The sequence below is a fragment of the Rugamonas brunnea genome, assembly GCF_014042345.1.
Taxonomy (GTDB): Bacteria; Pseudomonadota; Gammaproteobacteria; order Burkholderiales; family Burkholderiaceae_D; genus Rugamonas; species Rugamonas brunnea.
In genome coordinates this window covers 57,672-114,484 of the sequence record NZ_JACEZT010000006.1, presented here as the reverse complement: position 1 = coordinate 114,484, position 56,813 = coordinate 57,672, and the positions used below count along the sequence as shown (strand labels likewise).

Below are 56,813 nucleotides of genomic sequence, written 5' to 3'. Positions count from 1 at the left end.
AAGGCGGGCTCAGACGCATTGAGACGGAGTCAGACGCGCTCAAACAGGCATACGGGCCGGCAGCGGTATCCATTCCGTCTCGCCGGGCACGGGATCGAAGCGGCGCGCGGTCCAATCCTCGGCAGCCTGCTGGATGCGCTCCTTGCGCGAGGAGACGAAGTTCCACGACATGAAGCGCCGTCCTTCCAGCGGTTCGCCGCCGATCACCACGAAGCGCGCATCCGAGCCGGCCAGCACGCGCTGGGCGGCGGCCGTGTCGAGCAAGGCCATGGTGTGCAGCGCCAGCGGCACGCCATCCACTTCCAGCGCGCCGCTGATCGGATAGATGGCCGCTTCAGCCGGCAAGCCGGTCAGGCCCAGTTGCTGGCCCGCCTGCAGCGTCACGTCCAGGTACAAGGTCTGGCTGTAGGTGCGCACAGGCGAGGTTTTGCCGAACGCGCTGCCGATCAGCACCCGCACGCGCGCGCCCTGCACTTCCAGTTCGGGGATCTCGTCGGCGGCCGTGTGGCAGAAACTGGGCTCGTCCTCCTCGTGCGCCAGCGGCAGCGCCGCCCACAGTTGCAGGCCGTGCGTGCGGTGCGGCCGGTCCACCAGGTCCTTGGGGGTGCGTTCGGAGTGGACGATGCCGCGCCCGGCCGTCATCCAGTTGATGGCGCCCGGTTCGATGCGCTGCACGGAACCGATGCTGTCGCGGTGGTCCATCGCCCCTTCGAACAGATAGGTCACCGTAGCCAGGCCGATGTGGGGATGGGGACGCACATCGTGGTTGGCGCCGGGCGCCACATCCATCGGGCCGAAGTGGTCGAAGAAGATGAACGGGCCGACGGCCTGCTTGACGGCGGCCGGCAGGTAGCGCCGCACGATCAGGCCGCCGCCCAGGTCCTTCTCGTGGCCTTTTAATAAAGTGGCGATCGTCATGCGCTTACCCCAGCACCGTCGTCACTTCCGTCGTCACGGCCGTCATCAGCTTGTGGACCGGGCATTTCTGGGCCACGGCCAGCAGGTCGGCGCGCTGTTCGTCGGTCAGGTCGCCCGTCAGGTGCAGCGTGGTGGCCAGCCGGTAGGTCCCTTTGCGCTCCTCGCTCGCATCGCGCTCGCAGCTCACTTCCACCTGCTCCACCGGGATGCCCTTGCGCTTGGCGTACCACACCACGGTCAGCGCCTTGCAGGAACTGATGGCGGCGTCGTACAGGTCGTGCGGCGAAGGGCCCGCGTCGTTACCGCCTTCCTCCAGCGTGCCATCGGTGGAGATCAGGTGGTTGCGCACGTGGACGATGTGGCGCATGGGCAGGGACTGGTCGCGAATTACGGTGATGGTCATGGCGTTCCTTGTTGGGCAATGATTCAGAACCAACAATTTACACCGTTTGCGCGATTCGCGCCCGTCCCGGCGGCGGAATGGCGGCAACCGGTGCCGCCCTGCGCCGAATTACAACCCGTCGACCAGCATCATGTCCATGTGCGAGCCGCCCTGGCGCAGCTTGCGCAGCGGCAGATGCTCGGGGTCGGCGTGCCAGGCTTGCGCCTGCGCTTGGGTGGGGAATTCGATCATCACGGTCAGGCCATGCAGCAGCGCCTCGCCTTCAAGCTGGCCGGCCGGCGCGCGCGCCAGCAGCTTGCCGCCGTGCTTCTGGATCAGGGCCGGCATCTTCGCGCCATACTCCTGCTGCCAGTCGGTGTGATGTACAGTCAAAGCGCCAATCACGTATGCAGCCATGGGATTCTCCTTGTTTGGGTTGATAGGACGAGGCCATTATCAATCCGAACCAAAACTGTTGAAATAACCATACAATTACGAGAATCGAAACTTATTCTTCCGACTGTGACCAGCCTATGAGCGACAAACTGCGCAGCATGCAAGTGTTCGTCGTGGCCGCGACGGCCCACAGCCTGGCCGAGGCGGGCCGGCAGCTGGACATGTCGGCCGTCATGGTGGGCAAGCACGTGAGCGCGCTGGAACAGCAACTGGGCGCCAGCCTGCTGGAACGCACCACGCGCAAGCTGACCCTGACCGAGATCGGCGCCAGCTACCTGGAGCGCTGCCGCGACGTGCTGGCCAGCGTGGAGGCGGCCGACCAGGTGGCCGAAACCCTGCGCGCCGTGCCGCAAGGGAGCTTGCGCGTGACGGCGCCGGTGGCGTATGGCGCGCAGCGGCTGGTGCCCGTGATCCACGCCTACACCACCGTCTATCCGCTGGTGCACGTCGACCTGGTCCTGAATGACCGCGTGGTGAACCTGGCCGAGGAAGGCATCGACGTCGCGATCCGCTCCGGCAAACTGGCCGACACCGGCCTGATCGCACGCCCTCTGGCGCGCAGCCGCATGCTGGCCGCCGCCAGCCCGGACTACCTGCGCCGCCACGGCGTGCCGCGCCATCCGCTGGATCTGGAACAGCACAACTGCCTGTGGTTCGACACCTGGGGCGTGGACCACCGCTGGCGTTTCAGCCAGGGCGAGACCATGGTGGCCGTGCGCGCGCGGGGCAATTTCATCAGCAACCACGGCCACGCCTCTGGCGGCCGGGCTGGCGGGGATGGGCGTGGTGATGCAGAACGATGCGCTGCTGACCGGGCATCTGCTATCGGGGGCGCTGGTGCACCTGCTGCCGGAGTGGGAACTGCCCTCGCGCGCCGTCCACATCGTGCGCCGGCCGGAGCCGCGCCCCAGCGCCAAAGTGCGCAGTTTCGTCGATTTCGCCCTGGAGCGATTGGGCTGAAACAAATAAAAACGGCGGCCCTCAAGGCCGCCGTTCGTGTGCGTGTGCGTACGCGGCACCAGGCCGCGCTAAGCTCACACCACTTTCTTGACGAACTCCGACTTCAGGCTCATGGCGCCGAAACCGTCGATCTTGCAGTCGATGTCATGGTCGCTGTCCACCAGGCGGATGTTCTTGACCTTGGTGCCGACCTTCACGGTGCCGCCGCCGCCCTTCAGTTTCAGGTCCTTGATAACGGTCACGGTGTCGCCATCCTGCAGGATGTTGCCGACGGCGTCGCGGTACACCTTGGCGCCTTCTTCAGCCGCTTCGGCCGCTTGCGCGCTCCACTCGTGCGCGCATTCCGGGCACACGTACTGGCCGCCGTCCTCGTAGGTGTATTCGGAATGGCATTTGGGGCATGGAGGTAAGGCGCTCATCGTATTTTCCTGAAGTGTTGAGGCAATTGCGTCGGCAACTGCCGGCAAAAATCAGCATTATACTGCTTCATCACCCAAATTCCCAGCCAACAGCCGTCATCTACGTCAATTTGCGCGCAACGCGGAAACCCACGATGTCGTTCGCCAGCACCGCCGAATAGCCGTTGCGCACGGCCGCACGCAGGTAGCGCGGGTTGTACAGCCACGAGCCGCCGCGCAGCACGCGCCGCACCTGGTCGCCGCCCTGCTCCCACGCCGAGCCGTCGGCCGGCGCGCCCTGGTAGTTATCGTGCACCACGTCCTGCACCCATTCCCACACGTTGCCGTGCATGTCGAACAAGCCCCAGGGATTGGGCGCGAAGCTGCCGCACTTGGTCGTCCCCTGTCGGAATTCGCCGCGCGGACTGCCGTTGTAGGTGTAATTGCCATCGTAGTTGGCTTGCTCGGTGCTGATCTCGTCACCGAACGAAAACGCCGTCTTGGTGCCGGCGCGGCACGCGTACTCCCATTCCGACTCGCTTGGCAGGCGGTACACCTGCCCCGTGCGTTCGGACAGCCACTGCACGTAGCGCTGCGCATCGTTCCAGCTTACGCCCACCACGGGATGGTCATCCGTCTGGGCGAAACCGGGCTGGCGCCAGTCCGTGTCGGACAGCGATTCCCAGCCCGTGGCGCGCACGAACTGCTTCCACTGGCCGACCGTGACCGGATAGCGGCCCAGCGCGAGCGAATGCTCGATGCCGACCCAGTGCTGCGGCTGTTCGCGCTCCAGCCATGCCTGCTGGGCGCCGGCCTTGACGGCGGCGGCGCGCTCGTGCTCGGGAGAGCCCATCTGGAAGCGGCCGGTCGGAATCAGCACCAGCTCCGGGCCGACGCCGGTGCCGTCGAGGAAGCGGTCGCGCAGCACGCCGCTGGCATCGGCCACCGGACTGCCCGCCGTGGGCAGCAGGGCCGCCAGTTCGGCCGCGTTGCGTTCGGCCTGCTGCTTGCGATGCCGTTCCTGCTCGGCGCGGTAAGCCGCTTCCGCCTTCAACTGCATGGCCTTGCGCTGCTGTTCCTCGCGCGCCGCGCGGGCGGCGGCGGCATCGGCCTCGCGCCGGGCCTGCAACTGCTCGCGCAACTGCTGCTTGCGGATCTTGGCGGCCGCTTCCGCCTCGGCGCGCTGGCGCGCCTCCTGCTCGCGGCGCAGCTTGTCGAGCCGGACCTTCTCCAGCGCGGCGGCGTGGGCCGCCGCCTGGGCCGCCGCCTGCACCTCGGCCTGACGCTTAGCGGCCAGTTCCGCCTGGCGCTGCTGTTCGGCCAGGCGCGCCTGTTCAGCCTGGGCCGCCAGCTCCTTCTGGCGCAGCGCTTCGCGCGCGCGCGCCTGCTCGGCGGCGGCGGCCTGCGCCGCCAGCTCCTCCTCGCTGGGACCGGCCGCGCGCCGTAACGCGTCCAGCAGTTCGGTCACGCTGGCCGGACGGCGCTCCTGCGCGAATGCGAAGCCGGCCTGCAGCACCTGCCACTGCCGCAAATTGAGCGCGGCCGGTGCCGACGGATGAAAGTCGGCGCTGCGCACGTCCTCGAACGGCATGCGCCCTTCCAGCAACTGGTAGATCATCACGGCCACGGCATACACGTCCAGCCGGGGGCTGGGCTGGCGCTGATGGGTGCCCGCTTCGGGCGCGCGGTAGCCGGCCGTGCCGGCGTTGGGCGCCTGCAGCCCCAGGCTGCTGCCGGCGCTGCGCGCGCGCGAGGCGATGCCGAAGTCCAGCAGCTTGATTTCGCCGCGCTGGGTCAGGAACACGTTGCCGGGTTTGATGTCGCGGTGGACCAGCTTGTGCTTGTCCCACGCATAGTGCAGCGCCTCGCCCACCGGCTGCAGCAACTGGCACACGCGTTCCAGCGCCATCGGGCCTTCGTGCGCGAGGATGGCGTCCAGGTCCTGCCCCTCCAGGTATTCCATGATGATGAAATAGCTGGACGTGGCCGGGTCCTGCGCCCATTCATACACGCGCACGATGTTTTCATGTGCCAGCTTGCGCGCTTGCGTCGCCTCCTCGATCAGCAGCTTGGCGTGGGTGGCGCTCTGGGTCAGCTGCGGTGGCAGGATCTTGAGCGCCACCTGGTCGCTATGTCCCAGTTCGGCGTGCGTGGCCAGGTCGGTGGCCAGCCAGACCTGGCCCATGCCGCCCATGCCGATCAGCCGTTCCAGCCGGTAGCGGCGGTTCTGCGGGCCGATTTCCTGGCCGCTCATCAGCCCCAGTTCCGTGCCCTGGCGCGCCAGTACGGGCGCGCCTGTGCCGCCGGGCGGCGCATACTCGGCGTCCAGGATGGCGTTCTTGCGGCGGTCGAACTCCTGCAGGCTGAGCAGGCCATCCTCGTGCAGCGCACGCAGCTCGCGGATCTTTTCTCTTGCGGTTTGCATCATTGTAGGTGGCGATTTTGCTCCATCTTCTGCTCCATCTTCTGCTCCATCATCTGCTCCATCACGGTGTCAGCGGCACGCCGCATTCGGCGCAGAATTTGTCGTGCGGCGAATCGGGCCGCACCGGGTGGCCATTGCGGCAGCAGCGCACGGGTGCCGCTGCCGTTGTCACCACAGTAGCCGACGCGGTGGCCCCGGCGGCCGGCGCACCGGCGCGCGCCACGCCCACGCCAAGCTGGCTCTGGGTCGTCAACGCGACGGCGCTGGCCGCGTTCTGCAAATTGAGCAGGTCGAGCTGGTGGCGACGGTCCTTGTCCATGTCGGTGTCGCGGTGGGCGCGTTCCTCCAGCACCTGTTCGCGCGCCAGCCGCATGGCTTCGGCCGGGGTGACGCTGTGTTCAGCCCCCACCACGGCGGCCAGCGACTGGATCTGCTCGGGCGTCATGCCGCCCTGGATCTGCAACTGCATGATGCGCGCAACGGCTTCCGCATTGGGCGCGGCGGCCGTGGCCACCATGCCGATATCGCTCAATTTGCCGATCGCCTCCACGTGCGCGATCTCGTGCGCCTGGCGCGCCAGCAGCATGTCGTACTCGCCCTTCCAGCGCGCGAACTTCTCGTCGCGCTCATGGGCCATGGCCTTCAACTCGCGCTGCCACTGGGCTTCGCGCTCGCGTTCCTGCAGCACCTGGCGTTGCTCGTCCACGGCCAGTTGGTCCAGCATGGCCTGGCGCGCGTTGGACTGGTTGTTGCGGGCGTGGAGGCTGTCCGCCTCGATCGTGCGCAACAGCTTCTCGTGCTGGGCGATGGCGTCGGCCTGCGCACCGGCGCGCCGCAAGTCCTCGATCTTCTGGCTGATCTCGGCCACCTGCACGGCGTTCGACGCATCCTTGACCGCGTCCCCGCGCAGCAGTTCGCGCTGGCGCGCCAGTTGCATCTGGTCTTCCCACTCCTGGATACGCTCGGCCTCGCGGCGGCGCGCCAGGTTGGCCAGCGCCAGCCCCTGGTGGCGGGCCAGGTGGTGTTCCGCTTCCAACTGCGCCTCGCGCTGTTTGTCCTCCGCCTCCCGCTGGCGCAAGCGGGCCAGCTCGGCGCGGCGGCGTGACTCGTCCTCGATCGCCTGCGCCTGCGCGATCTGGTTCTCGATGGCCTGCCGGTGCAGCGTGTGCGAGAAGCGCTGCTGCGCCAGCTGCCGCTGTTCGGCCGCTTCCTGCTGGGCGATCTCCAGCTCGGTGCGCATCTTGATCTGGGCCAGTTCGCGCACGTGCTCCCACTCGGCCACGTCGCCCGCGCGCGCGGTGCGGTTCCTGGCCAGCTCGTGTTCCAGTTCCGCCAGCGTGGTGCCGGCGCCCTTTTCCAGCGCCACCTTGCGTATCTTGGACTCCATGATGCGGCCATACAGGTCCACCTCGCGTGCCCGGATGGCCTGCACCCGCTCCGCTTCCTGCAAGGTCAGCTCGGCCTTTTCCACGCTGGCGTCCTGCCGCAGTTCGGCGCGCCGGTACTGGGTGCGCATCTTCTGCTCTTCGCGCCAGATCGCCTGCCACTCCTCGTCGTCGTAGATCTGGTCGAGCTGCTTGACGTGTTCCAGTTGCACATGGCGCTCATCAGCCACCAGCCACAGGGTGCCGATGCGCTCGCGGTTGTGATTGAACTTGTCGTGCCGCAGGGCCGCCGTTTCCACCTGCGCCACGGCCAGGCCGAATTCGGCCAGGCGCAGCTTGAGCGCCGCCTGCAACCGTTCGTCGAGCTGCGCGCGCAGGTCGGGATTGTGGGCCATGTCGCGCATCGAACGCCCGCCCACGAATTCGACGGCCAGCTGGCGCACCGATGGCGCCAGCAAGTCGTGCAGATGGCGCGTGGTGACGGTGCCCGGCGTGGTCATGAAATGCTGCGCGAAGGCCGGCACGTTCTCAATACGGATGCCAACCGTGAAGCGGGCCGCAATCTTCAGGTGTTCAGCCGTGTGCAGGTCGTCGAACGCGAATTCGACCGGCAGCGGCGTGCTGCGCGTGATGAGGATTTCCGCGTGCTGGTTACGCAGCAGGTGGTTCAGGCGCGTGAAGAAACCTTCGATCTCGTACTCACCCTGCGGCACTTCCGTCGCCTTGTCGGCCTGCAGGATGTAGGCGCGGGCGGTGGCGGGCACGCGCAGCGTCTTGGTGAAGATGCCGGACAGGGCGCGCACGCCGAAATAGACGGCCAGTTCGTCATCGCCCGGTATCCAGCGGTTGTCGCGCAGCACAGGCTCGTTGCGCGGGGCGCCCAGCGTCAGGCCGCAATCGGCGCAATAGCCCGACTGCTCGTCATTCTTGTACCCACAGCGCGGGCACTTGACGCCGCCAAAACCAAACATTTGGAACATGCCAGACTCCTTCTTGGGTTCATCCACCGGAACCACCCCAGCCCGCCAACGATTTTAGCAGGGGCCCGCCGGTACTCCTTTTGCGCACGATTCAGATCATGCCAATTCGTTCAATGCAAGCATGGCTGGCGCCGCGCGCCCGCAGCGCCGCGCCGAATCCATCCGGCAATTGCCCATGCCAGGCAGCGGGCAACAACACCCGGTCCCCGGCCTCGGCTTGTTTCAATATCAACGCCAGCTTGGGTGCGCAACCGTCCACCGTCTCCACCTGTCCCGCGTGCCAGGCACTGGAACATCCGGTGGCGATGATGCGTCCGCGCGGCACGCACTCGCGTCCGCGCGCGAGGCGATCGGCCATCACCAGCGCCAGTTCGTAGGACGCGCCCTGGAAGCGGGGCTGGCCAAAGCGCACCACGGTGCGCCAGCGTCCCAGCCCCCGGCCATCGAAATGGCGGGCGCCGGCCAGCGCGCGGCGTACGGCCAGTTGCGCGCTCAGGTCCAGGCCCGGCACGGCGATCGTGTCTTCCTCGTCCTCCACATCCACCCTATGCTGTCCGCTTGCGTCGTCGCGTTGCCCGACAGCATCCTGCCCGACGACGCCTTCCAGGATTGGATAGACGCTCACTTCCACCCAGCCCAGGCAGTCGTTGACACCGCCGCTATGCAAAGGGAACCACGCGGTGGCGCTGGCCACGGCAGCGGCGGGATCGGGATGGCCATGCAGGCCGCCCAAATGGGAAATGAACAGGCTGTCAACGTTGGGCACGACCTGGGTGCCAGTGCTGGTACCGGTGCCGGTGCCGGCGCCTAGCACCAGCGCCAGTCCGGGCACGGGCGCTGGCGCGGACGCCCGCGCATCGGCCAGATGGTGGCGAACTTGCTCGATTGCAAGCGGCACGCCCGCTTGCACCCGGCCCAGGTGCCAGGCATCCGAGCGGCCGTGCGCCAGTACAGCACCGCCGCTGTGCCGGTACAGTCCGCGCACCATGCGATCGGCCAGCACGGCGGCCAATTCCCAATCCCGTTCGTCCGGTTCCGGTACGGTGTCCATGCTGAGTACCACCTGGTCGCGGCTGTCGATGCGCGGCTCCGTGTGACGGGCCAGCCGCACCACCTCCTGCATCCGCTCGCAGATGGCGGGGGCGCCGGCGACGACGCATTTGACGTCGGCGCGGTTGGCGCGCGGGCGACGGCTGGCCGTGATGGTCAGCAAACGGCCATCGGCCAGCATGGCCAGGCATTGCGCAGCGACAGGCAAGGTCATAGCGATGGCTCCCGGCGGTTGGACGCTGCCGGCCCCACCACCGTTTCATCGGTGTGTGTATCGGCCAGTTCGTCTTCGTGTATCGGCTCGTAGGGGGCGCGGCGCAGGGCCAGGTCATGTTCGAGATTGGCACAGATGCGGTCCGCGTCATCGAACAATTCACCCCACTGTACCGGTACGGCCAGTTGCAGCCTTGCCAACAGTGCCCATGCCTCATCCAGTGCGGCGACAGCGGCTGTACTGTTCCGGCTGCGCCGCGCTTGCTGGTCCACTGCCAGCGGCTGATCCGGTGCGGTCCATGCCAGTGACGGCATAGTGTCCACACTGAGTTTCAGCAGGTTGAGGCGCTGTAGCAGCGCTTGCTGCGCCTGGAACGGTGCCGGCCCCGCTGGCAAGTCCACCAAACGGAACGCCGACATCAAGGCGGGCAACTCCAGGAACAGACGACGCAGCGATCTGGCGTCGCACTGAGCCGGCGGCAGGCCGGCTGACGGGCCCGCCTTGCGGTTGGCCTGGGCTGCTGCAACGCTCCCGCCCGCGCGCCCATTCGCGCTCCCGTCCGTGCGCCTGTCATTGTTCCCATCCGCACTCCCCTCTGCGCCAACATCCGCGTTGGCAGGAGCTGACTGGACCAGCGCGGCCATGGCTGCCGCCTGCAAGGCGCGTTCCGTAAGCATATCGGCGTAATCAACCTGATCGCCCAGATCGACCGGCACGCAATCGTCCACGGTGACGCCGAAGCGCGTGTACAGCAACTGGTTCAAGCCGGCGCGGAAGGCATGCCATTCGTCCAACGTGGTGCATGGCGGCAGCGCCAGCGCTCCTTGTGCCAGTTCCGTTTGCAGCGCTGCCTCGAACTGGACGCGCAAAACGGCCAGCGCCAGCCCTGCTTCGGCCTCGCTGTACAGGAACAGGTCGAAACGCTGCTGGCTCACACGCGGGTCGGCCGCGTCGATCACGAACCGCAGCCGCAAGCCCAGCTCCGGGGCGGCGGCGAACGGCGTCAGGTCCACACTGTACGGGCCGGGGTGGAAGCAAAACACGGTCTCGCCTTGCTCGCAGTTGACCTTGCCGGCCGACACCCGCCGCGCATGGCCACCCGCATTGAAGATGACGACCGGGCACATGGCCGGCGCGACATCGCCATCGTCCAGGCGCTGCGCGACCACATCCCGGCCCAGCGCGCTGGTGTCGGCTGGTTGGCGGCGGCGTCTGAACAATGCCATGATTCAGGGCGCTACCGGTTCGACGGCGAAACGGGCGCCGTACAGGTGGAAGTGCGGCGCCGGCGCGGTGGCGAACGGCCAGGGCTTCTCGCATTCGCCATCCGCGTCCAGCCGGCCCTGCAGGACGATGGCGCCGCCGCCGTCCACCACGCGCAGCATGGTCTGCTCGCGCAGCAGCCGCGCCGCGAACGGCGCTTCAGCGGACACCTTGAGCACCACTTGCCAGCCATCGCCGCCTGATTGGCCGGGCAGGAAATGCAGGGTCCAGAAATTGTCGTCGGTGCTCAATGTCTCCAGCGCGACGTCCGTGGCGGCGGCGCGCAGCATGCCGGTGCTGCCATGCCAACTGGCGTCGTTGGCGGCGCTGCCCGGCTGGCCGTGACGCTGCACCGTGGTCGCCCCGGCTTCATCATGCACCTGCGGACGCCGCTCCAACGCCAATTGACGGAAGCGGCGCAAGGTCAGCGGCGATTGCTGCAAGGCCGCGCGCTCGTTGGGCGTGAGCGCCCGGCTGCCATCGAGCGCGGCGCGCAAGGTGGCGTCGGCCAGCATCAGCCGGTCGCCGGGCACGGCCCGCGACAGCAGCAGGCGCTCGCGCAGCCGCTTATCCAGGGGTGCCAGTGGTGTTGAATGCATATCATGCTCCTTCATTGCGCGGCTCCCGTGCTGGCCGCGTACAACCGGGCGATGGCTTCATCACGACGCTTGCGCAAGGTGGGCATGGAGATGCCATCCAGTCCCGCCAGTTGCTGCAAAGTGGGCAAAGCGCCCGTCGCCACGTCCCGCCAGTCGTCGGGATAACTGTCGTCGTCCGGTCCCAGCAGCTTGTGATACACGGCCAGCCGGATCGGCAAGCTCACCTCACGCAACACGCGCGCGGCCCAACCGGACGATTCCTGCGCCGCCCGCGCCATTTCCAGATAGCGGGGGGGCAGGGAAAGCGCGCTGGCGGTGGACTGCTCGGCGGCCAGTTGCGCCGCGTCGTACACCACGTCGGACACGGGCTCGTCACCGGCCGGCCCGGCCTGTTCCGCCAGTTCCGCCGGTTCCTGTTCATCCGCTGACCAGGCATCCTCTGTTTCCGGCGCGGGCAGAATCTGGTCGGCCACGGCGCACGCCCCGCCGGCCGCCTCCTGCGCTTCCGATGCGGCGATCACGCGCCAGTAATCTTCCAGCCATAGCGCGGCTTCGCCAGCGTCGTCCTGCCACGGGTCGGCCCTGTCCTGGTTGGACGACAATTGCTCATAGTCGCCGATCTCGGTCAGCATGGCCGCGATCCGGGCGGGATTGTTCCTGAGGCTGGAAAAGCGCTTGGAGCGCGTGTGCAGCGGGCCGGGCGAGCCGGTGTAACGTTCCTGCGTTTCGCTCCAGCGGATGATCCATTCCGCCTTGCAGTCGGCGATGCTCCTGGCCTGACGGATTTCCGGCTCCAGGGTCCCGGGCGCGCGATCCAGGATCACGGCCAGCCGCTCACGATGCGTGTCCCGGTTGGCGAACAGTTGCGCCAGCTCGTGCCAGGCCGTGTCGAGCATGCGGTAGGTGTAGATCTTGTTGGGCGTGCAGTCGCGGCCCGTGGCCACCATGTAGTTGTCGGCATCGACCTTGTCGCGCAGTCCCGCGTACATGTCGTTGACCTTCTTGCGCAGCGCCGCTTCGGCAGCGGGATCGTTCCAGAACGGACCGCCGCGCGCATGTTCGGCCACCAGCGTAGCCACGAACGCATGCCAGAACGCCGGGTGGGCGTGCAATTCGAACGCCAGGCTGAGCGCCAGTTCGCACACACTGTCGCCGTAACTGTTACCGGCCGCCTCGGCGCCGGCCAGCCGTTCGCGCGCGCGCAGGCAGGCGGCCAACGTATCGACGTAGGCCGCCAGCAGCGCTTCTTGTTGCGCCGAATCGAGCACCAGATGCATGTCCAGCTGCCGGAACGCTTGCAACGAGCAGCGTCCCAGCAGTTTGCGCACCTGCTCCCAGCCATGCTCCTGGTACCGGGTTCCTGGCAAGCGCATACTTTCCTGTCAACTCATTCAATGCGCGCCGGGCCGCTTCAGGATGAACGGCCACCGGCGGACGCCTCAAAATCATGCCACAGATCGGCGCCGGCCATGCTGCGGGAAACAGGGCTATTTGCCCTTCTGTTCCCGGTTCTGCGCCGACAGGGTAGCCAGGATGGCCGCCACCACCGGCGCCGCGTGCTCGCCGCCCGTGGCCTCGGAATGGCTGGCGAAAGCGGCCAGCGCCAGACGGTGCGCCTGGCCGGGCAGGCTGCCCGGCTCCAGCCAGCCGGCGAACCACACGGTCGCCACGCCGTCGCCACTGGGGGCGGTGCCGGTCTTGCCGTACAGGTGCGGTCGCAGTGCGGTCAGCGCCGGGCCGCCGAACGCGCCGGCCGCCGTGCCCACGTCGATCACGCCTTTCATGCCGGCGCGGATGCGGTCCAGCCGTATGCCCAGCGCGCGCCCGGGCGCTGCGCTGCTGTCTTTGCCGTCCAGCGCCAGCAGCAGGCGCGGGGTGATCACGGCGCCCTGCCCGACGGCGCCCGCCGCCAGCGCCATCTGCAACGGCGTGGCCTGCATGCGCAAGCCGATGGTCATCTGGCGCAGCTCATGGCGGGTGTGGATCGGGTCGATGTGGGCCGGGGTGGCTTGCAACGCATCCCAGGGCTGCCAGTTGAAATCGGGCGGCAGCAGGCCGCCGTCCAGCCGCAATGGCTGGCCGAAGCCGAGCCGGTGGGCGGCCGCCAGGATGGGACGCACGCTATCGAGCGCGTCGGCGTCCAGCGCCTGCAGGTCGGGCGCGCCGCCATCGGGCCGGCCGAACAGGCTGGCGTCACTCAACTCGCCCGACCAGGCGAACCAGGTATTGAGGCTGTAGGTCAGCGCCTGCGCCAGTCCCAGCCGCCCATCCTGCGCGCGCCGGTCCACGCTTTGCTCCTTGTAGTTGGTGATGTGGGCCAGCCGGGTGTTGAAGGGATAGGTGGCCGCATCGGTCTGGAAGCCGAAGCCGCGCTGCGCGGCCATGCGGTTGATGGCCGCCAGCGGCAGGCCCGCCAGCAAGCCTTCGAGTTGCGGGTCGCGCTGGGCGGCCAGCTCCAGGCCCAGCGCGCTGACGATCTTGAACGTGGAACCGGGGCTCTGGTGGGCGCCGCCGTCGTGCTGCAAGGCCGGCAGGCGCAAGGCGCTACGGGCCGGGTTGGCGCGATCGAAGTCGCGTACCTCGCTCCAGTTGGCCGCGTTGACGGTTCCGGTGCCCGCACCGGCCGCCGCCAGGATATCACCTGTTTCTGTGTCGAGGATGACGATGCCGGCGTGGCGCCCTTCCGGCGCAGCCCCGCCGCCGGCGCAACGCCCGCCCTCCCAATGGCCGCGTCGCATGGCCACGCAATTGAGCACGCTCTGGCTCAGCGCCTGCAAGGGCAGATCCAGCGCGAGCCGGGCCGGCACCGGCGCGCCATTGGGGGCGGGACGACGCGCCAGCACGCCCGCAATGCCGCTGGCCTGGCGCGCGTTCACGCCCAGCAGGGTCGCCATGCCGGCGTCCAGCGCGGCCTGGGTGGGCGCACCATCGGCCCACAGCGGCGTGCCGTTGCGGTCCTGCAGCTGGACCGGCACCGCCGTGCCAGGCGCGGACGGCGCCACCCTGCCCGCCACGCCCAACGTCTCGCCCAACACCTGCCACACGGGACGGCCATCCACCACGGCGAGATGCCGGTACTTGCGGTCCGTCGCCCCATCCATGCGCAGCGCCGATACGTCCAGCTGCACACTCTGCGCGCCCGGCGCCAGCGCCAGCGTCACCAGTTGGACATCGCCGGGTGCCGCGCAGGCCCGCCCGGTGCAGGCAGCGTCCGTCCACACGCGCGCGCCCGCAGCACCGCGCACCTGGCCGATCAGCAGCAGTTGCAGCGTTTCCCCCGCCGTCGCGGGATGGGACAGGCGGGTGTACAGACGTATCGTCGCGGCCGACGCGGCCTGCGGCCAGCGCGCCACGCGGGTCCAGGGCTGCCAGCCCTGCGGCAGTTCCGCGAACAGGCTCGCGGCGGCGGCGGGCATCTGTACGCTGGTGGCCAGGGGTGTACCAACTGCCTCGCGATCAACGTCACCGCCAGCCTTGGCCGCCACCGGCAGCGCGCTGGCCTGCCATTGCGCCGCGCCCGCCGGCCCTTGTTTCACGCGCCAGGCCAGCAAATGCCGCTCGTCGTTGTAGATGGCCAGCTGCTGCCGGACGTAGTCGCCATCGGCCTGGTAATACAGGCGCTTGAGCAGCCGGGCCGTGGCCGCGTCGGCCGCCACGCCCTGCCAATCGGCCAGTCCGGCCGCGCGCGCCGATGGGGGACTGGCCAGCCATTGCGGCAAATCGCGCGGCGCAACATCAATCGCACCGTCCGCGCGCATGCGCACCAGCCCGCGCGCACGCAGGCTTTCGAACAACATCTGGTCTTCCAGCGGTGGCGGTGGCGCGTCGGGCACGAGGTAGTCGCCGGGCGACAACGCCGCGCTGAGCGGGGCCGCGCGCGCCGGAAACGCCGTCACCAGCGCGCGCGGCGGCCGGTTCGCAACGCCGGACGGCAGCCGATACAACTGCACCAGCAATTCGCCGGCCTGCGGGCACAGCACATTGCTGCGGCGCTCCAGCCGCAACGCCGCCGCACCGTTATCCCAAGTCAGCCAGCCTTGCTCCCGCAGGCCCACCTGCCCATCACTGCCCTGTTCGATCTGGCCCAGGGTGGCGTCGCTGACCCAGCGCGCTGTGCCCTGCGTACTGTGCCAGCGCAGTTGCAGCGGCTCGCCGGCCGGACTGGCAAAGTCGGGCCGCAACTGGCCACTCAGCTGCAATTCCGGCATCGGCGCCACGCCGTTCCCCGGGTCGTCGACCAGCAGCACGTTATGCAGCGATCCCGGTAATGCCGGTGCCGAGCCCGGGCTGCGCGCCACCCAGCGCCGCACGTCATCGAATCGATAGCCGAGGCGCAGCGGCACCATGCGCGCCTCGCCCGGGGCGCGCAACTGGCTGCACAGGTCGACCCGGACCGGCGCCGCCGCCTGCATGCCCACGGCCAGCACCATGGCGCCATTAGCCTGCAACTGCATGCGCACGCCGGGCGTGCCGGGCACCTGGAAGCGCGCGCCCGGCAAGGCGGGTTGGAACACGCGCGCCGCCTGGATCATCCCGGCGGGATCAACCGTCTGGGTGACAGCCGACAGGTGACGCGCGTGGACAGCGATCAAACCGGCGCCGGCCACGCACACCAGCGCGCCGCCGGCCAGCAAGGCATAGCGGTGGCGCACCGGCCCCGTCGCCGGGATCGGTATCTGGCCCGCGCCCGGGCCTGCCTGGGAATTGGACGCCACCACGCGCAACGCCGCCGCGTCCTGCCCGCGTCCACGCGCGCGGCCGGCTTGCGGCGCGCCGGCGCGCAGGTTGGCTTGCCGCCGCCGCTCCGTCCGCCACGCCGCCATGACTTGCAAAAGATGAGTGATCGTGCGCCGCATCTGGCCCTCGCGCTGGCTGTGGAATGGATGCGGAACACTAGCCGGGGGCGAGGGAAAGCGCCCGTGCTGCGCAGCACAACCGGTCGCCGCTTTTTGCAGTTCGCGCCGCAAAACCAACCGCTCGTCGCAAGGCCGTGGCGGCGCCCGGTGCGAGCCGATACAGTGATCACATCGACACACAGCAACACACATCATCAACACTCAACCCACCGAAAGGAAGCGCCATGAGAATCGTCAAAAACTTCGAAGCCCTGTTCGTCGCCACGCTGGGCCTGGCCTGCGCCGCCAACTATGTGCTCGACAAGCAGGAAGCCGCCGCCCCCGTCCCCACGCCGGCCGGCGCCAGCGTCACGCCACCGCTGGCACTGAACACGCAAGTGGTGGTGGTCAGCGCCAAACGGCTCACCGCCGACCAGAAGAAACAGTCGCTGCTCGACGAGAGCAAAGCCGCCATCGCGGCCGGCCACAGCGCGAGCAAGATGTGATGGGCCGCCCTCGCCTTCGCCTGCACCCGCTGCGCCATCCGCGTCGCGCCGAGTGACAGGCGAAGTCCGGCGCCACCAGCGCCAGCGTGGTTTGTGTCAGTTGTAAGAAGTTGCATCATCCATTTTTGTGCTCCGCCCCGCTTGATATAGTTCCCGTATGCCAGACAGCATCACGGAGAACATCATGCTCAAGCCCACCTTTTACGCCGCCGCGATGATCGCCATCAGCGCCGCCGCCTTCCTGCCCACGACCGCATCGGCCCAAGTGGGCGTCAGCGTCGTGATCGGCAACGCCCCGCCCGTCCCCCGCTTCGAAAGCATCCCCGCGCCGCGCCCCGGCTATGTGTGGGCGCCCGGCTACTGGAACTGGGATGGCTACCGCCACGTGTGGCTGAGCGGCCACTGGGAACAGGAACGCCGTGGCTACCAGTATCGCAGCGCCGTCTGGCTGCGCGATGGCGACGCCTGGCGCCTGGACCCGGGCGGCTGGGTGATGGTGGAGCCCGAACAGGCAGGCTACGATTACGTGACCGTGGCGCCGCCCCCGCCCCGCTACGAGCGCGTGCCGCATCCGCGCCCCGGCTATTTCTGGGCGCCCGGTTATTGGGAGTGGCGCGGCCACCGGCATGAGTGGGTCGCCGGCGGCTGGGTGGCGGAACGGCCGGGCTATGTGTACGCGCAGCCGCGCTGGATCGAACGCGAGGGTCGCTGGTATCGCGAAGAAGGCCGGTGGGAGCGCCATCACGGCCACGGCGACCGCGATCACGACGGCATCCCCAACCGCTACGACCATGACCGCGACGGCGACGGCGTGCCGAACCGCTACGACCGCCATCCCGACAATCCCTACCGCGACTAAGCGTCACGCCACGCCACGCCAGCACGGCGTGGGCGCGATCGGTTATGCTGGCGGCCTGTCCGTCATCCTGATCGTCGCGCATGCATCCATCCGAACTTGAGCAACTGGCCGCCGCCGCATACAAAAGCGAGCGAGCGGCCAGCCGCCGCCTGGCCGCGCGCAGCGGGATAGGGGAAGCGGAAGCGCTGCACCAGGTGCTGACGCAAGCGGCCGGCGCGCAAGGCCTGGCCGCGCTGCTGGCGGGCCGGGCCCGCCTGCGTGAACTGGAACAGACACGGCGCGCCGAGCGCGCGCGGGCGCAGCAGGCGCGTCTCGCGCTCAAGCGGGCGGCGGCCCAGGCGCCCGTCCCCGCCCATGCGTGGCGCGCCTGGTTCGATGGCTCGGCCCATCCCAACCCGGGCCGGCTGGGCATCGGTGCCCTGCTGTGCGGGCCCGATGGGGAACGCCTGGAAATCAGCCGCCAGGCGGGACATGGCAACAGTGGCGAGGCGGAATACCTGGCGCTGATCGCGGTGCTGGAAGCGGCACTCCCACTGCCGATCACGCAGCTGGTCGTCTACGGCGACAGCAAGGTGGTCATCGATGATGTGAATCTGGCGCCGGCCGTCGGCGCCAAGGGGCTTGAAACGCATCGCGAACGGGTAGCGGCGCTGTTGCGGCAATTGGCGCTCAACGGCGCCGTCAGCTTGCGCTGGGTGCCGCGCCACCGCAACGGCGAGGCCGACCGGCTGTCGCAGCAGGCCATCGCGTCATGGTGCGGGCAAGCGGTGGGAAGTCCGGACTGAGGCGTGCGACGGGCGATGTACCCGCCTACCCAGGTATTCAGGCCGCCGCGGCGTCCAGCAAGCCCATATCGGCGCTCGACATCAGCTTGTCGATATCGACCAGGATCAGCATGCGCTCGTCGATGGTGCCCAGGCCGATGATGTAATCGGTATCGAGGGCCGAGCCGATGTCCGGGGCCGGCTTGAGTTGATCTGGCGTGAGCGTGGTCACGTCCGACACCCGGTCCACCACCATGCCCACCACGCGATGGCCGATATTGAGGATGATGACCACGGTGAACTGGTCATACGTGGGGGTGCCCAGCTTGAATTTGATGCGCATGTCCACGATGGGCACGATGATGCCGCGCAGGTTGACCACGCCCCGCACGAATTCCGGTGCATTGGCGATGCGGGTGGGCGTTTCGTAGCTGCGGATCTCGCTCACTTTTTGAATGTCGATGCCGTATTCTTCCTGGCCCAGGGTAAAGGCGAGGTATTCGGCCGCAGGGGACGCCGCCTGGGCGTCGCTGGTGATGATGGACATGTCGGTTCCTTGGTTGGGGGCCGCACGCTGGCCGGGCCGGGCGTGGGCGACTCTTTAACGGAAGCAATGTTACCGTAAGTCAACGACAATTGCATCAAATAAAACTTCGCTAGCGGATGGCATGCAAGGATGGACGGCAAAGCGTTGCCGCCGCCGCTCAGCGCTGCGCGCCGCGCTCGATGGGCGCCCCCTGGCGGATGGCCAGCCAGGGTTGCACGCCCTGCCGGCCCGAAGACGCGGCCGGGGTGGCCGGCGTCGCGGCCGGCCCGGCGGCTGGCACAACGCGGGCGCCGCGGCGGTCGTCGTCGGCCTCGCGGCCCCGATGGGTGGCCGGCGCATCCTGCCGCACGCGCACCGGCGACTGCACCCGCGCGTCCTCGCCACGCGGCCCCATCACGACGTTCTGGGTCGGCGTGTCGTCCAGCGCATGTGCGCAGGTGCAGAACAGGATCAGGCTGGCGGCTAACATGGTGCGCATCGACGACTCCCAATGTTGTTATTTGTTGTAGTATTTTGCACAACACGATTCGAATTAGCAAGCAAATAATGTTTCTCCTTACCAAAACTGTACCCCGTGCGCATCCGCAAGGAATTTCCGCGCCCCTCTATGGCGGGCCCCAGTTTCATGCCACAATTCCATCACCATGACCATCACTCACGACGCCCCCCTCCCGTCCGCGCCGACACCGCCCGCGCCCGCCGGCAACCTCAATTTCATCCTCGTGTGCGTGTTCATCGACATGCTGGGTATCGGCCTGGTGGTGCCAGTGCTGCCCATCCTGGTGGGCGAGTTCGTGCATGGCCGCGCCGGCCAGGCGTGGTGGTATGGTGCACTCAGCTCTACCTTCGGCCTGATGCAATTCATCTTCATGCCCATGCTGGGCGCGCTCAGCGACCGGATCGGCCGCCGTCCCGTGCTGCTGTACTCGATGTCGGGCATGTGCCTCAATTTCCTGGCCACGGCCTGGGCGCCGAACCTGGCCTGTTTGTTCATCGGGCGCGTGGTGGGCGGCATGTCATCGGCCAGCATGTCGGTGGCCTCGGCCTACGCGTCCGACATTTCCACGCCCGACAACCGGGCCAAGAGCTTCGGCAAGGTGGGCGCCGCGTTCGGACTGGGCTTCATCTGCGGCCCCATGCTGGGCGGCCTGCTGGGCAGCGTCAACCTGCATCTGCCGTTCTACGTGGCCGCTGCGCTGTCGGCCGGCAATTTCATCTACGGCTACCTGGTGGTGCCGGAATCGCTGCCGCAGGCACGGCGCCAGTCGTTCAAACTGGCCAAGGTCAACCCGCTGGCGGCCATCGTCAAACTGGCGCGGCGCACCGATATCCGCGGCCTGATCATCGTCTATTCGCTGGTCACCTTCGCCCAGATGATGCTGCACTCAACGTGGGTGCTGTACACCCACTTCCGCTTCGGCTGGAGCCCGCGCGAGAACGGCATCGCGCTGTTCTGCGTGGGGCTGGCGGCGGCCGTGGTGCAGGCTGGCCTGCTGGGCGTGCTGATCCGCCGCCTGGGCGAAGTGCGGCTGATGCTGCTGGGCCTGGGCTCGGGCTGCATTACCTACATGCTGTACGGGCTGGCCACCGAGGGTTGGATGATGTATGTGTTCATCCTGTGCAACCTGCTGGCCTTCGCGGCCGGTCCTGCGCTGCAGGGCATCATCTCCAAGGCGACGCCGGCACAGGAACAAGGTGAACTGATGGGCTCGCTGCAATCGATCAGCAGCCTTGGCATCATCGTCATGCCGCTGCTGGGCAACACCATCGTGGCCAAGGTGAGCGACCTGCCCGCGCGCGACTGGCGTATCGGCACCACGTTCTTCGCCTGCGCCGCCATGCAGGCGCTGGCCATCCTGGTGGCGCGCCGCTATTTCCACCTGACCCGGCTGCGCCAGCAGGCGCAGATGCAGGCATGAAGACCAGCATGATGGGCTTCCCTCGTCGCCGTTTGCCGTGGCGCGGCGGCCTGGCATGGCTGCTGGCCTTGGTGGCCGGCGCCGCAGGCGCGGCCGGGACGCCCTGTTCGCGCGACATCAGCGCACCGGTGGCGCCCACCGGCGCCAGCGTCATCATCGAAGGCGGCAACGTCAGCGGCATCTACCCGGATCTGTTGCGCAGCATCGGGCCGCGCAACGGCTGCACCATCCTGTTTCCCATCGTGCCCCGGGCGCGCCAGGTGGCGATGTTCGAGGCCGGCAAGGCCGACATGCTGGTGCCCGCCACCCGCACGGCCGCGCGCGACCAGATCGGCATCTTCGTCCCCATGATGGGCCACCGCGCCACGCTGATCTCGCTGGCCAGCGACCGTCCGCCCATCACCAGCGCCAAGGAATTGCTGGAGCGGCGCGAACTGCGGGTGGCCGTGGTGCGGGGTTTCGATCACGGCGAACAGTACACGGCGCTGGTCAAGGAGCTGGCCAAGCAGGGCCGCCTTTTCACCGAGGTCGACGTGAGCGCCGTGGCGCGCCTGCTCAACATGGGCGCCGTCGACATGACCATCATGGGGCCGACCATCCTGGCCGGCGCCATCGCCCACGAGCCGCGCGTGAATGGCATGCTCGACAAGCTGCGGCTGGAACCGATACCGGAATTACCCTGGGGCCAGAGCGGCGCCTATATTTCGCGGCTGTCGCTCTCGCCCGAAGACCAGCAGGCGCTGCGCGAATTGCTAGAGCAGGCCGCCAAGTCGGGCGCCGTGATGGACGGTTTCCGGCGCTACCACCGGCCCGATATCCTGGCCGCCAGCGTGCGGGCGCACTGACCACGCAGCCGCGCGCCACGCCATGATGTGCAGGGTCGCGAGGAAAGGAACCTAAGCGGCTAGCGCAGCAATTTCAGCATCGCGCCCAGTATCGTCGTCTGCACCACCGTCAGGCTGACCATCCACATGAGCAGCTCCACTTTCAGATGCGCCAATTTGACGTCAATGCGTTGCTCCAAGGCGACCAGATCGTCCTTGGTTGCCAGGGTGTTCGCCACCAGTTCCCATATCGCGTTGGCCAGCACGGCCGCCTGCCTGTCGCTGAAGCCTCCTTCCACAAGCGTGTCCTTGAATGCCAGCGAATTAAACGTGATTGTCATTATGCGCCCCTAGCATGGCTGTTTCCATTTAGACCGGTCTCGCTCCCCCCAAGTTCCCCAGTTATCCCCGCCGTTTGATCGATCACAACAACTTGACAGACCGCCGCCGAACTGCAACCATACGCGGCATGAAATTGATCCCTATACCTCGTTCGAATGTGAATTGGTGGCGCTGCTGACAGCGAGCGGCCACTGTTATCCATAGTGAATGATGTTTTTATCAACGCCGCCTCCGCCAGGCGGCGTTTTTATTGGCGCGCCGGACGGGGGTAACGTAAAGGAACCCTGATGAGTCTGCCAGCCAAGTCCACCTCCCCCGCCGTGATCCTGACCGGCGACCGCCCCACCGGCCCCCTGCACCTGGGCCATTACGTGGGCAGCCTGCGCAACCGCGTCACCTACCAGCACGACTACAAGCAATACATCATGCTGGCCGACTCGCAGGCCCTGACCGACAACATGGACGACACCGGCAAAGTACACCGCAACGTGGTGGAAGTGGCGCTCGACTACCTGGCCGTGGGTATCGACCCCACTAAGTCCACCATCCTGATCCAGTCGCAGATTCCGGAACTGGCCGAGCTGACCTTCTACTACCTGAACCTGGTGACGGTGGCGCGCCTGGAGCGCAACCCGACCGTGAAGGCGGAGATCGTGCTGCGCGGCTTCGAACGCGACATTCCGGCCGGCTTCCTCACCTATCCGGCCAGCCAGGCGGCCGACATCACCGCCTTCAAGGCCGCGCTGGTGCCGGTGGGCGAAGACCAGATTCCGATGATCGAGCAGACCAACGAAATCGTGCGCCGCTTCAACCGCATCGCCAACCAGGACATCCTGGTCGAATGCAAGGCACTGGTGCCGGAAATCGGCCGCCTGCCCGGCATCGACGGCAAGGCCAAGATGAGCAAGTCGCTGGGCAACACCATCAACCTGGGCGCCAGCGCCGCCGAGATCACGGCCGCCGTCAAGAAGGTCTACACCGACCCGCTGCACCTGCGCGTGGAAGACCCCGGCCACCTGGAAGGCAACGTGGCCTTCATCTACCTGGACGCGTTCGACCCCGACCAGGCCGCGCTGGCCGAGATGAAAGCCCATTACGTGCGCGGCGGCCTGGGTGACAGCATCGTCAAGAAGCGCCTCGAACTGGTGCTGCAGGAAATGCTGGCCCCGATCCGCGCCCGCCGCGAAGAACTGGCCAAGGACCGTGGCTACATCATGCAGGTGCTGAAGGACGGCACGGCCGCCGCGCGCGAAGTGGCGGCCCGCACGGCCGACGAAGTGAAGGCCGCGCTTGGCCTGAGCTATTTCTAAATCCATGTCCAGAGCGCGCGCGCCGCGCCCGCCGCGCCCGCCCCGCCAGCGCGCCAGCGCCCATGCGGGCGGCGGCGCCGCCTGGTTGCGCTATGTGCCGCTGGCCGCGTTCACCCTGCTCTACCTGGCCGCCACCGCGCTGTGGCGCCTGCCATCGTGGGTGGCGCTCGTGTATGGCGTGGCCAGCGTGCTGTGCTTCGCCGCGTATGCGCTCGACAAGGCGGCCGCCGTGCGTGGCCGCTGGCGCACGCCGGAACGCACGCTGCTGATGCTAGGACTGGCCTGCGGCTGGCCCGGCGCCATCCTGGCCCAGCAGTGGCTGCGGCACAAGTCCGGCAAGATGGCGTTCCGTACGCTATTCTGGTGCACCGTGGCGGCCAATGTGGCCGCCTTCACCTGGCTGGCGCACTGGCAGGCGGCGTAAGGGCCGCTTGCCGGCGCCGGCCATCATCAACGTAGAAAGTCTGGCCGATGTGGAATGGCGTGTTGTGCGGCTTGCTGGCCGGCGCGATGTGGGGCATGGTGTTCATCGTGCCGGAACTGATGGCGGCCTACTCGCCGCTGGAACTGGCCGTGGGCCGCTACATCGCTTATGGCACCATCGCGGCCGGCCTGATGCTGCCGCGCCTGGGCAGCCTGCTGGGCCGGCTCGATCGCGCCGACTACCTGGCGCTGGTGCGCCACGCGCTGGCCGGCAACATCGTGTACTACATGCTGCTGTCGCTGGGCGTGAAGCTGGCGGGCGTGGCGCCCACCTCGCTCATCATCGGCGTGCTGCCGATCTCCGTCACGCTGATGGGACACAAGGACCATGGCTCGGTGCCGCTGCGCCAGCTGGCCTTGCCGCTGCTGGTGGTCACGGCCGGCATCGTCTGCATCAACATCGATGTGTTCACCCATGACGGCGGCGCCGCCACCGCCCCCGGCCAGAAAATCATCGGCGTGCTGTGCGCCACCGGCGCGCTGCTGTGCTGGAGCTGGTACACGCTCGACAACGCGCGCTACCTCAAGCGCAATGCCCACTTCAGCAGCGGCGAATGGTCAGCCCTGTACGGCCTGTCGAGCGGCCTGATCGCGCTGGTGATCGGGCTGGCCGCATTCGCCGTCTACCACGCCGACGTGACCGGCGCGGCCGGCGCAGCCAGCGGGCGCCACTGGGGCACCTTCTGGCTCGTCAATGCGGCGCTGGCGCTGGGCGCGTCCGTGATCGGCAACCACCTGTGGAACGTGGCCAGCCGCCGCGTACCGGTCACCCTGTCGGGCCAACTGATCCTGTTCGAAACGCTGTTCGCCCTGCTCTACGGCTTCCTCTACAAGCAGCAGTTGCCGCGTCCACTGGAAGTGACGGCCATCGCACTGCTGATCGTGGGGGTGGTGTGGTCGGTGCGCGTGCACGCGCTCGAAGAGGCGCACTAGCCGCGCCGGCTTATTGGCTGGCCAGCAAGCCGTTCTCGCTCAGCAGGTCCTGGATCAGCTCCAGCCGCAGCACGGGGTTATCCTGTAGCAGCAGGCGCTGCTTGTCGCGCAAGTCCAGCCGCAGCAATTCGCACCAGCGGTTGGCGACCCAGCCCGCGTCGTCGAGCCGGTATGGCGGCGCCAGGTGCATATTGGCGGTGGAAACCTGTTTCTTCTCCAGCGAACGGATCAGGGCGGCAAGCGCATCGGCCACGTTCTGCTGCTCTTCGGGGACCGGCACCACCCGGTCGCCGTCGAGCGGATCGACGTCGGCCACCCACAAGCCATGCCGCAGCCGTTCGGCGCTGCGCACCTGGAAGCGCGTGGTGCCCACGCAGGACACGCGCAGCAGCCCCGGCATGGGCGCCGACCAGTCGAGGATGCGGGCCATGGTGCCGGCGCTCGACAGCACCTGTTCCTGCTCCGGCAACTGCACCTCGCTCCCTTCCAGCAACGGCACCACGCCGAATTGCTCGTCCTCGGCGATGCAGCGCTTGATCAGGTCCAGGTAGCGCACTTCGAACACTTGCAATGGCAGGTGCCCGTCGGGGAATAACACTGTATTAAGCGGAAATAGTGAAATGGCAAGCATTCCGCATCATCGCACAGATCGGCGCGCGCGGCATTGCCCTAAACAAGTGATAGCGCAAGAAAGGCGATGCGCCAGACTCCCTTTCACCACAAAAGCAACAGGGAAGGAGAAACAGGCGGCAAGAATATACCGCGCTGGCATTCAAAACACACGATAACCGCGGCGCCGGCGAATGCGCAAGCACCCGCCGCGGCGCCATCGGTCCACGGTCACAACGGGATCCGCCTGCCGGCACATTAACTCCGGCAGGCGCGATCCCGGCCCGCCATTATTTGATCAGATATTGTTCTTTGTCTTTGCCTTCCAGCCATTTAGGCGCGCGGCCACGGCCGGTCCAGGTCTGGCCGGTGGCGTCGTCACGGTATTTGGTGGGCACGGGCGCGCGCGTTTTGACGGGTTTGGCTTTCGCCACCGGACCCAGATCGGCCAGCGTCAAACCGTAGTCGCGCATGATGGCGGCGATTTTCTCCTTGGCTGCCTGCAATTCACTCTTGCGTGCGGTTTCGGCCAGGTTTTCCAATTCCGCGATCTTTGCTTTGTATTCCTGGTACGTCGTCATATTTATATCCTTCTGATCGGTTGAGAGCGAATGTTTAAACTCGTCTTTCGTGGCGTTGCGGCTTAACTCGGGGTGTGACAATGCGTGAGAATTCACGAAGTGTAAATTTACCATAAGGCCAGCGAAATGTTATGGTGATATACACAACAAATACCAATATAAATAGAATCGGGAATAATTTCTACTACTATCTGATTGTATTTCAGGATGCGGGGAGAATAGCGCCACCATAGCACGTGTGCGCGAGTTTGTTACGGCGCAATACCGGAGTAGTTAAATCCATGTTAAAGCGCGGCCAGCGACAAACCCGCCGTCGAGCGCCACCGGCACTAGACGGGATGCCCTAGCGCGGGAAGTACATATTTGCCGCAATGCGACGCTATAATGCGTCACCATTTATTCGCCATGGATTGACTATCGTGTCCGACCGCCTTGCCGTGCTGCCTCAATACCTGCTTCCCAAGGGAGCGCTGACCAATTTCGCGGGACGGGTGGCCGGCGCCAAAGGCGGCTCCGCCACCACCGGGCTGATCCGCTGGTTCGTGGGCCGTTACGACGTCAACATGGACGAGGCGCTCGATCCCGACATCAGCCACTACGCCAGCTTCAACGAATTCTTCACGCGCGCGCTGCGTCCGGACGCCCGTCCGCTGGCAGCGGCCGATTACGTGTGTCCGGTGGACGGCCGCATCAGCCAGTTCGGCGCCATCGAGGACGACCAGATCTTCCAGGCCAAGGGCCACCGCTTCAGCACCACCGCCCTGCTGGGCGGCGACAGTGCGCTGGCCGAACACTTCCGCCACGGCAGCTTTGCCAACCTGTACCTGAGCCCGCGCGACTACCACCGCATCCACATGCCATGCGACGGCAAGCTGACCCGCATGATCTACATTCCGGGCGCCCTGTTCTCCGTCAACCCCACCACGGCGCGCGGCGTGCCCGGCCTGTTCGCGCGCAATGAACGCGTGGTGTGCGTCTTCGAAGGCGCCCACGGCCCCTTCGTGCTGACGCTGGTGGGCGCCACCATCGTCGGCAGCATGGCCACCACCTGGCATGGCGTGGTCAACCCGCCGCGCACCGCCACGGTGCGCGAGTGGACCTATGCGGACCGGAACATCGTGCTGAAAAAAGGCGAGGAAATGGGCCGCTTCCTGCTCGGCTCCACCGTCGTCATGCTGTTCCCCAAGGATACGATCCGCTTCAATCCCGGCTGGCAGCCTGCCGCCGCCGTCCGTCTTGGCGAAATGATGGGCAACGGCCAATAACCGCCAGGCCTCACACGGTGCTCTCAGCCGCGAAACTCGCTTCCAGCATGTCGAGGAACACCCTGGTCTTGGCCGGCATCAGGCGGCGGCCGGGGAAGACGGCCCACCCTGTCACGGTTGGGAAACACCAGTCCGGCAACACCCGCACCAGCTCCCCCGTTTGCAGATAAGGCAGCGCCAGCTGCTGGGTGCTGGCCGCGATGCCCGCGCCGGTGCGCGCCATGCGCACCAGCAAGTCCGGCGAATTGGCCATCATCCGCACGGGCAAATCGCGCTCCCATAAGGTCTTACCGCGCTGCAAAGTCCAGCGCGTGAGCCCGTTCGTGCGCGGCGGCAGGCTCAGCAGATCATGCTGGAACAGGTCATCCGGGTGTTCAGGCAAGCCGCGCAAACCCGTGTAGGCCGGCGCCGCGTACAGGCCCAGCGTGCTCAGCACGACCCGGCGCGCGGCCAGCGTGGCGTCGTCCGGCAGCGCCCCCATGCGGATGGCCAGGTCGAAATTCTCCGCCACCAGGTCGACCCGGCGCGGCGACAAATCCAGCTCCAGCGAAATGGCCGGGTATTCGGCCATGAAACGGGCCAGCAGCGCCCCCATCACCAGGTTGGCGAAGTCGGCCGGCATGGACACGCGCAGCAGCCCGCTGGGCGCGCCTTGCCGGTGCTGGGCCAGCGCCCCGGCCGCCTCCGTTTCCTCGGTGACACGGCGCGCGTGCTCCAGCAGGCTGGCGCCAAATTCCGTCAACACCAGCTTGCGCGTAGTGCGCTGGAGCAAGCGCTCGCCCAGCTGCGTCTCCAGCAGGGACAGGCGGCGTGAGACGGTGGACTTGGGCAACTGCACGCGCGCGGCCGCCAGGCTGAAACTGCCGCACTCGACGATGCGGGCGAACAGCAGCAAGTCTCCAGGATCGATTTCCATGTGATTGTTCCATCAGTGGACTAATGTTATCCATTTTAACGGCTTCCGGCACGTTTTTGGAACTGATAAAGTTCATCCATCGTAACAACCACCCCACAGAAACGGAGCACACCATGAACATCCTGCAAATCAACTCCAGCGCCCGCAGCACCGGTTCCGAATCGACCCGCCTGGCCGACGCCCTGGTCGCCAAGCTGAGCGCCACCGCCGCCAACGTCAGCGTGACGCGCCGCGACCTGGCCGCCCAGCCCCATCCCGTGCTGGACGAAGCCGCCCTGCAGGCCCTGTTCACGCCGGCCGAGCAGCGCAACGCCGAGCAAGCCGCCCGCGTGGCCCTCGACGACGCCCTGATCGCCCAGGTGCAGGCAGCCGACGTGATCGTGATCGGCTCGCCCATGTACAACTTCGGCATCACCGTGCAACTGAAGAGCTGGTTCGACGCCATCGCCCGCGCCGGCGTCACCTTCAAGTACACGGCCACCGGCCCCGTCGGCCTGCTGACCGGCAAGAAAGTGTACGTGGCCGTGGCCCGTGGCGGCATGCACCGCGGCGCCCCGTCGGACACCCAACTGCCGCACCTGAAGACCTTCCTGGCCTTCCTGGGCCTGACCGACGTGCAGTTCGTGTACGCTGAAGGCATGGGCCTGGGTCCTGACGCCGTGGCCAAGGCGCAAGCCCAGGCTGACGCGGAAATCAACGCGGTGCTGGTATAAACCCGGTATAAATCCGGTATCAACCCCGTCAAGTAACAATGTTGCGCGCCCCGGGCGGCGCGCTCAACCTGGAGAATGTGATGGCACAGACTACGACCGCAGTACCCGAGCAAGTGCGTCAAGGCCGCTCGGTGGAACGCATCATCCACGGCCAGGCCGTGATGGACGGGGCCGGCGTCAAGATCAACCGCGTCCTGACCCAGGCCTTGCAGCGCCGCCTGGACCCGTTCCTGATGCTGGACGCCTTCGGCAGCGACGAAGCCAACGACTACATCGCCGGCTTCCCGTCGCACCCGCACCGTGGCTTTGAAACCGTGTCCTACATGCTGACCGGGCGCATGCGCCACAAGGACAGCGCCGGCCACGAAGGCCTGCTCACCAGCGGCGGCGTGCAATGGATGACGGCCGGCCGCGGCGTGATCCACTCGGAAATGCCGGAGCAGGAGGAAGGCGTGATGGAAGGCTTCCAGCTGTGGCTGAACCTGCCCGCGCGCGACAAGATGCGCCAGCCGTGGTACCGCGACTTCGAAGCTGAGGACATCCCGCGCTACACCACGCCCGAAGGCGTGACGGTGCGCGTGATCGCCGGGCGCAGCCACGGTGTGGACGGCGCCGTCCAGCGCGACGTGACGGAACCGCTGTACCTGGACCTGGAAATCCCGGCCGGCGCCAGCTTCAGCCAGCTGCTGCCGGAAGGCCATAACGCCTTCCTGTACACCTACCGCGGCACGGTCACCGTGGGCGACAAGGCGGTGCAGTCCAAGGCGATGGCGATCCTGGCCAACACGGCCGGCGCCGACGGCGTCACCGTGCACGCGGCCGAAGCCAGCCGCGCCATCCTGCTGGCCGGCCAGCCCCTGAACGAGCCGATCGCGCAATACGGCCCGTTCGTGATGAACACCCAGGCCGAGATCTTCGCCGCCGTGGAAGACTTCCGCGCCGGCCGCCTGGGCGAGGAAGCCCAAAGCTGATGCACCAGCAACACCGGGGTCAGGTCATACGATCAGGCAAGATGCCTGATCGTATGACCTGACCCCGGTTGCGCGGCGATCGGGGTAAAATCAAGCTCCGCCCGTTCACGCCCGTGCCGCCATGCTGCAAGCGTTGCCCTTTCCGATACGCCAGGAGTGTCCGCCCGGCGCCTGCGTCTGCGGGCGCGACGGGCTGCTGGACGCGCTGGAAACGGCGCCGGAGACGGACGTGCGCATCCTGCGCCTCACGCGCGAGGAAGAAAAACGCCTGATCGCCCGCATCGAAGCCGTGGCCAGCTACGAGGAACTGCAGCACATGACGGCCCGCATGGACCAGTTGCTGGGCATGGTGGTCAGCATCACCCCCAGCGTACACGGGGTGCGCACCGTGCGCGGCCTGGCGATCGAACTGGCCGAGCGCCCCGGCCTGTGCCGCAAGACGCGCCAGGCCATCCCGGCCGCCATCCGGCGCTGCCTGGACCGCCATCCCGACATCGTCTACGCGCTGCTGAATGCCCGCGACCTGCTGGGCGCGGCCTGAGGCGGCGCGATACCAAGCGGCACCGCTCGCCACCGCCCGATGCCGCTCGCCGCAGCTTGATACGGCGTAGCGCGCGCCGCTTGCCCCCGCCCGCACACCATGCCACAATGACCACGCTCCATTCCGACACACTGTCAGCAAACCACCCAGGAGGCATCCATGGTTTCAGCAGCAGAACAGTTCACCGCACAGTTACCCGCGGCCAGCCGCGCACAAGTGGAAGCGCAAGTCGATTTCGTCACCTCGCTGGCCCAGAGCGGGGTCGACAGCATGGCCAAACTGACGGCCCTCAACATGGACGCCATCCGCAGCGTGCTCGATGAATACCCGAAAGCCATGCACGCGCGCCTCGCCGCCAGCACCCCGCAGGAATGGCTGGCCACGGCCAGTGCCCAGGTGGCCCCCACACTGGAACGGGCCGTCGATTACGGCCGCCAGCTGGCCGAACTGACGCTGGAGACGCAAACGGCCCTGAGCCGCGCAGCCCAGCAAGCCGGCAGCCACAAACAGTAGCCTAGTAGCCTGAGCGGCCGGGAGACCGGCCACCGAACCACCCCTGGGAGTGCTCCATGTCCCTGTCCGACCCGCCAGCCGGCACGCCGGCTTCGCCCCCGCTCGCCTCGTCCATCTTCGACTACTGGGTCGATGCGTGGCAGCGGTCCATCCTTACCTTCGATGTGCTGCGCGAGCGCGGCAACATTTATGCCGAGCATGAGCAGTCGGGCAAACCACCCGTGCTGGTGTTCGACTACGACATCATCGTCGATGGCCGCAAGCTGGAACGGCCGGCCAACTACGCGCTGGCCGCCATCAAGCCGCCGCCCGGCTGCCCGGCCACCGACCCGCACAAGCGCCCCTTCGTCGTGATCGACCCGCGCGCCGGGCACGGCCCCGGCATTGGCGGCTCCAAGATCGACAGCGAGATCGGCATCGCGCTGCGCCAGGGCCACCCATGCTACTTCGTGATGTTCTTCCCGCAGCCGGTGCCGGGCCAGACGGTCGAATGCGTGACGGCGGCCGAACGCGTATTCCTGGCCAAGGTCAACCAGCTGCACCCGGGCGACGCCGGCAAGCCTTTCGTGATCGGCAACTGCCAGGGTGGCTGGGCGCTGATGATGCTGGCCGCGCTGGAGCCGGAACTGGTGGGCCCCATCCTGCTGGCCGGCTCGCCCATCTCGTACTGGTCCGGGGTGCACGGCAAATACCCGATGCGCTACACGGGCGGGCTGCTGGGCGGCACCTGGCCCGCCTCGCTGGCCGGCGACATGGGCAACGGCAAATTCGACGGCGCCCACCTGGTCAACAACTTCGAGCAGCTGGACCCGGCCAACACCTACTGGCACAAGCCCTACGGCCTGTACGCCAAGGTCGACACGGAACGGCAGCGCTTCCTGGAGTTCGAACGCTGGTGGGGCGGCCACTTCCTGCTCAACAAGGAGGAGATGGAGTGGATCACCCAGAACCTGTTCGTCGGCAACCGCCTGAGCGCGGGCGAGATCTTCCACGATGAGGGCCGCAGCCAGATCAACCTGCGCCACATCCGTTCGCCCATCATCGTGTTCGCATCGTGGGGCGACAACATCACGCCGCCCCAGCAGGCGCTGAACTGGATTCCGGACCTGTACGCCAACGCGGGCGAGATCCGCGACAACGAGCAAACCATCGTCTACTTCCTGCATGAGCACGTGGGCCACCTGGGCATCTTCGTGTCGGCCGGCGTGGCCAACCGCGAGCACACGGAACTGGCCAACGCGCTGGACCTGATCGACGTGCTGCCACCGGGCCTGTACGAAGCCATCATCACCGACACCCACCCCGACATGCCGGGCCTGGAATTCGCCAGCGGCCGTTACGTGATCCGCTTCGAGCCGCGCGAAGTAAGCGACATCCTGGCGCTCGGTGAAGAAGGCCGCCAAGACGAACGCGCGTTCGAGGTGGTGCGCCGCGTGGCCCAGGTCAACCAGGCCATGTATGACCGCTTCGTGTCACCGGCCGTGCGCGCCGTGACCAACGAGACCACGGCCGCGCTGTACCGCAACCTCAACTGGGCGCGGCTGGAGCGCCACCTGATCTCGGACAGCAATCCCTTCGTCAAGGCGGTAGCGCCGCTGGCCGAAGCCGTGCGCGCCCAGCGCCGGCCGGTGGCCCCGGACAATCCACTGCTGCAAGCCGAACAGCAGGCCAGCGCCATGATCGGACAAATGTGGGACAGCTACCGCGACCTGCGCGACAGCGCCTGCGAGAACCTGTTCAAGGCCGTCTACGAATCGCCGCTGACGGCGGCGCTGGTGGGCCTGTCGCCGTCCGCGCCGCACCTGAACCGCCCGCGCGGGCGCAACCGCGAACAGGACGAGCTGCTGCGCCTGCGCCGCGCCGAACGCGAGACGTGGTTCGAACGGGGCAGCCAGGAATCGGGCTTCCTGCGGCTGGTGATCTACGTGGCCAGCGGTGTGGGCGTGGTGGACAAGCGGCCCTACGACGGCATCCGCCAGCTGATGCGCGAACGGGGTCTGGACAAGACCATCACGCTGAACCAGCTCAAGCATGCCGTCAACCTGCAAACCTACCTGGTGCGGCTGGACGAGGAGCGCGCGCTGCAAGGTTTGCGCGTGCTGCTGCCCACGCTGGCCCAGCGCCGCGAAGCGCTGCACCTGGCGCGCGGCCTGCTGGCCCGCAGCGGGCCGATCAAGGAGGAAAAGCGACTGCGCTTGCAGCACGTGGCGGCCATCCTGCAGGTCGATGAAACGGCATCGCCCGTACCCAGCGAACCGGGACCGGAGATGTAAGCTTCGTCAGCCCGGATGGGCCACGGCGGCGCCGGGCATGGTGCCGCCTTCGCTGCCGTCCGGATGGATATCGTGGAACTTGCTGAAGTCGAGGATGCGGATATCGCCCTCCAGCTTGTCGGACAGGATGTCGGCGAAGTGGTGGTTGAAGAAGATGTGCTCGGCCGAATAGCTTTGGCGCGCGTGCACGAAATCGTTCAGCGTATCGTCCGTGCCGGACACGCCCACGGTCAGCGTGGTGCCCTCGTTGATCAGGTCCTGCTGGGTTTTGCCCCACAACGGGCTTTGCTCGTCGATACGGTGCATGATGGTCCAGGTCAGCGCGAACACGGTGGTCTGGTCGCGCTCCAGCTTGAGGTCGTAGAAGCGCGTGAACAGCTGGCCTTCCTGGGTCGTCTCGCGCCGCACCAGCGAGGCCCGCACGGACGCCTCCAGGATCAGGTTGGAGCGCTCATTCCCGGTGCGCAGCATCAGCGTGGGCACGCCATTGAACGGCGTGATGACGGCCACGTCGGAGAACATGATGCGCGACGTGGGCCGCGAGAAGCGCGCGAACAGCAGACCCGTCACCACCGCCACCTCCACCATGCCCAGCATGATCTCGATCGAGGCCACCACGTGGCCGTAGGTGCTGCCCGGGTTCATGTAGCCATAGCCCACCGTCGCCAGCGTCTCGATCGAGAAGAACACGTCGTCGAAGAAGGAGTCCGGCCGCGCGTTGGAGACGGAACCGGGCACCAGGTAGAACGCGCTGGCGAAGAACAGGTTGGTCGCCACGTAGATGGTGGAGAACAGCAGGAAGAAGCGGGCCCACGTCAGCGTCAGCATCCAGTGGTAGATGTCGGCCCAGTACCAGCGCGGCAGGCCCACGCGCTTGATGCGCGAATTTCCCATGCGGAAGGTGCCCCGTTCGGCCCCCACCTTGGGCCGCAACGGCCCCTTGACTGGCTCTGCGCTCATCGTGCTCCGCTCAATCGTCGTCGTGGGGATCGAGGTCGGGGAACATCACGTCGGTGAAGCCGAACCGGGAGAAGTCCTTGATGCGCATCGGGTACAAGATGCCGTGCAGATGGTCCACCTCGTGCTGCACCACGCGGGCGTGGAAGCCGTCCACCTCACGCACGATGGGCTGATTGAACTGGTCCACGCCCACATAGCGCAGCCGGGTCCAGCGTGGCACGCTGCCGCGCAGGCCGGGCACAGACAAGCATCCCTCGAAGCCCTCCTCCTGCTCGTCCGACAGCGGAGTGAGCACGGGATTGATCAATACCGTTTCCGGCACTTGCGGCGCATCCGGATAACGCGTGTTCTGCTTGAAGCCGTAGATCACCAGCTGCAGGTTGACGCCGATCTGCGGCGCGGCCAGGCCGGCGCCATTGGCCGCGTGCATGGTGTCGAACATGTCGGCGATCAGGCGCGTCATCTCGGGCGTGCCGAATTCGCGCACCGGCTCGGCCACCCGCAGCAAGCGCGGGTCGCCCATCTTGAGAATCTCGCGCACGGTCATGGCTGGCCTCCGCCCTGCTCGCCTTGGTGCTCACTTTTAAGCTGGCACTGGATATCGCGCAGGAAGGTGCAATAGGCATCGCCGATTTCAGCGTGCTTCAGGCCCATGGCCGTGGTGGCCTTCAGGTAGCCCAGCTTGGAGCCGCAGTCGTAGCGCTGGCCCTGGTAGCGGTAGGCCAGCACGCGTTCATCCTTCATCAGGGCAGCAATACCGTCCGTGAGCTGGATTTCGCCGCCGGTGCCGGCGCCGATGTTCTCCAGGTAGCCGAAGATGCGGCCCGACAGCACGTAGCGCCCCACCACGGCCAGCGTGGACGGCGCCTCGTCGGGCTGCGGCTTCTCCACGATGCCGTGCACCAGTTCCAGGTTGGGCTGGTAGGCCGACGCGCTGACGATGCCGTACTGCTTGGTCTCGCTGCGCGGCACGTTCTGCACCGCCAGCACGCTGCAGCGCTCATAGGCGTACAAGTCCGTCATCTGGGCCAGCACGGGCTTGACGCCGTCGGGCGTGTCCATGAAGTCGTCCGCCAGCAGCACGGCGAACGGATCATCGCCCACCACGGGGCGCGCGCACAGCACGGCGTGGCCCAGGCCCAGCGGCGCGGACTGGCGGATGTAGATGCAGTTGACGTGCTTGGGGATCACGTTCTGGACGAATTCGAGCAACCGCGTCTTGCCGGCCGCTTCCAGTTCCGATTCGAGTTCATAGGCCGTGTCGAAGTGGTCTTCGATGGCGCGCTTGTTGCGGCCCGTGATGAAGATCAGCTCAGTGATGCCGGCCGCCACCGCTTCCTCCACCGCATACTGGATCAGCGGCTTGTCCACGATGGGCAGCATTTCCTTGGGCTGGGCCTTGGTCGCGGGCAGGAAACGGCTGCCCAGTCCCGCCACCGGGAACACTGCCTTGGTAATTTTCTTCGTCATGCCACACTTCCGTTGTCTGTTGCGGCAGCCGCGGGCTGCCCGTGTAATGCCAATAATGCCAGCAAGCCCGCTTCGTCGAGGATCGCCAGATCAAGTTCCTGCGCCTTGGCCAGCTTGCTGCCGGCATCGGCGCCGGCCACCACGTAGCCGGTCTTCTTGGACACGGAACCGGCCACGCGGCCGCCGGCCGCCTCGATCAGGGCCGCCGCCTGGTCGCGGCTCAGGTTGGGCAGGGTGCCCGTCAATACGAAGGTCTTGCCACTCAGGGCGCTTTCCACCACGGCGGCCGCTTCCGGCAGCTGGGCCAGCAAGTCCGTGCGCAAGGCATCCAGCGCCAGCACCTGTTCGCGGTGGCCGGGTTGCTCCATCCAGTCGCGCAGCGCGTCGGCCACGGCGGCCGGCAGGCCGAACACGTCGAATATCTTCAGGTAGGCCAGCGCCTCCAGCGTGACGCCCTGCTCCACCAGTTGCTTGCTGCGCGGCTCCGTCAGCTTGGGGATGGCCAGCGCGGCCAGCAGCTTGACCGTGTCCAGCCGCTCGCGCAGCTTGGCGCTGGGCGCATGCTCGCCTTGCGGCTGCACGCCCTCGGCCAGCAGCGCGTCGATCGCCTGCTGGTTCTTCGGTTCCGCAAAAAAGTCCGCGATCGATTCGGCCACGGTGCCGCCGATGTCGGGCAGCACGCGCAGCAGCGCCACCGGCGCGCGGCGCACCAGCGCGAAGCGGCCCAGCCATTCAGCCAGGGTCTTGGCGGTCGACTCGCCCACGTGGCGGATGCCGAGCGCGAACAACAGGCGTTCCAGCGGCGGGCGCTTGGCGGCGGCGATCGCCTCCAGCAAATTCTCGGCCCACTTGGTGGCCACCTTGCCTTGCTGGACCGTCTCGGGCGTGGTGCCGTCGCGCTCATCGGCCAGGCGCTTCATTTTCAGCAGGTCGTCCAGCGTGAGCCGGTACAGGTCCGACACGCCATGCACCAGGCCCGCTTCGACCAGGTTGTCGATGTAGCGGTCGCCCAGGCCTTCGATGTCCATCATGCGGCGGCCGGCGAAGTGGCGGATCGCCTCCTTGCGCTGGGCCGAGCAGAACAGGCCGCCCGAGCAGCGCGCGATGGCTTCATCCTCCTCGCGCACCACGTGCGAACCGCACACGGGGCAATGCTTGGGCAGTTCATACGGCGGCGGCGCCGGTTCGGGGCGCTTGTCGAGCACCACGGCCAGCACTTCGGGGATCACGTCGCCGGCGCGGCGCACGATCACCGTGTCGCCCACGCGCACGTCCTTGCGGCGCACCTCGTCCTCGTTGTGCAGCGTGGCATTGGTGACGTTGACGCCGCCGACGAACACGGACGCCAGCCGCGCCACCGGCGTGATGGCGCCCGTGCGGCCCACCTGCACTTCGATCGCCTGCACCGTCGTCAGCGCTTCCTCGGCCGGGAACTTGTGGGCCAGCGCAAAGCGGGGCGCGCGCGACACGTAGCCGAGCACGCGCTGGTCGCGCAGGCTGTTGGCCTTGTACACCACGCCGTCGATCTCATACGGCAGGGTGGGACGGCTGGCGCCGATGGCGCGGTAGTAGCCAAGCAGGCCGTCCACGCCGCGTACCACGGACGCTTCGCGCGCCACGGGCAAGCCCAGCGTGCGATACCAGTCCAGCAGCGCCGAATGCGACTCGGGCATGGGCGCCCCTTCCAGCGCGCCGATGCCATAGGCAAAGAAGCTCAGCTTGCGCTGGCTGGTGATGCGCGAGTCGAGCTGGCGCAAGGTGCCGGCCGCCGCGTTGCGCGGGTTGACGAATTCCTTGTGGCCGGCGGCGCGCTGGCGCTCGTTCATGCGTTCGAAATCGGCCTTGAACATCAGCACTTCGCCGCGCACGTCGAGCACGGCCGGCGGGTGTGGCGTGTCCAGGCGTAGCGGGATGCTGCGGATGGTCTTGACGTTGGCCGTCACATCCTCGCCCGTGTAGCCGTCGCCGCGCGTGGCGGCCTGCACCAGCACGCCGTCCACGTAACGCAGGTTGATGGCCAGGCCATCGTACTTGACCTCGGCCGCGTATTCCACCTGCACCGCGTCCAGCCCTTCGCGCACGCGGCGGTCGAAGTTGACGATGTCGTCGTCGTTGAAGCCGTTGTTCAGCGACAGCATGGGCACGGCGTGCGTGACCTGCTCGAACTGCGGCAGCGGCGGCGCGCCCACGCGCAAGGTGGGCGAATCGGGCTGGGCCAGCCCGGGATGGGCCGCTTCCAGTTGCTGCAATTCGAGGAACAGCTTGTCGTACTCCGCGTCCGGGATGGTGGGCGCGTCCAGCACATGATAGGCGTGCAGGTGCTTGTTCAGCTCCGCGCCCAGGGCGGCCATCCGGGCCGCGACTGCCGTCATGTCCGTGTTGTGTTGCGTATTGCTCATTACCCTACTTTCAGCTGAACAGGCGCAACGCGCGCGAGGAGCCGGCCGGAATGTCCGACGCTTCCATCTCGGCGTAGAAATCCTGCACCTGGCCTTTAATCTCTTCCAGTGCCGCATCGCTGAGCGGCGTGTTGTAATCGTCGACGATGGTCGCGTCCAGGCGCGCCACCAGCGACTTGGCGCACGCCACCATGGCGCCGAAGCCGTCGCGGGCCGGCGCCACGCAGGGCACGTCCAGCAGCAGCGTCAGGCGCGACGTGGTTTCCTCGGCCAGCGTGACGTTGGTCGACAGCGAGAACAGATAGCCGCCCTCGCCGTCCGGCATCACGAAGCGGCCATCGGGACGCACGTCGAAGCCTTTCTTTTCCAGCGCGCCCAGCAGCGTGGCGATGGCCCACGGGGCGCCATTGCTTTGCAGGTTCACGCCCAGCTGCGCGTCGTGGCCGGCCACGAACCGGTGGATGTTGCGGGCCTCGGCCATCACCTCGATCATGTCCGGGATTTCCGGCTCGGCGCCGATCTCGTCGGCCATCGCGCGCAGGCGCGTGACCAGTTCCGAATATTCCAGTTCGTTCAAGGCCGTGGTGCGGCTGGCCAGCTGCACACCGCCCTGCAGTTTCGTATAGACCCCGCCGTGGACGATAGGTTCCCAGTCGCCGCTGACGGCCAGGCCGATGAAGTGCACCGGCTTGTTGCCCACCAGCCGCAGCGTTTGCAGCACGGGCAGGATTTTCTCGCCGCGCACCGGTGTTTCCAGCGCCAGCGGCAGCAGGCAGTCGATCAGCGGATCGACCAGGTTGGTCGCTTGTTCCGCCAGGCTGGCCGCCTGTTCCGGCGACGGCGCGGCCGCTTGCGCAGGCTGGCCCTCGCCATAGTGGGCGTCGCCGGCCACGGCGCTCAGCGCGGCGGCCGCCGCCGTCGCTTCGCCACCGGCCACCCCGGGCGCCGCGCCATCGAGCGAGAAGCTCGGTTCCTGGCGTGGCACGGGGGCGTCGCCAGCGCGCATCAGCACGTCGTCATGGTCGGACGCGAAGGCCCGCTCCACGCTTTTCTTGGCCTTGTATTCCTGCCACTTGTTGTAGGTGAACACGCCGACGATGAACACGCCACCGGCGCCGATTAAACTCAGTTGAAGGTCTGTCATGCTGCTTGTGCCTCGGAAGCAAAATTGGCGGCGGCTTCCATGTCCACCGCCACGATGCGCGATACGCCCTGCTCTTGCATCGTCACACCGATCAGTTGATTGGCCATCTCCATCGCGATCTTGTTGTGCGAAATGAAGAGGAATTGGGTCTGGTCCGACATGCGCTTGACCATCCGGCAGAAACGTTCCGTGTTGGCGTCGTCCAGCGGCGCGTCGACCTCGTCGAGCAGGCAGAACGGCGCCGGGTTCAGGCGGAACATGGAGAACACCAGCGCCGTGGCCGTGAGCGCCTTCTCGCCGCCCGACAGCAGGTGGATGGTGGCGTTCTTCTTGCCCGGCGGCTGCGCCATCACCTGCACGCCGGAATCGAGGATCTCGTCGCCCGTCATGATCAGCTTGGCCTGTCCGCCGCCGAACAGGATGGGGAACAGTTCGGAGAAGTGGCCGTTGACGCGGTCGAAGGTGTCTTGCAGCAGTTCGCGCGTTTCCTTGTCGATCTTTTGGATCGCATCTTCCAAGGTATTGATGGCCTCGGTCAGGTCGGCGTTCTGGGCGTCCAGGAACTGCTTGCGTTCGGACGCCTGGGCCAGCTCGTCGAGCGCGGCCAGGTTGACGGCGCCCAGGCCGGCGATGGCGTTGCTCAGCCGGGTCACCTCGCCTTGCAGGTAGGACGGTTTCATGTCCGGGTGCAGCTTCTCGGACAGGGCCGCCTCGTCCGCGTTCACTTCGGCCAGCTGGGCCGCATACTGCTCCTGGTTCAGGCGCGCGGCCTGTTCCTTGAGCTGCATCTCCATGATCTTGTCACGCTGCGGTTGCAGGCTGCGTTCGGCCTGCATGCGCTGCTCCTCGGACGAGCGCAGTTGCTGGGTGATCTGGTCCAGCTCGTGGCGCGCGTCCGACAGCGCCTTTTCCTGCTCCGTGCGCCGTTGCAGCAAATCCTGCAAACCATCGTTGGCCGCGCCCGACTCCAGGCTGGCCAGCTCCTGCTGCCCGGCCTCCAGGCTGGACGCCACCTGCGCCGCCTGGGTGGTGGCGGTGGCGATATTGCGGCGCAATTCCTCGATCTTGCTGCGCTGGGATTTCTCGGCGAACTGGGCTTCCTGCGCGGCCCGCTCCAGGTCGCGCAACTGCTCGCGCGCGTCGGCCAGCCGCTGTTCCTGCTGCAGGAAGGCCGTCTGGCCATCCTCGTGCTCGCCTTGCAGGGTGCCCAGCGCCATGTCGAGCTGTTCGAATTTCTCCTCCGATTCCAGCTTGATCTGCATCTGCTCGGCTTCCTGGGCCGCGATCTCGGCCAGGTCCGTTTCGATCTGGTGGCTGCGCTGGTTGAAGCGCGCCTCGATCTCGGACAGCTTGACCACTTCCAGTTGCAGCGTGTGCACGGACTGGGTCAGGCTCTGGCTACGGGCGCGGTATTCGGTGAGCTGGCGCGCATGGTTGGCCACGGCCGCCTCGGCGCGCACGGCGCGCGCGCGCGCCTCGTCGGCCAGCATCTGCTGGGCCCGCAACTGCTTGGTGATGTTGTCGATTTCCTGCTGGCGGCCCAGCATGCCGTCCTGCTCGGCGTCGGCCGCGTAGAAACGCACGCTGCCCTGCGTGATCACATGGCCCTGGCGCGTGACGAAGCAGCCGCCGGCCGGCAGCCTGCCGCGCTCGGCGAAGGCGCTGGCCGTGTCCTCGGCCGAATAGACGTTGTGCAACCAGTCCTGCAACACGGCGCGCAGGCCGGGATCGTTGAGCTTGAGCAGGTTCAGGAACGGCGTCAGGCCCGGCACCTCCAGCGGCGCTGGCGGCACAGCCGTGGACGGCGCATACAGGGCCAGCTTGGCGGGCGGCGCATCGCTGAAGAAGGCCTTGGCCCAGTCGATGTTCGACATCTGCAAGGCCGAAGTGCGCTCGCGCAGCACGGATTCGAGCGCCGTTTCCCAGCCCGCTTCGATGTTGAGCTTTTGCCACAGGCGCGGCAGCGCGTCGAGCTCGTGCTTTTGCAGCCACGGCTGCACCTTGCCCTGGGTTTGCACCCGCTCCTGCATCTGGCGCAGCGCATTCAGGCGCGCTTCCAGCTGGGCATTTGCCGCCGTTTCCGTATTGACCTGAGCCTGCGCATCCTGGCGTTCCTGCTCCAGCTTCGGCTGCTGTTCCAGTGCCTCTTCCAGGTGGTAGCCGAGTTCCTCCTGCGCCTGCTGCTTTTCCTCCAGCTGCTGCTTCAGGTTGGCCAGGTGGCTGCTGTCGGGCAGGCTCAGGCCGTTCTTTTCCTGCTGCAAACGCTCGCGCCGCGTGGCCAGGCCGGACAGGATGTTGGAAGCGTTGCGCTGGTGCGCCGATTCCAGTTCCAGTTGCTGCTGGGCCTGCATGATGCGGGCCCGCGATTCCGTGCTCTTGACCTGGGCTTCGCGCCACGCCTGCTCCATCGCCGGCAAGGCTTCCGCCTTCTGCTCGGCCATCATCTGTGACTGCTCGACCTTGGCCGACAATTCTTCGAGGTTGAATTCCGCTTCTTCGATCTGTTCCGTGTATTCGCTGGCCTGGCTTTGCCACTGGTCGCGCTGGGCCGTCAAGGTAGCGAGCTGGGCTTGCAGACGGGTGCGCGATTCGAGCACGAACTTGATCTGCGCTTCCAGGCTGCCGATCTCGGCGTTGGTCTGGTACAGATGGCCCTGGGCCGTGTGCAGCCGGTCGCCGACGGCGAAGTGGGCCTGGCGCATTTGCTCCAGCGACAATTCCACGTGGCGCAGCTTGGCCGTCTGCTCCTCCAGGTCGGTCTGGGCCTGCTCCATGTCGCGGAAGTATTTCTTCTGCTCGTTTTCGGCTTCCAGCTTGCGCAGCAGCCACAGCAGCTTCTGCTTTTCCTCCTGGTCCGCCTGCAGCGCGTGGAACTTGGTGGCCACGGCCGCCTGGGCTTCCAGCTTTTCCAGGTTGGCGTTCAGCTCGCGCAGAATGTCTTCCACCCGCAACAGGTTCTCGCGCGTGTCGTGCAGCCGGTTCTCCGTCTCGCGGCGCCGTTCCTTATACTTGGACACGCCGGCCGCCTCTTCCAGGAACACCCGCAACTCCTCCGGGCGCGACTCGATGATGCGCGCGATCATGCCCTGGCCGATGATGGCGTAGGCGCGCGGGCCCAGGCCCGTGCCGAGGAAGATGTCCTGGATGTCGCGCCGCCGCACGGGCTGGCCATTGATGTAGTAGGTGGAGGTGCCGTCGCGCGTGAGGGTGCGCTTGACGGCGATTTCCGCGTACTGGCCCCACTGGCCGGAGGCCTTGCCATCGTTGTTGTCGAACACCAGTTCCACCGAAGCGCGGCCGGCCGGCTTGCGGTGGGTGGAACCGTTGAAAATCACGTCCTGCATGGACTCGCCGCGCAGTTCCGAGGCCTTCGATTCGCCCAGCACCCAGCGCACGGCATCGATAATGTTCGACTTGCCGCAACCGTTGGGGCCGACCACGCCGACCAGCTGACCGGGGACCTGGAAATTGGTGGGATCAACGAAAGACTTAAATCCCGACAATTTAATGGAAGATAGACGCACGTTGTGAACTGTTATTGGTTAGATCAGGGCTTGCGGCCGCGCTCGCCGCCGACGTGCATTACCCTGATAAAAAAGTGGCCTATCATACCATTTCGTCCATCAATTCTGGCCAAAAACACTGAGGATGCCCTCTGGGACGGGTTCAGCGCAACACGCTGCGCGGGCCGGGCCGGTGCCACAGGCTGCGCGTGTAGGGACGGTCGTGGCCGGACAGGAACAGGGCCAACTGCGTCATCCATTGTTCGGTAGGCATGGGTTCGACGCGCGGCGCCACCAGCAGCACGGGGATGCACAAGGCCATCAGCACGCGGCTCAGGGCCAGGTGGTTTTCCGTGCTGGCGTGCCAGATGAAGGCGGCCGCCACCACCAGGCCCAGCAGGCAGCCCGTGACCGCTTCCGACACGGAATGGGCCATCACGTACACACGCGCCACGGCGATCAGCACGGCCACCAGGATGCCGAGCGTAAGTGCTAGCTGGCGGTGCGGCCCATCCCAGCGCCGGAAGGCGAGATAGAAGGCGACCGGGAACACGGCGGCAGCCCGCATCGCATGGCCACTGAAGCCGGCGAACTCCACGGCGGGCACCCCTACTCCCCAGCCGATGAAGGCGACCTTGGTCAGCACCACCAGCGCCATGCCGGCGCCAAACAGCAAACACCACGACAGCGTGAGCCGCCACGACTTGCCGGCCAGCAGCCAGACGGCGATGGCGATGCCAATCGGCCCGGTCACGGCCAGACTGCCCAACACGCTCAAGCTTTGCCACCAGATCATTCACACCACCAAAAAGAAATCGTTGCGCGCATTGCAGCGCAACATCATTTAACCACATCGCCGCCGCCGCGAGGGGCATTTCCGCGCGTCAATATTGACTAAAAATAGAAGTAAATGAAATACAGATTCTCTTGACACAGATCAAGGATTAAGCGGTATACTACATGCATGTTTAACCGAAAGGAGTCGTTATGCTGTCCCAGTCGCACCGCGCCATCGTCACCGCCACCGTCCCCATCCTTGAACAAGGCGGCGAAGCGCTGACCCGCCATTTCTACCGCACCCTGTTCCAGGATTATCCCGAAGTGCTGCCCTTCTTCAACCAGGCCCACCAGCACAGCGGCGACCAGCAGCGCGCGCTGGCCACCAGCATCCTCATGTACGCCAAGCACATCGAAAAACTGGAAGCGCTGGGCCCGCTGGTCAACACCATCGTCAGCAAACACGTGGCGCTGCGCATTCTGCCTGAACATTATCCGATGGTGGGCGCCAGCCTGCTGAAAGCAATCCGCGAAGTGCTGGGCGCCGAGGCGGCCACCGACGCCGTGCTGGAAGCCTGGGGCGCCGCCTACGGCCAGCTGGCCGAGCTGCTGATCGGCATCGAAGGCCAGACCTACCAGGCCCAGGCCGCCGCGACGGGCGGCTGGGAAGGCGCGCGCGCCTTCATCGTGGCGCAAAAGCGCAAGGAAAGCGCCGAGATCACCACCTTCGTGCTGCGTCCGGCCGATGGCCAGCCCGTGATGGAATTCCAGCCCGGCCAGTACATCGGCATCCGCGCCATGGTCGATGGCAGCGAGCAGCGCCGCCAGTATTCGCTGTCGGCCGAAAGCAATGGCCGCGATTACCAGATCAGCGTCAAGCGCGAGCCGGGTGGCAAGATGTCGGGCTATCTGCACGAGCAGGTACAGGAAGGCGATACGGTGGAACTGTTCCCGCCGTCGGGCAACTTCACGCTGGCCGACAGCGCCCGTCCGATCGTGCTGATCAGCGGCGGCGTGGGCATCACCCCTACCCTGGCCATGCTGGGCAAGGCGCTCAAGTCGGGCCGCCCCATCCACTTCATCCACGCCGCCCGCAATGGCGCCGTGCACGCCTTCCGCGACCAGGTGGACCAGCTGGCCGAGCGCCACGCCAACCTGCGCCGCTACTACATGTATGCCGAACCGCAGGATGCCCATCCGGCTCCGGACGCCGTGGGCCTAATCGACAGCTCCCAGCTGGCCAAGTGGCTGCCCGAAACGCGCGACGTGGACGCCTACTTCCTCGGCCCCACGCCATTCATGAAGACCGTCAAGCACGCGCTGCGCGAGCTGGGCGTGCCGGAAGCGCAGACCCACTATGAGTTCTTCGGCCCGGCCGCTGCGCTGAACTGACGCAGCTCCGCGCTGAAACGACGAAGGCCGGCGGCGCCCCATGGCGCCGCCGGCCTTCATGTATTGTATGACGCCTGATCAGGCGCCGCGACCATCCGCTAACACTAGGCAACCGCCGTCTCGGCGCCCTCCATCGCCTCGTCGTTGACGGCGCCCTCCAGCACTTGCGACAGCGCCACGGACACCACGCCATCGGCGCGGATCAACTGCACCGTATTGTCGCGGAAGTGCTTGACCAGCTGTTCGCCGGACATGGAAAACGCTTCCTGCCGCGCCGCCGTCGAGAAGATATACAAGGTGCGCAAGGGGCTGATCCACGCCAGCTTGACCTTGCGCTGGCTGCCATCCTCCTGCGTGAAGCCCAGCCACATGCCGCGCGCCAGGCTGTCCACTTCGATCGTGGCGTCGTCGTCCGGCGGGGGCGGCGGCGGTTCGGCGGCGGCCTTGGCCTGCAATTCCAGCCGGCGCTCCGTGGCGCGCTGGGCCGCTTCCATGGCCAGTTCCACCTGCCGTTCCGGCGTCAGTTCCAGCGGCGCGCGCACGATGGACGCGTGGCACTCGGCCAGCTCGGCGAAAAACTGCAAGCGGTCCGCATCCTGCCACTTGATCACGTCCAGCCATTTGTTGAGCGTGGACAGCAGGCCGGGCAGCTTGGCGATCAACTGCTTGCGGTCGTCCGCGTTGAGCTTGGGCTTGACGCTCCAGATCAGGTCGTCCATGGTGCGCGTGGCGTTCTCCACCGCGCCCGGCTTGTCCTGCTCGACGCTGTAGGCGATGGTCAGCACGGACACCCATTTGTTTTCCAGGAACGCTTCCACCACGGCGATCACTTCGCCGGTGCCGATGCGCAGCGCGACGGCGTTCCTGGCCGACTTGCTGGCCTCGGCCATGCGCTCCTGCTTGAGCGCGGCGGCGATCGGTTCGGCGATAGCGGTGGCGGCGGCCGCTTCTTCAGCCTTGATCGACGCTTCCAGTTCATTGACCGCTTCCGTGAATACGGACAGCTCATGATCGTAATCACGCCCCACCCGGTCCACGCTGCGCTGCATGGCCTGGAACAAGGGATCGTCCGGCCCCTTGCGCTGCTCCCAGCCCATGCGCGACAGCAGGTCGATCAGGCGCCGCGCCGGGTGCGCTTCCTGGAAGAAGAAATTCTTGTCCACCAGCGCCGCCTTGAGCACGGGGATCTGGAGGAAGCGGATCAGGTCGCGGATTTCCTGCGAAATGTTCTGGTCGCGGAACACCGTGTCGAAAATGGCCGATAGCAGGTCGATCGTGCTCTCGTCCGTGCGCGACAGGCTACCCTGGGGCAGCGTCTGCTTGATCGCGGGCAGGTAGAACACGTTGCCCCCGCCCGGTTCGCCATAGCCATGGAGCACATCGGCCAGGCCGGATGCACCACCCGCGCTGGCGCCGCCCTGCACCGCGGCGCCCACGCCGGCCGGCGCCAGTCCGGTCGGCACGGCATTTTTCTGCAACTGGGCCAGGTAACTGAGCAAGGGCCGCTTGGCCGCCACCTGCGACAGGCGCTGGGCGCTCTCGTTGTGCATGGCGCCATGGAAGCCTTGCGCCGCGCCCTGGTTCCAGGCGCTGTCGGGCGCCATCGGCACGTTGGGCAAGTCGGGGATGGTCAGGTCGATGTCTTCCTGGGGCTCGGCGGCGCCGAAGAAGTGGCGCAACTGCTGGGCCAGCACGGCCTGGTTGGCGCGCACGCGCGGCGGCGCCGAGGGCGAGGCGCGGTCGGCCTTGCGGCTCTTGTAACCGTCGACAGCGCCGGGCAGCACGCCCTGGCGCTGCAAGGTCAGGTTGAGCGCTTCCAGCATCGGGCCCAGTTCGATGAACATGCCCGGCTTGAGCAGCGGCTGCAACAGCCCGGCCGATTCCGGCGACGGGTCGAAATCCAGCCACGCATCCTGCAACGCCGACAGGAATACCTCGGGCCGGAACGGGTTCTGGTTGCCGCGCAGGATGTCGCGGTCCAGCAGGAAGGCGAGGCGCACGTTAAGCGTCTGCAGCGCATCGGCGTACAGGGTTTCAAACGGTTTGCTGACGCTGCCCAGCGCCACCTTGGTGTCCATTTCCTCGTAGGGCACGAGGCTGAGCGCTTCCGTCTTTTTGGCGGCCTTGGGTTTGGCGGCCGGCGACAACAGCGCGATTTCCTTGCGCAGCGATTTCTCCAGCGTAGCCGTGGCCAGGTGCTGGAACGCGGCATTGCAGCTATGCAGCAGGTTACCGGCCTTGATGCGCTGTTGCATCTGCGACGAGTCGCCCTGGGTGGCGTCGATCAGCGCGGCGGCGAGACGGTTGGCGAAGTCGGGAAACTGGTCACCCGCATGCTTGACGGCGATGCCGATCAGCTCTTCCAACAAGGCATGCCGCGGCGAGACCGTCTTTTTCGGTGCCACAGTAGTTGTTGAAGTTGCCATCATTTAATCGCCTGCTGACGGGTTGTTTGCTGCGGTCCATCCAGCCACCGAACCGGCCGGCATCGGGATTTTGCCGCTTTACCATATTCTTGCACAGTATTTCCACATGGCAATAGCCAAATTGAAATAATCGGCGATATTTCCCACATTTTCATGCTTGCCGCCCATTCCACGTCCATTATCCCATGATACTTTCCTAACCGTATCAACTCTGCCACGCGCCGCAGGATAGCCGCGCGGGTTCGCCCGGCGCAGTGCCTTCCTTGCGCAAATCACAACAGATGATTACGGAGGACAAAAGAGATAACGGCCGTTTCCGCCAAAAGTTGACGGTGACCAGGGATGGTCTGACCGCGGTCAGATATTGGTGACGCGCTGGCCCTTGGGCGGCGCAAAATCCTGCACCAGGTCGACCAGCCCCACCGCCAGCGCTTCGCTGGCCGTCAGGTGCAGGTCGGAATACGCATGGATCCGCCAGTGCTCTTCCGTCAGCCGCACATGGTCGCGAATGATCTGCTCGGTGCGCGCGTCGTCGGCCTGCAAGCCCTCGACGATGATGCGCAGCGCGTCGGGCCGCGCGCCGTGCGGTGCGCTGGCGTGCGACTTATGCACCATGAAGCGGGCCGTCTCGCTGGCATAGCGCCGCTCGCCGGCCAGGAACAGGATGACGGCGATCGAGGCGACGGCGCCGGCGTTATAGGTGATGAAGCGGATCGGCAGGTTGCTCAGGTAGTTGTACAGGCAAATGCCATCGCTGACGTAACCGCCGTTGGACTGGATCAGGAGATGGGCCGTGCCGACCCGGTCCTCCGTCATGTCGGCAGCCGCGTCGAACACGCGGTGCACCATGTCGCTGTTGACGTCGCCGGACAAGGTGAACCAGGCATGCCCTTCGAATTGATCGCGTTCTTCGTTCATGGCCGCACCCGCTGGTTTGTTTGGGCAATTCTAGCAAAGTGGCGGTTTTTCAGCCCGCCAGCGCGCGCCATTCGTGCGCGCTCGAAAAGGCCACAAGGCGCGCGCGCCGACTACTGGTTTTATTGACAGCACGTCCCTTCTGGCATATATTCCCGAGTCTTGATCGGGAGAGGGCTGACCAGCACAGCCGCCGAAGGGGCACTACCCAAAAACTCTCAGGCAAAAGGACCGATCAAGGGACCGGCGCGCGCAAGCGCCTGGCTCAACTCTGGAGAGCGGCCGCGGCACACGCCGGCGGCCCACCGAAGGGGCGCACGGGATCTTTCCCGTAATCTCTCAGGTACCAAGGACAGAGGGGTCTGCGATCATACGTGGAGAGGCTGCGATGGCTCTTCCTTGTCTGTTCCGTTTACCCCTAACTCTTTTGGACCGAGGAATTCATGACGCTCAAAGCAACCCCGCTCAATCAAGCCCACCGTGACGCGGGCGCCCGCATGGTCGATTTCGGCGGCTGGGACATGCCCGTCAACTACGGTTCGCAGATCGAAGAACACCATGCCGTGCGCACCGACGTCGGCATGTTCGACGTGGCCCACATGTGCGTGGTCGACATCAAGGGCGACAATGTGCGCGCCTTCCTGCGCGGCCTGCTGGCCAACAACGTCGACAAGCTGCAAGTGTCGGGCAAGGCCCTGTACTCGTGCATGCTCAACCCGCAAGGCAAGGTGATCGACGACCTGATCGTCTACTTCATCAACGAAAGCTGGTTCCGCCTGGTGGTCAACGCCGGCACGGCCGAAAAGGACGTGGCCTGGATGCAGGCGCAGAACGACGCCACCAACAGCGGCCTGACCATCACCCAGCGCCGCGACGGCGCCAACGCCATGGCCCTGATCGCCGTGCAGGGTCCGAACGCGCGCGCCAAGGTGTGGCAAGTGATCCCTGAAGCCCAGGCCGCGACGACCGACATGAAGCCGTTCAACGTGGCCTTCTGCCAGAGCGCCGTGTTCGGCGAGGCGATGGTGGCGCGCACCGGCTACACGGGCGAGGACGGTTTCGAGATCGGCGTGGCCGCCGAACAGGCCGTGGCGCTGTGGAACGCGCTGGCCGCCGCCGGCGTGAAACCGGCCGGCCTGGGCGCGCGCGACACGCTGCGCCTGGAAGCGGGCATGAACCTGTACGGCCAGGACATGGACGAAACCGTCAACCCGCTGGACGCGGGCCTGGCCTGGACCATCGACCTGGTGTCGCCGCGCGACTTCATCGGCAAGGCCGCGCTGCAGGAAATGGGCCAGAACGCCCAGTTCGTGGGCCTGGTGCTGCGCGAAAAAGGCGGCGTGCTGCGCGCCCACCAGAAAGTCATCGTGGCCGGCAGCGACGCCACCGGCGAGATCACCAGCGGCACCTTCAGCCCCACCATGCAGCAGGCCATCGCGCTGGCGCGCGTGCCGATGGGCGTGAACGTGGGCGACACCGTGCACGTGGAAATCCGCGACAAGAAGCTGGCCGCCTCCGTGGTCAAGCTGCCGTTCGTGCGTAACGGTAAAATCCTCGTTGCCTGACCCGGATCCGAATTTTTCGATTCATACAATTTATAACCATTCATCACTGGAGCCTTACATGAACATCCCTGCAGACCTGAAGTACACCGAGTCCCACGAGTGGGTACGCCTGGAAGCTGACGGCACCGTCACCGTCGGCATCACCGAGTACGCGCAGGACGCGCTGGGCGACATCGTGTTCGTCGAGCTGCCGAAAGTGGGCGCCACCTACGGCGCCGGCGACGACGCGGCCGTGGTGGAATCGGTCAAGGCCGCCAGCGACATCTACGCCCCCGTGGCCGGCGAAGTGGTGGCCGTGAACGAAGACGTGGTCAACGCGCCCGAGTCGATCAACGCCGACGCCTACGCTGCCTGGATGTTCAAGATCAAGCCGGCCGATGCCAACGCCATCAACGGCCTGCTGGACGCAGCCGCCTACGGCAAGGCCACCGCCTAAGACGGAAACCGGGCCAGCCTGCGCGCTGGCCTTTTCCTGTCCGGCCGCCGCCCTGCCCGGCGGCGCCCCCTCCTCTTTTTCGCCCTGACACATCATGACCCGCACCAGCCTTTCCCAACTTGAAGCCCGCGACGCCTTCCAGGCGCGCCACATCGGCCCCGACGCCGCCGACCAGCAAGCCATGCTGTCGGTGCTCGGCTACGCCTCGCGCGCCGCGCTGATCGACGCCCTCGTGCCCGCCAACATCCGCAACAAGGGCGCGCTGCCGCTGGGCCAGTACAGCGCCCCCATGCCCGAGCAGGAAGCGCTGGGCAAGCTGAAGGCCATCGCCTCCAAGAACAAGGTGCTCAAGTCGCTGATCGGCCAGGGCTATTACAACACCCACACGCCAGGCGTCATCCTGCGCAACATCTTCGAGAACCCGGCCTGGTACACTGCCTACACGCCCTACCAGCCCGAGATTTCGCAAGGCCGCCTGGAAGCGATCCTGAACTTCCAGCAGGTGATCACCGACCTGACCGGCATGGGCATCGCCAACGCCTCCATGCTCGACGAAGGCACGGCCGCCGCTGAAGCCATGACGCTGATCCAGCGCGTGGGCAAATCGAAATCGCAGGTGTTCTTCGTGGCCGACGACGTGCTGCCGCAAACGCGCGAAGTGGTGGAAACCCGCGCCAAGCCGCTCGGCATCGAAGTGCGCGGCTTCGCGCCGGCCGAACTGGCCGGCCTGCCGGACTGCTTCGGCGTGCTGCTGCAATACCCGGGCGTGAACGGCACGGTGCGCGACTATAAACAGGACGTGGCCGCCGTCAAGGCGCGCGGCGCGATGGTGGTGGTGGCGGCCGACCTGCTGGCCCTGACCATGCTCACGCCACCGGGCGAATGGGGCGCCGACGTCGTCGTCGGTAACAGCCAGCGCTTCGGCGTGCCGCTCGGTTTCGGCGGCCCGCACGCCGGCTACCTGTCCACCCGCGACGAATTCAAGCGCAGCATGTCGGGCCGCCTGGTCGGCGTGACCATCGACTCGCAAGGCAACAAGGCCTACCGCCTGGCCCTGCAGACGCGCGAGCAGCACATCCGCCGCGAGAAAGCCACCTCCAACATCTGCACCGCGCAAGTGCTGCTGGCCGTGATCGCGTCCATGTACGCCGTCTACCACGGCCCTGCCGGCCTGCGCCAGATCGCGCAGCGCGTGCACCGCTACACGGGCGTGCTGGCCGCCGGCCTGAAAGCACTGGGCTACACGCTGGCCAATGACAGCTACTTCGACACGCTGACCGTGCAGACGGCACGCGCCGAGCAACTGCACGCGGTGGCCGTAGCCAACGGCGTCAACCTGCGCAAGGTCGACGCCAACCACGTCGGCCTGTCGCTGGACGAGACCACCACGCGCGACGACATCGAACTGCTGTGGACCATCTTCGCCGACGGCGCCAACGGCGCCAAGCCTGCGTTCGACGCGATCGAAGCATCGGTGGCCGACGCCTTCCCGGCCGCCCTGAACCGCAGCAGCAGCTACCTCGACCACCCTGTGTTCAACCGCTACCACTCGGAACACGAAATGCTGCGCTACCTGCGCGCGCTGGCCGACAAGGACCTGGCGCTGGACCGCACCATGATCCCGCTCGGCTCGTGCACGATGAAGCTGAACGCCACCAGCGAAATGGTGCCCGTGACCTGGCCCGAGTTCTCCAACATCCACCCGTTCGCGCCGGACGCGCAGACGGTCGGCTACCGCGAAATGATCGCCCAGCTGGAAGAGATGCTGTGCGCGCTGACCGGCTACGCGGCCGTGTCGCTGCAGCCGAACGCCGGTTCGCAAGGCGAATACGCCGGCCTGCTGGTGATCAAGGCCTACCACGAGTCGCGCGGCGAAGGCCACCGCAACATCTGCCTGATCCCGTCCTCGGCGCACGGCACCAACCCGGCGTCGGCCAACATGGTCGGCATGCAGGTGGTGGTGACCGCCTGCGACGCCAGCGGCAACGTGGATCTGGCCGACCTGAAGGCCAAGGCTGAACTGCACTCGAAGAACCTGGCCTGCGTGATGGTGACCTACCCATCGACCCACGGCGTGTTCGAAGAAGGCATCCAGGAACTGTGCCAGATCATCCACAGCCACGGCGGCCAGGTCTACATCGACGGCGCCAACATGAACGCGCTGGTCGGCGTGGCCGCGCCGGGCAGCTTCGGCGGTGACGTGTCGCACCTGAACCTGCACAAGACCTTCTGCATTCCGCACGGCGGCGGCGGCCCCGGCGTGGGTCCGATCGGCGTGGGCGCGCACCTGGCCAAGTTCCTGCCTAACCAGCGCTCGTCCGGCTACCAGCGCGACGAAGCGGGCATCGGCGCCGTCAGCGCGGCGGCGTTCGGCTCGGCCAGCATCCTGCCGATCTCGTGGATGTACATCGCCATGATGGGCGCCGAAGGCCTGACGGCGGCCACCGAGACCGCGATCCTGGCGGCCAACTACATCGCCCGCCGTCTGGCGCCGCACTATCCGGTGCTGTACTCGGGCCACGACGGCCTGGTGGCGCACGAATGCATCCTGGACCTGCGTCCGCTGCAGGACGCCACCGGCATCAGCAACGAAGACGTGGCCAAGCGCCTGATGGACTTCGGCTTCCACGCCCCGACCATGAGCTTCCCGGTGCCGGGCACGCTGATGATCGAGCCGACCGAGAGCGAATCGAAGGCCGAGATGGACCGCTTCATCGACGCCATGATCGCCATCCGCATGGAGATCGCGAAAGTGGAATCGGGCGAATTCGACCGCACCGACAACCCGCTCAAGGGCGCGCCGCACACGGCCGAAATGCTGACGGCCGACACCTGGGAGCACAAGTACAGCCGCGAAGTGGCGGCCTATCCTGTGCCATCGCTGCGCAAGCAGAAGTACTGGCCGCCGGTCGGCCGCGCCGACAACGTGTACGGCGACCGTAACCTGTTCTGCGGCTGCGCGCCGATGAGCGATTACGAGTAATCACCCACGGTAACGACAAACCGTAACCGGGGTCAGGTCATGCCGCCACGCAAACTGCCATTGCGCATGATGCTGGATGGCATGACCTGACCCCGGTTTTGGGTTTCAGCCCCGGTTCGACGCCAGACGCAGGCGGGCCACCTGGCTCGTTCCTGCGTCTTTTTTTGTCCCTACGGCCAGCGCCAGTTCCGGCCGGGCCGGTACGTCGTCCAGCTTGAACAGGGTGACGGCTTCGGACAGGCTCACGGCTTGCTGTTGCAAGCTGCAGGCCGCCGCCGCGGCCTGCTCCACCAGCGCCATGTTCTGCTGCGTCACCTGGTCCATCTGGACCATGGCGTGGTTGACGTCCTGCAGCCCGGCCGCCTGCTCGGCGCTGGCCTGGCTGATCTGGCTGATGATGTCGCCCACCTGCCGCACCGAGGTGACGATGTCGGCCATGCTGGAGCCGGCCTCCTCCACCGACTTGCTGCCGCCTTCGATCTCGGCCACCGATTGCGCGATCAGCGCCTTGATTTCGCGCGCGGCCGTGGCCGAGCGCTGGGCCAGCGTGCGCACTTCGCTGGCCACCACGGCAAAGCCGCGCCCATGTTCGCCGGCGCGGGCCGCCTCCACCGCTGCGTTCAGCGCCAGCAGGTTGGTCTGGAAGGCGATGCCGTCGATCACGCCGACGATCTCCACCACCTTGCGCGAACTGCCCCGGATCGAAGCCATCGTCACTTCCAGCCGCTGCACCACGGTGCCGCCACGCACGGCGTAACCGGTGGCGCTGCGCGCCAGTTCATTGGCCAGTTGGGCATTGCTGGCCGTCTCGCTGACGGTGGCCGTCAATTGCTGCATCGAGCTGGCCGTCTCCTCCAGCGAACTCGCTTGCGCTTCGGTGCGTTCCGACAGGTCGGCGTTGCCGGCCGCGATTTCGCGCGAGGCGCTGTCGATGGTTTGGGCCGAGGCGAGGATGGTGCGCAGCGTGGCGTTCAGGTTGCGGATGCTGGTGTCGAGCGCGCGCGAGGTTTCGGCGATTTCATCCTTGCCGTAGGTGCGCTGGCGGACGGTCAGGTTGCCTTCGGCCAGGTCGACGGCGGCCGCGCCGATCTCGCGCACTTCCTTGAGCAGCGCATTGCGCACGGCCATGGTCACCAGCAGCGACAAGGCGATCGACACGGCCACCACCACCGGCAGCATGGTGGACAGGCTGCGGAACTGGCCCTCGGCATCCTGGTAGGCCTGCTCGCCCAGCGCCTGCTCCAGCTGCGACAACTGTTCCAGCCGCCGGGCCAGCGCGTCGAATGCACGTTCGGCCTTGGACATGGCATTGGTGGCCATGGAGGGATCGACCGTGCTCATTTCCACCACGTCGCTGATGGCCTTCACGTACAAGGCGTGGGCCGCGTGCGATTCGGCCACCAGCGCATGTTCACTGGCGCTGGTGGCGGTGGCCTGCTCCAGTTGCCCGTACTGGCGTTCGAGCGCGCCATGGCGGGCGCGGATGTCCTGCACCAGCGCCTCCACGCGCGGCGCGGAAAAGCTGGCGTTGATCCAGGTCAGCAACTGGTAGGCTTCCGTGTGGGCGCGGTTGGCGCCGGCCACCAGGTCGGCGGCCGCCTTGCTGCGCGCGGCGCGTTGCTGCACCAGGTTCTCCAGCAGGCTGTTCTGGCGCACCAGGCCGTAGTAGGCGCCGGCCGACAGCACCACCAACAGCAGCAGCACCACGCCGGGCGCCAGCAGCAGCTTGGGACCGATCCGTAATTTGCTCAGCATAGTGTTCCAGGTCCGAAAAGGTGGCCAGGCGCGGACCGCCGCGCGCGATACGCGTCTCCGTGCGCAATCTCCGTGCTCGGTTTCAGTGCTTGTAGATGCCCGCTTCCAGCGCCACGTCGCCCACCCGCAGCACGTAGGTGGACTTGGCTTCCACCTTGCCCGTCTCAGGGTTGCGGAACTTGTAGTCGACCCAGCCGTGGCCCTTGCCCTTGGCCAGCGCCAGCAACTCCTGGCGGAACGGCTTGCCGTCGGCGTCGGGCACATCGAGCAGGTTCTTGCCGATCAGGGCCTTGGTGGGATGGGCGATGGTGATGCCGTCCAGGTCGCGCATGGCCAGGTACAGGGCGCCCTGGTTGAATTCCGGGTCCTTGTTGTTGATCTTGGCAATCATGTCGGCCTTGCCATGCTGCTTGACGTACTGGGCGCCGCGCTCGGCCAGCGCCACCGCATCCTTCTCGCCGGAGGCCGCCAGCGCCAGCTGACAGCACAACAGCGGCACCACGCACAGCAGCTTGCTCATGGTTGCTCCCTCGCATGTGGATTTCCCCGATCGCGGACGGGCCGCCGGGCGGGTATGATAGGCGGCGAGGCGTGGCCCGGCCGGCCCCAGGCTTGTTCTTGCCTGAGTGCATGTCGTAATCTACGCCGTCCAGCCCGCTGCAATCTTGCGCTGGCTCAACCCAACGGCTGCCACGCGCGGCCCTGAACCGAGATCGCATGAAACCATCCGTCAAAGCGGCGCTGTGGTCGGCGCTGGTGTTCCCCGGCCTGGGCCACATCGTGGCGCTGCGCCGTCCCCTGCGCGGCTGCCTCTTCCTGCTGCCCACCGCGCTGGGCTGGGTCTATCTGCTGGGTGGCCTGCTGCCGCTGGTGAACAGACTGGCCGAGCAAGTGGCCAACGGCAGCCTGGCGCCCGACCCCGACCTGCTGGCACAACGCGTGGGCGAAGCCGGCATGGGCGGCGCCGGGCCGGGCCTGGCCCTGCTGGTATGCACCCTGTGCTGGGTCGCCAGCGTGGCCGACTCCTTCGTGGCCCGCGCCGCGCCGCGCCCATGACCCGACACCCATGCCGGGGGCACCGGAGCAGCCATCGCAGGGACCACCTCGCCGGTCACGTCTTTGTTGTAACAACGCTAAATTATGTTGCACCGCTCCCAACGCCGGACTGTACTTTCTCACTGGGAACTGTCACCATAACGGGGAGAATTCGTTGACTATCAGTCGCACCACGTTGAAGGTTCCGGCCTGCCTGTTTCCTTCCCTGGAACCCATGCATGACTAAAACATTCCGGCCCCCGCGGGCCGCTTCGATCCGGGCTGGCCATGCGGCCGCCCCGCTGTTGCTGTTCCTGTTGCTGGGCGCTCGGGCCCCGGCCGCCAGCGCCCTCGCGCCCGACGACAGCCAGGACCTGACCACGCTGCCGCTGGAGCAGTTGCTGGCGCTCGACGTGTACAGCGCCTCGCGCTACAGCCAGCAGACCAGCGAGGCGCCGTCCAACGTGAGCGTGATCAGCGCCGCCGACATCCGCGCCTACGGCTGGCGCACCCTGGCCGACGTGCTGCGCAGCCTGCGCGGCCTGTACGTGAGCTACGACCGCAACTACAGCTACCTTGGCGCGCGCGGCTTCCTGCGCCCGGGCGACTACAACACCCGCTTCCTGGTCCAGATCGACGGCAACCGCATCAACGACGCCGTCTACGACCAGGCCCCGCTGGGCGCAGAATTCCCGCTCGACCTGGAACTGGTGGAGCGGATCGAATACGCGTCCGGCCCCGGCTCCTCGGTGTATGGCGCCAACGCCTTCTTCGGCGTGATCAATGTGATCACGCGCCGGCCACAGGAGCTGGAAGGCGTGGACGCCACGGTGGACGGCGCCCAGGCCGGCACCCGGCGCGGCATGGGTAGCTACAGCTGGCGCGACGGTCATGGCAACGAACTGCTGCTGGCGGCCAGCCGCTACAAGAGCGACGGCCGCGACCAGTATTACGCCGAGTACGACACGCCGCAACAGAACAACGGCGTGGCCCAGGGCCTCGATTATGAAACCTCCCAGCGCCTGTACGCCAAGGCCATCAGCGGGCCGTTCACGCTGTCGCTGCTGCACGGCGACCGCCCCAAAGGCGTGCCCACCGCCTCCTTCAGCCAGTCGTTCAACGACCCGCGTTCACGCACCATCGACACCCAGAATTACGCCAGCCTCGATTACCGCGACACGGTGGCGCCGTCCACGGAACTGAACGCGCGCCTGTACTGGGGCAGCTACGATTCGCTGGGCGATTACATCGACGATAACGCCGATCGCACCCTCAACCGCGATTTGAGCAATGGCCGCTGGTGGGGCGCCGAGGCGCGC

General features: G+C 66.7%; 48 protein-coding genes, 1 pseudogene and 2 riboswitches (1 of these 51 only partly in view). Of the genes and pseudogenes, 21 read left to right on the top strand and 28 right to left on the bottom strand.

The window, feature by feature from the left end; all coding sequences use genetic code 11:
• Positions 1-39: 39 nt before the first annotated feature.
• From H3H37_RS11055 to H3H37_RS11045, 3 genes are all read right to left on the bottom strand, one after another.
• Positions 40-918, bottom strand: coding sequence for a pirin family protein (locus tag H3H37_RS11055; RefSeq protein WP_182162342.1), 879 nt, complete (start codon positions 916-918; stop codon positions 40-42).
• Positions 919-922: 4 nt separating this feature from the next.
• Entirely contained in the window at positions 923-1,321 is a 399-nt protein-coding gene (locus H3H37_RS11050; RefSeq protein ID WP_182162340.1) for an OsmC family protein, read from the bottom strand.
• Between the two features lie 108 nt (positions 1,322-1,429).
• Entirely contained in the window at positions 1,430-1,717 is a 288-nt protein-coding gene (locus H3H37_RS11045) for a DUF1330 domain-containing protein (protein WP_182162338.1), read from the bottom strand.
• 116 nt (positions 1,718-1,833) lie between these two features.
• Here H3H37_RS11045 and H3H37_RS11040 point away from each other — a divergent pair.
• Positions 1,834-2,451 (top strand): annotated as a pseudogene (locus H3H37_RS11040) (LysR family transcriptional regulator); the annotation flags it as partial.
• Positions 2,452-2,790: 339 nt separating this feature from the next.
• Here the strand turns inward: H3H37_RS11040 and H3H37_RS11035 are convergent.
• From H3H37_RS11035 to H3H37_RS11000, 8 genes are all read right to left on the bottom strand, one after another.
• Complete coding sequence (locus H3H37_RS11035) at positions 2,791-3,135, bottom strand: zinc ribbon domain-containing protein YjdM (protein WP_182162336.1); 345 nt, start codon at positions 3,133-3,135, stop codon at positions 2,791-2,793.
• Between the two features lie 100 nt (positions 3,136-3,235).
• Entirely contained in the window at positions 3,236-5,542 is a 2,307-nt protein-coding gene (locus H3H37_RS11030) for an SUMF1/EgtB/PvdO family nonheme iron enzyme (RefSeq protein ID WP_182162334.1), read from the bottom strand.
• Between the two features lie 58 nt (positions 5,543-5,600).
• Positions 5,601-7,904: a coiled-coil domain-containing protein gene (locus tag H3H37_RS11025; protein WP_182162332.1), complete on the bottom strand. Its 2,304-nt coding sequence runs from the start codon at positions 7,902-7,904 to the stop codon at positions 5,601-5,603.
• Positions 7,905-7,995: 91 nt separating this feature from the next.
• The gene (locus H3H37_RS11020; RefSeq protein WP_182162330.1) at positions 7,996-9,168 is read right to left on the bottom strand and encodes a hypothetical protein; all 1,173 of its coding nucleotides are present in this window, start codon (positions 9,166-9,168) and stop codon (positions 7,996-7,998) included.
• Positions 9,165-10,394 carry a hypothetical protein gene (locus tag H3H37_RS11015; RefSeq protein WP_182162328.1) on the bottom strand — a complete coding sequence of 410 codons (1,230 nt, stop codon included), beginning with the start codon at positions 10,392-10,394 and terminating at the stop codon, positions 9,165-9,167. Before H3H37_RS11015 ends, H3H37_RS11020 begins: the two co-directional genes overlap by 4 nt.
• A 3-nt stretch (positions 10,395-10,397) precedes the next feature.
• The gene (locus tag H3H37_RS11010) at positions 10,398-11,030 is read right to left on the bottom strand and encodes a hypothetical protein (RefSeq protein ID WP_229218778.1); all 633 of its coding nucleotides are present in this window, start codon (positions 11,028-11,030) and stop codon (positions 10,398-10,400) included.
• 11 nt (positions 11,031-11,041) lie between these two features.
• Positions 11,042-12,403, bottom strand: a complete 1,362-nt coding sequence (locus tag H3H37_RS11005) for a hypothetical protein (RefSeq protein ID WP_182162324.1) — start codon at positions 12,401-12,403, stop codon at positions 11,042-11,044.
• 114 nt (positions 12,404-12,517) lie between these two features.
• Positions 12,518-15,853 (bottom strand): penicillin-binding transpeptidase domain-containing protein, encoded by a 3,336-nt coding sequence (locus H3H37_RS11000; protein WP_229218777.1) that lies wholly within the window; start codon positions 15,851-15,853, stop codon positions 12,518-12,520.
• 257 nt (positions 15,854-16,110) lie between these two features.
• Between H3H37_RS11000 and H3H37_RS10995 the strand changes: the two genes are divergently transcribed.
• The 3 genes from H3H37_RS10995 (at position 16,111) to H3H37_RS10985 (ending at position 18,015) form a co-directional block, all read left to right on the top strand.
• Positions 16,111-16,371, top strand: coding sequence for a hypothetical protein (locus H3H37_RS10995; RefSeq protein ID WP_182162320.1), 261 nt, complete (start codon positions 16,111-16,113; stop codon positions 16,369-16,371).
• Positions 16,372-16,555: 184 nt separating this feature from the next.
• The gene (locus tag H3H37_RS26130; RefSeq protein WP_182162318.1) at positions 16,556-17,230 is read left to right on the top strand and encodes a thrombospondin type 3 repeat-containing protein; all 675 of its coding nucleotides are present in this window, start codon (positions 16,556-16,558) and stop codon (positions 17,228-17,230) included.
• 80 nt (positions 17,231-17,310) lie between these two features.
• On the top strand, positions 17,311-18,015 hold the full coding sequence (locus tag H3H37_RS10985) for a ribonuclease HI family protein (protein WP_182162316.1): 705 nt from the start codon (positions 17,311-17,313) through the stop codon (positions 18,013-18,015).
• Between the two features lie 37 nt (positions 18,016-18,052).
• Here H3H37_RS10985 and H3H37_RS10980 read toward each other — a convergent pair whose 3' ends face one another.
• Positions 18,053-18,541, bottom strand: a complete 489-nt coding sequence (locus tag H3H37_RS10980; RefSeq protein WP_182162314.1) for a chemotaxis protein CheW — start codon at positions 18,539-18,541, stop codon at positions 18,053-18,055.
• 157 nt (positions 18,542-18,698) lie between these two features.
• Positions 18,699-19,019, bottom strand: coding sequence for a hypothetical protein (locus H3H37_RS10975; RefSeq protein ID WP_182162312.1), 321 nt, complete (start codon positions 19,017-19,019; stop codon positions 18,699-18,701).
• 166 nt (positions 19,020-19,185) lie between these two features.
• Here H3H37_RS10975 and H3H37_RS10970 point away from each other — a divergent pair, with 166 nt between their 5' ends.
• Complete coding sequence (locus tag H3H37_RS10970) at positions 19,186-20,460, top strand: TCR/Tet family MFS transporter (protein WP_182162310.1); 1,275 nt, start codon at positions 19,186-19,188, stop codon at positions 20,458-20,460.
• Entirely contained in the window at positions 20,457-21,305 is an 849-nt protein-coding gene (locus tag H3H37_RS10965) for a substrate-binding periplasmic protein (RefSeq protein ID WP_229218776.1), read from the top strand. Before H3H37_RS10970 ends, H3H37_RS10965 begins: the two co-directional genes overlap by 4 nt.
• 59 nt (positions 21,306-21,364) lie before the next feature.
• Here H3H37_RS10965 and H3H37_RS10960 read toward each other — a convergent pair whose 3' ends face one another.
• A complete protein-coding gene (locus H3H37_RS10960) occupies positions 21,365-21,625 on the bottom strand; it encodes a CCDC90 family protein (RefSeq protein ID WP_182162308.1) in 261 nt (86 codons plus the stop codon).
• A gap of 288 nt (positions 21,626-21,913) precedes the next feature.
• On the opposite strand from H3H37_RS10960, the gene trpS reads away from it, so the two are divergent.
• Genes trpS through H3H37_RS10945 form a run of 3 tightly spaced genes read left to right on the top strand, consistent with a single transcriptional unit; the run spans position 21,914 to position 24,352 of the window.
• Complete coding sequence (gene trpS, locus H3H37_RS10955; protein WP_182162306.1) at positions 21,914-22,936, top strand: tryptophan--tRNA ligase; 1,023 nt, start codon at positions 21,914-21,916, stop codon at positions 22,934-22,936.
• Between the two features lie 4 nt (positions 22,937-22,940).
• Positions 22,941-23,360 (top strand): DUF1294 domain-containing protein, encoded by a 420-nt coding sequence (locus H3H37_RS10950; RefSeq protein ID WP_182162304.1) that lies wholly within the window; start codon positions 22,941-22,943, stop codon positions 23,358-23,360.
• A gap of 47 nt (positions 23,361-23,407) precedes the next feature.
• The gene (locus H3H37_RS10945; RefSeq protein ID WP_182162302.1) at positions 23,408-24,352 is read left to right on the top strand and encodes a DMT family transporter; all 945 of its coding nucleotides are present in this window, start codon (positions 23,408-23,410) and stop codon (positions 24,350-24,352) included.
• Between the two features lie 10 nt (positions 24,353-24,362).
• On the opposite strand, the gene H3H37_RS10940 is transcribed toward H3H37_RS10945, so the two are convergent.
• Together H3H37_RS10940 and H3H37_RS10935 are read right to left on the bottom strand one after the other, a co-directional pair.
• Positions 24,363-24,983 carry an LON peptidase substrate-binding domain-containing protein gene (locus tag H3H37_RS10940; protein ID WP_182162300.1) on the bottom strand — a complete coding sequence of 207 codons (621 nt, stop codon included), beginning with the start codon at positions 24,981-24,983 and terminating at the stop codon, positions 24,363-24,365.
• 268 nt (positions 24,984-25,251) lie between these two features.
• Entirely contained in the window at positions 25,252-25,638 is a 387-nt protein-coding gene (locus tag H3H37_RS10935) for an H-NS histone family protein (protein WP_311197455.1), read from the bottom strand.
• A 323-nt stretch (positions 25,639-25,961) separates the two neighbouring features.
• Here H3H37_RS10935 and asd point away from each other — a divergent pair, with 323 nt between their 5' ends.
• Positions 25,962-26,807 carry an archaetidylserine decarboxylase gene (asd, locus tag H3H37_RS10930; protein ID WP_311197454.1) on the top strand — a complete coding sequence of 282 codons (846 nt, stop codon included), beginning with the start codon at positions 25,962-25,964 and terminating at the stop codon, positions 26,805-26,807.
• Between the two features lie 10 nt (positions 26,808-26,817).
• Here the strand turns inward: asd and H3H37_RS10925 are convergent, their stop codons facing one another.
• Positions 26,818-27,723 carry a LysR family transcriptional regulator gene (locus H3H37_RS10925; protein WP_182162296.1) on the bottom strand — a complete coding sequence of 302 codons (906 nt, stop codon included), beginning with the start codon at positions 27,721-27,723 and terminating at the stop codon, positions 26,818-26,820.
• Between the two features lie 113 nt (positions 27,724-27,836).
• Between H3H37_RS10925 and H3H37_RS10920 the strand changes: the two genes are divergently transcribed.
• The 5 genes from H3H37_RS10920 (at position 27,837) to H3H37_RS10900 (ending at position 32,734) form a co-directional block, all read left to right on the top strand.
• Entirely contained in the window at positions 27,837-28,436 is a 600-nt protein-coding gene (locus H3H37_RS10920) for an FMN-dependent NADH-azoreductase (RefSeq protein WP_182162294.1), read from the top strand.
• Between the two features lie 80 nt (positions 28,437-28,516).
• Positions 28,517-29,407, top strand: coding sequence for a pirin family protein (locus H3H37_RS10915; RefSeq protein WP_182162292.1), 891 nt, complete (start codon positions 28,517-28,519; stop codon positions 29,405-29,407).
• Positions 29,408-29,528: 121 nt separating this feature from the next.
• A complete protein-coding gene (locus tag H3H37_RS10910; protein WP_182162289.1) occupies positions 29,529-29,948 on the top strand; it encodes a hypothetical protein in 420 nt (139 codons plus the stop codon).
• 159 nt (positions 29,949-30,107) lie between these two features.
• Entirely contained in the window at positions 30,108-30,461 is a 354-nt protein-coding gene (locus H3H37_RS10905) for a phasin family protein (RefSeq protein ID WP_182162287.1), read from the top strand.
• Positions 30,462-30,517: 56 nt separating this feature from the next.
• Complete coding sequence (locus tag H3H37_RS10900; RefSeq protein WP_182162285.1) at positions 30,518-32,734, top strand: DUF3141 domain-containing protein; 2,217 nt, start codon at positions 30,518-30,520, stop codon at positions 32,732-32,734.
• A gap of 6 nt (positions 32,735-32,740) precedes the next feature.
• Here H3H37_RS10900 and H3H37_RS10895 read toward each other — a convergent pair whose 3' ends face one another.
• The 7 genes from H3H37_RS10895 to H3H37_RS10865 all read right to left on the bottom strand — a co-directional run bounded on the left by H3H37_RS10895 (position 32,741) and on the right by H3H37_RS10865 (position 43,006).
• A complete protein-coding gene (locus H3H37_RS10895; RefSeq protein ID WP_182162283.1) occupies positions 32,741-33,694 on the bottom strand; it encodes an ion channel in 954 nt (317 codons plus the stop codon).
• A gap of 10 nt (positions 33,695-33,704) precedes the next feature.
• Positions 33,705-34,241 carry a peptide deformylase gene (gene def / locus H3H37_RS10890; RefSeq protein ID WP_182162281.1) on the bottom strand — a complete coding sequence of 179 codons (537 nt, stop codon included), beginning with the start codon at positions 34,239-34,241 and terminating at the stop codon, positions 33,705-33,707.
• Complete coding sequence (gene galU, locus H3H37_RS10885; RefSeq protein ID WP_182162279.1) at positions 34,238-35,164, bottom strand: UTP--glucose-1-phosphate uridylyltransferase GalU; 927 nt, start codon at positions 35,162-35,164, stop codon at positions 34,238-34,240. Before galU ends, def begins: the two co-directional genes overlap by 4 nt.
• On the bottom strand, positions 35,161-37,563 hold the full coding sequence (ligA, locus tag H3H37_RS10880) for an NAD-dependent DNA ligase LigA (RefSeq protein WP_229218775.1): 2,403 nt from the start codon (positions 37,561-37,563) through the stop codon (positions 35,161-35,163). The genes galU and ligA overlap by 4 nt, the downstream gene beginning before the upstream one ends.
• Positions 37,564-37,573: 10 nt before the next feature.
• Positions 37,574-38,707, bottom strand: coding sequence for a cell division protein ZipA C-terminal FtsZ-binding domain-containing protein (locus tag H3H37_RS10875; RefSeq protein WP_182162277.1), 1,134 nt, complete (start codon positions 38,705-38,707; stop codon positions 37,574-37,576).
• On the bottom strand, positions 38,704-42,231 hold the full coding sequence (gene smc / locus H3H37_RS10870; RefSeq protein ID WP_182162276.1) for a chromosome segregation protein SMC: 3,528 nt from the start codon (positions 42,229-42,231) through the stop codon (positions 38,704-38,706). The genes H3H37_RS10875 and smc overlap by 4 nt, the downstream gene beginning before the upstream one ends.
• A gap of 142 nt (positions 42,232-42,373) precedes the next feature.
• A complete protein-coding gene (locus H3H37_RS10865) occupies positions 42,374-43,006 on the bottom strand; it encodes a phosphatase PAP2 family protein (protein WP_182162274.1) in 633 nt (210 codons plus the stop codon).
• Between the two features lie 191 nt (positions 43,007-43,197).
• On the opposite strand from H3H37_RS10865, the gene hmpA reads away from it, so the two are divergent.
• Positions 43,198-44,379, top strand: a complete 1,182-nt coding sequence (gene hmpA, locus H3H37_RS10860) for an NO-inducible flavohemoprotein (RefSeq protein ID WP_182162272.1) — start codon at positions 43,198-43,200, stop codon at positions 44,377-44,379.
• Between the two features lie 104 nt (positions 44,380-44,483).
• Here the strand turns inward: hmpA and H3H37_RS10855 are convergent, their stop codons facing one another.
• Positions 44,484-46,745 (bottom strand): DUF1631 family protein, encoded by a 2,262-nt coding sequence (locus H3H37_RS10855; protein WP_229218774.1) that lies wholly within the window; start codon positions 46,743-46,745, stop codon positions 44,484-44,486.
• Positions 46,746-47,162: 417 nt separating this feature from the next.
• Positions 47,163-47,723 (bottom strand): ATP-dependent Clp protease proteolytic subunit, encoded by a 561-nt coding sequence (locus H3H37_RS10850; protein ID WP_182162268.1) that lies wholly within the window; start codon positions 47,721-47,723, stop codon positions 47,163-47,165.
• 154 nt (positions 47,724-47,877) lie between these two features.
• Positions 47,878-47,964, top strand: a riboswitch (glycine riboswitch).
• Between the two features lie 17 nt (positions 47,965-47,981).
• Positions 47,982-48,086: riboswitch (glycine riboswitch) on the top strand.
• A gap of 77 nt (positions 48,087-48,163) precedes the next feature.
• On the opposite strand from H3H37_RS10850, the gene gcvT reads away from it, so the two are divergent.
• The 3 genes from gcvT to gcvP all read left to right on the top strand — a co-directional run bounded on the left by gcvT (position 48,164) and on the right by gcvP (position 52,704).
• The gene (gene gcvT, locus H3H37_RS10845; protein WP_182162266.1) at positions 48,164-49,285 is read left to right on the top strand and encodes a glycine cleavage system aminomethyltransferase GcvT; all 1,122 of its coding nucleotides are present in this window, start codon (positions 48,164-48,166) and stop codon (positions 49,283-49,285) included.
• A gap of 58 nt (positions 49,286-49,343) precedes the next feature.
• Positions 49,344-49,721 carry a glycine cleavage system protein GcvH gene (gene gcvH / locus H3H37_RS10840; RefSeq protein ID WP_182162264.1) on the top strand — a complete coding sequence of 126 codons (378 nt, stop codon included), beginning with the start codon at positions 49,344-49,346 and terminating at the stop codon, positions 49,719-49,721.
• 94 nt (positions 49,722-49,815) lie between these two features.
• Positions 49,816-52,704 carry an aminomethyl-transferring glycine dehydrogenase gene (gene gcvP / locus H3H37_RS10835; protein ID WP_182162262.1) on the top strand — a complete coding sequence of 963 codons (2,889 nt, stop codon included), beginning with the start codon at positions 49,816-49,818 and terminating at the stop codon, positions 52,702-52,704.
• A 105-nt stretch (positions 52,705-52,809) separates the two neighbouring features.
• On the opposite strand, the gene H3H37_RS10830 is transcribed toward gcvP, so the two are convergent.
• Both H3H37_RS10830 and H3H37_RS10825 read right to left on the bottom strand, forming a co-directional pair.
• Positions 52,810-54,459 (bottom strand): methyl-accepting chemotaxis protein, encoded by a 1,650-nt coding sequence (locus H3H37_RS10830; protein WP_182162260.1) that lies wholly within the window; start codon positions 54,457-54,459, stop codon positions 52,810-52,812.
• Positions 54,460-54,541: 82 nt separating this feature from the next.
• Entirely contained in the window at positions 54,542-54,979 is a 438-nt protein-coding gene (locus H3H37_RS10825) for a cache domain-containing protein (RefSeq protein ID WP_182162258.1), read from the bottom strand.
• A 197-nt stretch (positions 54,980-55,176) separates the two neighbouring features.
• Between H3H37_RS10825 and H3H37_RS10820 the strand changes: the two genes are divergently transcribed.
• Both H3H37_RS10820 and H3H37_RS10815 read left to right on the top strand, forming a co-directional pair.
• Positions 55,177-55,515 carry a hypothetical protein gene (locus H3H37_RS10820; RefSeq protein WP_182162256.1) on the top strand — a complete coding sequence of 113 codons (339 nt, stop codon included), beginning with the start codon at positions 55,177-55,179 and terminating at the stop codon, positions 55,513-55,515.
• Positions 55,516-55,733: 218 nt separating this feature from the next.
• On the top strand, positions 55,734-56,813 hold the 5' portion of the coding sequence (locus H3H37_RS10815) for a TonB-dependent receptor plug domain-containing protein (RefSeq protein ID WP_182162254.1). It continues 951 nt past the right edge of the window; the window shows 1,080 of its 2,031 coding nt (coding positions 1-1,080); it begins with the start codon at positions 55,734-55,736; the stop codon falls past the right edge of the window.

What these genes read in the sequence shown, in the direction of transcription:
- H3H37_RS11055 (WP_182162342.1), bottom strand. Translation starts at nt 918, where the DNA reads ATGACGATCGCCACTTTATTAAAAGGCCACGAGAAGGACCTGGGCGGC.
- H3H37_RS11050 (WP_182162340.1), bottom strand. Translation starts at nt 1,321, where the DNA reads ATGACCATCACCGTAATTCGCGACCAGTCCCTGCCCATGCGCCACATC.
- H3H37_RS11045 (WP_182162338.1), bottom strand. Translation starts at nt 1,717, where the DNA reads ATGGCTGCATACGTGATTGGCGCTTTGACTGTACATCACACCGACTGG.
- H3H37_RS11035 (WP_182162336.1), bottom strand. Translation starts at nt 3,135, where the DNA reads ATGAGCGCCTTACCTCCATGCCCCAAATGCCATTCCGAATACACCTAC.
- H3H37_RS11030 (WP_182162334.1), bottom strand. Translation starts at nt 5,542, where the DNA reads ATGATGCAAACCGCAAGAGAAAAGATCCGCGAGCTGCGTGCGCTGCAC.
- H3H37_RS11025 (WP_182162332.1), bottom strand. Translation starts at nt 7,904, where the DNA reads ATGTTCCAAATGTTTGGTTTTGGCGGCGTCAAGTGCCCGCGCTGTGGG.
- H3H37_RS11020 (WP_182162330.1), bottom strand. Translation starts at nt 9,168, where the DNA reads ATGACCTTGCCTGTCGCTGCGCAATGCCTGGCCATGCTGGCCGATGGC.
- H3H37_RS11015 (WP_182162328.1), bottom strand. Translation starts at nt 10,394, where the DNA reads ATGGCATTGTTCAGACGCCGCCGCCAACCAGCCGACACCAGCGCGCTG.
- H3H37_RS11010 (WP_229218778.1), bottom strand. Translation starts at nt 11,030, where the DNA reads ATGCATTCAACACCACTGGCACCCCTGGATAAGCGGCTGCGCGAGCGC.
- H3H37_RS11005 (WP_182162324.1), bottom strand. Translation starts at nt 12,403, where the DNA reads ATGCGCTTGCCAGGAACCCGGTACCAGGAGCATGGCTGGGAGCAGGTG.
- H3H37_RS11000 (WP_229218777.1), bottom strand. Translation starts at nt 15,853, where the DNA reads ATGGCGGCGTGGCGGACGGAGCGGCGGCGGCAAGCCAACCTGCGCGCC.
- H3H37_RS10995 (WP_182162320.1), top strand. Translation starts at nt 16,111, where the DNA reads ATGAGAATCGTCAAAAACTTCGAAGCCCTGTTCGTCGCCACGCTGGGC.
- H3H37_RS26130 (WP_182162318.1), top strand. Translation starts at nt 16,556, where the DNA reads ATGCTCAAGCCCACCTTTTACGCCGCCGCGATGATCGCCATCAGCGCC.
- H3H37_RS10985 (WP_182162316.1), top strand. Translation starts at nt 17,311, where the DNA reads ATGCATCCATCCGAACTTGAGCAACTGGCCGCCGCCGCATACAAAAGC.
- H3H37_RS10980 (WP_182162314.1), bottom strand. Translation starts at nt 18,541, where the DNA reads ATGTCCATCATCACCAGCGACGCCCAGGCGGCGTCCCCTGCGGCCGAA.
- H3H37_RS10975 (WP_182162312.1), bottom strand. Translation starts at nt 19,019, where the DNA reads ATGCGCACCATGTTAGCCGCCAGCCTGATCCTGTTCTGCACCTGCGCA.
- H3H37_RS10970 (WP_182162310.1), top strand. Translation starts at nt 19,186, where the DNA reads ATGACCATCACTCACGACGCCCCCCTCCCGTCCGCGCCGACACCGCCC.
- H3H37_RS10965 (WP_229218776.1), top strand. Translation starts at nt 20,457, where the DNA reads ATGAAGACCAGCATGATGGGCTTCCCTCGTCGCCGTTTGCCGTGGCGC.
- H3H37_RS10960 (WP_182162308.1), bottom strand. Translation starts at nt 21,625, where the DNA reads ATGACAATCACGTTTAATTCGCTGGCATTCAAGGACACGCTTGTGGAA.
- trpS (WP_182162306.1), top strand. Translation starts at nt 21,914, where the DNA reads ATGAGTCTGCCAGCCAAGTCCACCTCCCCCGCCGTGATCCTGACCGGC.
- H3H37_RS10950 (WP_182162304.1), top strand. Translation starts at nt 22,941, where the DNA reads ATGTCCAGAGCGCGCGCGCCGCGCCCGCCGCGCCCGCCCCGCCAGCGC.
- H3H37_RS10945 (WP_182162302.1), top strand. Translation starts at nt 23,408, where the DNA reads ATGTGGAATGGCGTGTTGTGCGGCTTGCTGGCCGGCGCGATGTGGGGC.
- H3H37_RS10940 (WP_182162300.1), bottom strand. Translation starts at nt 24,983, where the DNA reads ATGCTTGCCATTTCACTATTTCCGCTTAATACAGTGTTATTCCCCGAC.
- H3H37_RS10925 (WP_182162296.1), bottom strand. Translation starts at nt 27,723, where the DNA reads ATGGAAATCGATCCTGGAGACTTGCTGCTGTTCGCCCGCATCGTCGAG.
- H3H37_RS10920 (WP_182162294.1), top strand. Translation starts at nt 27,837, where the DNA reads ATGAACATCCTGCAAATCAACTCCAGCGCCCGCAGCACCGGTTCCGAA.
- H3H37_RS10915 (WP_182162292.1), top strand. Translation starts at nt 28,517, where the DNA reads ATGGCACAGACTACGACCGCAGTACCCGAGCAAGTGCGTCAAGGCCGC.
- H3H37_RS10910 (WP_182162289.1), top strand. Translation starts at nt 29,529, where the DNA reads ATGCTGCAAGCGTTGCCCTTTCCGATACGCCAGGAGTGTCCGCCCGGC.
- H3H37_RS10905 (WP_182162287.1), top strand. Translation starts at nt 30,108, where the DNA reads ATGGTTTCAGCAGCAGAACAGTTCACCGCACAGTTACCCGCGGCCAGC.
- H3H37_RS10900 (WP_182162285.1), top strand. Translation starts at nt 30,518, where the DNA reads ATGTCCCTGTCCGACCCGCCAGCCGGCACGCCGGCTTCGCCCCCGCTC.
- H3H37_RS10895 (WP_182162283.1), bottom strand. Translation starts at nt 33,694, where the DNA reads ATGAGCGCAGAGCCAGTCAAGGGGCCGTTGCGGCCCAAGGTGGGGGCC.
- def (WP_182162281.1), bottom strand. Translation starts at nt 34,241, where the DNA reads ATGACCGTGCGCGAGATTCTCAAGATGGGCGACCCGCGCTTGCTGCGG.
- galU (WP_182162279.1), bottom strand. Translation starts at nt 35,164, where the DNA reads ATGACGAAGAAAATTACCAAGGCAGTGTTCCCGGTGGCGGGACTGGGC.
- ligA (WP_229218775.1), bottom strand. Translation starts at nt 37,563, where the DNA reads ATGAGCAATACGCAACACAACACGGACATGACGGCAGTCGCGGCCCGG.
- H3H37_RS10875 (WP_182162277.1), bottom strand. Translation starts at nt 38,707, where the DNA reads ATGACAGACCTTCAACTGAGTTTAATCGGCGCCGGTGGCGTGTTCATC.
- H3H37_RS10865 (WP_182162274.1), bottom strand. Translation starts at nt 43,006, where the DNA reads ATGATCTGGTGGCAAAGCTTGAGCGTGTTGGGCAGTCTGGCCGTGACC.
- hmpA (WP_182162272.1), top strand. Translation starts at nt 43,198, where the DNA reads ATGCTGTCCCAGTCGCACCGCGCCATCGTCACCGCCACCGTCCCCATC.
- H3H37_RS10850 (WP_182162268.1), bottom strand. Translation starts at nt 47,723, where the DNA reads ATGAACGAAGAACGCGATCAATTCGAAGGGCATGCCTGGTTCACCTTG.
- gcvT (WP_182162266.1), top strand. Translation starts at nt 48,164, where the DNA reads ATGACGCTCAAAGCAACCCCGCTCAATCAAGCCCACCGTGACGCGGGC.
- gcvH (WP_182162264.1), top strand. Translation starts at nt 49,344, where the DNA reads ATGAACATCCCTGCAGACCTGAAGTACACCGAGTCCCACGAGTGGGTA.
- gcvP (WP_182162262.1), top strand. Translation starts at nt 49,816, where the DNA reads ATGACCCGCACCAGCCTTTCCCAACTTGAAGCCCGCGACGCCTTCCAG.
- H3H37_RS10830 (WP_182162260.1), bottom strand. Translation starts at nt 54,459, where the DNA reads ATGCTGAGCAAATTACGGATCGGTCCCAAGCTGCTGCTGGCGCCCGGC.
- H3H37_RS10825 (WP_182162258.1), bottom strand. Translation starts at nt 54,979, where the DNA reads ATGAGCAAGCTGCTGTGCGTGGTGCCGCTGTTGTGCTGTCAGCTGGCG.
- H3H37_RS10820 (WP_182162256.1), top strand. Translation starts at nt 55,177, where the DNA reads ATGAAACCATCCGTCAAAGCGGCGCTGTGGTCGGCGCTGGTGTTCCCC.